Source organism: Pseudomonas sp. SDO52101_S400 (genome assembly GCF_054071635.1).
In genome coordinates, this window is record NZ_JBSVWF010000048.1 from 1 (window position 1) to 51,831 (window position 51,831).

General features: G+C 61.1%; 50 protein-coding genes. 29 read left to right on the forward strand and 21 right to left on the reverse strand.

The genetic code is table 11. The features are described from left to right. The first annotated feature begins 127 nt into the window (after positions 1 to 127). Both amn and ACW9HX_RS21640 read left to right on the forward strand, forming a co-directional pair. On the forward strand, positions 128 to 1,627 hold the full coding sequence (gene amn / locus ACW9HX_RS21635) for an AMP nucleosidase (RefSeq protein WP_207984048.1): 1,500 nt from the start codon (positions 128 to 130) through the stop codon (positions 1,625 to 1,627). A gap of 338 nt (positions 1,628 to 1,965) precedes the next feature. Next, positions 1,966 to 2,601 carry a pseudouridine synthase gene (locus ACW9HX_RS21640; RefSeq protein ID WP_065259609.1) on the forward strand — a complete coding sequence of 212 codons (636 nt, stop codon included), beginning with the start codon at positions 1,966 to 1,968 and terminating at the stop codon, positions 2,599 to 2,601. Here the strand turns inward: ACW9HX_RS21640 and ACW9HX_RS21645 are convergent. Together ACW9HX_RS21645 and ACW9HX_RS21650 are read right to left on the reverse strand one after the other, a co-directional pair. Continuing rightward, entirely contained in the window at positions 2,596 to 2,805 is a 210-nt protein-coding gene (locus tag ACW9HX_RS21645) for a DUF2788 domain-containing protein (protein WP_003228500.1), read from the reverse strand. The genes ACW9HX_RS21640 and ACW9HX_RS21645 overlap by 6 nt on opposite strands. A gap of 331 nt (positions 2,806 to 3,136) precedes the next feature. Next, positions 3,137 to 3,616: an Lrp/AsnC family transcriptional regulator gene (locus tag ACW9HX_RS21650; protein WP_007909658.1), complete on the reverse strand. Its 480-nt coding sequence runs from the start codon at positions 3,614 to 3,616 to the stop codon at positions 3,137 to 3,139. A 456-nt stretch (positions 3,617 to 4,072) separates the two neighbouring features. Here ACW9HX_RS21650 and ACW9HX_RS21655 point away from each other — a divergent pair, with 456 nt between their 5' ends. Further along, on the forward strand, positions 4,073 to 5,125 hold the full coding sequence (locus ACW9HX_RS21655; RefSeq protein WP_457382176.1) for a DUF6515 family protein: 1,053 nt from the start codon (positions 4,073 to 4,075) through the stop codon (positions 5,123 to 5,125). Here ACW9HX_RS21655 and ACW9HX_RS21660 read toward each other — a convergent pair. Together ACW9HX_RS21660 and ACW9HX_RS21665 are read right to left on the reverse strand one after the other, a co-directional pair. Beyond that, entirely contained in the window at positions 5,119 to 6,015 is an 897-nt protein-coding gene (locus ACW9HX_RS21660) for a cation diffusion facilitator family transporter (protein WP_457382177.1), read from the reverse strand. The two genes, ACW9HX_RS21655 and ACW9HX_RS21660, sit on opposite strands and share 7 nt — an antisense overlap. A gap of 15 nt (positions 6,016 to 6,030) precedes the next feature. After that, positions 6,031 to 6,450, reverse strand: coding sequence for a polyribonucleotide nucleotidyltransferase (locus ACW9HX_RS21665; RefSeq protein WP_169432047.1), 420 nt, complete (start codon positions 6,448 to 6,450; stop codon positions 6,031 to 6,033). 108 nt (positions 6,451 to 6,558) lie between these two features. On the opposite strand from ACW9HX_RS21665, the gene hrpB reads away from it, so the two are divergent. The 3 genes from hrpB to ACW9HX_RS21680 all read left to right on the forward strand — a co-directional run bounded on the left by hrpB (position 6,559) and on the right by ACW9HX_RS21680 (position 12,059). Then, positions 6,559 to 9,078, forward strand: coding sequence for an ATP-dependent helicase HrpB (gene hrpB / locus ACW9HX_RS21670; protein WP_457382178.1), 2,520 nt, complete (start codon positions 6,559 to 6,561; stop codon positions 9,076 to 9,078). 92 nt (positions 9,079 to 9,170) lie between these two features. After that, complete coding sequence (locus ACW9HX_RS21675) at positions 9,171 to 10,319, forward strand: hypothetical protein (protein WP_457382179.1); 1,149 nt, start codon at positions 9,171 to 9,173, stop codon at positions 10,317 to 10,319. Positions 10,320 to 10,487: 168 nt separating this feature from the next. Continuing rightward, entirely contained in the window at positions 10,488 to 12,059 is a 1,572-nt protein-coding gene (locus ACW9HX_RS21680) for a DUF4041 domain-containing protein (protein ID WP_457382180.1), read from the forward strand. A gap of 50 nt (positions 12,060 to 12,109) precedes the next feature. Here ACW9HX_RS21680 and ACW9HX_RS21685 read toward each other — a convergent pair whose 3' ends face one another. After that, positions 12,110 to 13,024, reverse strand: a complete 915-nt coding sequence (locus ACW9HX_RS21685) for a LysR family transcriptional regulator (protein ID WP_007958716.1) — start codon at positions 13,022 to 13,024, stop codon at positions 12,110 to 12,112. Positions 13,025 to 13,263: 239 nt separating this feature from the next. Here ACW9HX_RS21685 and ACW9HX_RS21690 point away from each other — a divergent pair, with 239 nt between their 5' ends. The 5 genes from ACW9HX_RS21690 (at position 13,264) to ACW9HX_RS21710 (ending at position 19,189) form a co-directional block, all read left to right on the forward strand. Then, positions 13,264 to 14,757, forward strand: a complete 1,494-nt coding sequence (locus ACW9HX_RS21690; RefSeq protein ID WP_457382181.1) for an aldehyde dehydrogenase — start codon at positions 13,264 to 13,266, stop codon at positions 14,755 to 14,757. Positions 14,758 to 14,789: 32 nt separating this feature from the next. Continuing rightward, complete coding sequence (locus ACW9HX_RS21695; protein WP_085703122.1) at positions 14,790 to 16,160, forward strand: aspartate aminotransferase family protein; 1,371 nt, start codon at positions 14,790 to 14,792, stop codon at positions 16,158 to 16,160. Between the two features lie 413 nt (positions 16,161 to 16,573). Then, a complete protein-coding gene (locus ACW9HX_RS21700) occupies positions 16,574 to 17,551 on the forward strand; it encodes an ABC transporter substrate-binding protein (protein ID WP_085703124.1) in 978 nt (325 codons plus the stop codon). 10 nt (positions 17,552 to 17,561) lie between these two features. Further along, the gene (locus ACW9HX_RS21705; protein WP_065259616.1) at positions 17,562 to 18,365 is read left to right on the forward strand and encodes an ABC transporter permease; all 804 of its coding nucleotides are present in this window, start codon (positions 17,562 to 17,564) and stop codon (positions 18,363 to 18,365) included. After that, positions 18,353 to 19,189, forward strand: a complete 837-nt coding sequence (locus tag ACW9HX_RS21710) for an ABC transporter ATP-binding protein (protein ID WP_457382182.1) — start codon at positions 18,353 to 18,355, stop codon at positions 19,187 to 19,189. Before ACW9HX_RS21705 ends, ACW9HX_RS21710 begins: the two co-directional genes overlap by 13 nt. Before the next feature lie 104 nt (positions 19,190 to 19,293). Here ACW9HX_RS21710 and ACW9HX_RS21715 read toward each other — a convergent pair whose 3' ends face one another. Together ACW9HX_RS21715 and ACW9HX_RS21720 are read right to left on the reverse strand one after the other, a co-directional pair. Further along, complete coding sequence (locus ACW9HX_RS21715) at positions 19,294 to 20,370, reverse strand: endonuclease/exonuclease/phosphatase family protein (RefSeq protein ID WP_457382183.1); 1,077 nt, start codon at positions 20,368 to 20,370, stop codon at positions 19,294 to 19,296. 74 nt (positions 20,371 to 20,444) lie between these two features. Then, complete coding sequence (locus ACW9HX_RS21720; RefSeq protein WP_457382184.1) at positions 20,445 to 21,119, reverse strand: YciC family protein; 675 nt, start codon at positions 21,117 to 21,119, stop codon at positions 20,445 to 20,447. 178 nt (positions 21,120 to 21,297) lie between these two features. Between ACW9HX_RS21720 and ACW9HX_RS21725 the strand changes: the two genes are divergently transcribed. The 3 genes from ACW9HX_RS21725 to ACW9HX_RS21735 all read left to right on the forward strand — a co-directional run bounded on the left by ACW9HX_RS21725 (position 21,298) and on the right by ACW9HX_RS21735 (position 23,320). Next, complete coding sequence (locus ACW9HX_RS21725) at positions 21,298 to 22,056, forward strand: DUF2076 domain-containing protein (RefSeq protein WP_457382185.1); 759 nt, start codon at positions 21,298 to 21,300, stop codon at positions 22,054 to 22,056. 137 nt (positions 22,057 to 22,193) lie between these two features. Beyond that, positions 22,194 to 22,673: an NYN domain-containing protein gene (locus ACW9HX_RS21730; RefSeq protein ID WP_007958730.1), complete on the forward strand. Its 480-nt coding sequence runs from the start codon at positions 22,194 to 22,196 to the stop codon at positions 22,671 to 22,673. A gap of 41 nt (positions 22,674 to 22,714) precedes the next feature. After that, on the forward strand, positions 22,715 to 23,320 hold the full coding sequence (locus ACW9HX_RS21735) for a 3'-5' exonuclease (RefSeq protein WP_085703127.1): 606 nt from the start codon (positions 22,715 to 22,717) through the stop codon (positions 23,318 to 23,320). Between the two features lie 127 nt (positions 23,321 to 23,447). Here the strand turns inward: ACW9HX_RS21735 and ACW9HX_RS21740 are convergent, their stop codons facing one another. After that, positions 23,448 to 23,903 (reverse strand): Lrp/AsnC family transcriptional regulator, encoded by a 456-nt coding sequence (locus ACW9HX_RS21740; RefSeq protein ID WP_457382186.1) that lies wholly within the window; start codon positions 23,901 to 23,903, stop codon positions 23,448 to 23,450. Between the two features lie 163 nt (positions 23,904 to 24,066). On the opposite strand from ACW9HX_RS21740, the gene yedA reads away from it, so the two are divergent. Beyond that, positions 24,067 to 25,017 carry a drug/metabolite exporter YedA gene (yedA, locus tag ACW9HX_RS21745; protein WP_457382187.1) on the forward strand — a complete coding sequence of 317 codons (951 nt, stop codon included), beginning with the start codon at positions 24,067 to 24,069 and terminating at the stop codon, positions 25,015 to 25,017. Between the two features lie 65 nt (positions 25,018 to 25,082). After that, positions 25,083 to 26,420 carry a DEAD/DEAH box helicase gene (locus ACW9HX_RS21750; protein ID WP_457382188.1) on the forward strand — a complete coding sequence of 446 codons (1,338 nt, stop codon included), beginning with the start codon at positions 25,083 to 25,085 and terminating at the stop codon, positions 26,418 to 26,420. A 329-nt stretch (positions 26,421 to 26,749) separates the two neighbouring features. Here ACW9HX_RS21750 and ACW9HX_RS21755 read toward each other — a convergent pair whose 3' ends face one another. Further along, entirely contained in the window at positions 26,750 to 27,997 is a 1,248-nt protein-coding gene (locus ACW9HX_RS21755) for a TIGR03862 family flavoprotein (RefSeq protein WP_457382189.1), read from the reverse strand. A 280-nt stretch (positions 27,998 to 28,277) separates the two neighbouring features. Beyond that, positions 28,278 to 29,198 carry a histone deacetylase family protein gene (locus tag ACW9HX_RS21760; RefSeq protein WP_432217793.1) on the reverse strand — a complete coding sequence of 307 codons (921 nt, stop codon included), beginning with the start codon at positions 29,196 to 29,198 and terminating at the stop codon, positions 28,278 to 28,280. A gap of 83 nt (positions 29,199 to 29,281) precedes the next feature. Between ACW9HX_RS21760 and ACW9HX_RS21765 the strand changes: the two genes are divergently transcribed. The 3 genes from ACW9HX_RS21765 to ACW9HX_RS21775 all read left to right on the forward strand — a co-directional run bounded on the left by ACW9HX_RS21765 (position 29,282) and on the right by ACW9HX_RS21775 (position 31,416). Beyond that, on the forward strand, positions 29,282 to 29,851 hold the full coding sequence (locus ACW9HX_RS21765) for a GNAT family N-acetyltransferase (RefSeq protein WP_457382190.1): 570 nt from the start codon (positions 29,282 to 29,284) through the stop codon (positions 29,849 to 29,851). A 105-nt stretch (positions 29,852 to 29,956) separates the two neighbouring features. Further along, a complete protein-coding gene (tesB, locus tag ACW9HX_RS21770) occupies positions 29,957 to 30,826 on the forward strand; it encodes an acyl-CoA thioesterase II (protein WP_085712241.1) in 870 nt (289 codons plus the stop codon). Then, a complete protein-coding gene (locus tag ACW9HX_RS21775; RefSeq protein ID WP_457382191.1) occupies positions 30,823 to 31,416 on the forward strand; it encodes an HAD family hydrolase in 594 nt (197 codons plus the stop codon). Before tesB ends, ACW9HX_RS21775 begins: the two co-directional genes overlap by 4 nt. A 130-nt stretch (positions 31,417 to 31,546) precedes the next feature. Here ACW9HX_RS21775 and ACW9HX_RS21780 read toward each other — a convergent pair whose 3' ends face one another. Then, the gene (locus ACW9HX_RS21780; protein ID WP_457382192.1) at positions 31,547 to 32,500 is read right to left on the reverse strand and encodes an alpha/beta fold hydrolase; all 954 of its coding nucleotides are present in this window, start codon (positions 32,498 to 32,500) and stop codon (positions 31,547 to 31,549) included. Then, complete coding sequence (ypfJ, locus tag ACW9HX_RS21785; protein WP_457382193.1) at positions 32,501 to 33,391, reverse strand: KPN_02809 family neutral zinc metallopeptidase; 891 nt, start codon at positions 33,389 to 33,391, stop codon at positions 32,501 to 32,503. A gap of 245 nt (positions 33,392 to 33,636) precedes the next feature. On the opposite strand from ypfJ, the gene ACW9HX_RS21790 reads away from it, so the two are divergent. Then, complete coding sequence (locus ACW9HX_RS21790; RefSeq protein ID WP_457382194.1) at positions 33,637 to 34,413, forward strand: IclR family transcriptional regulator; 777 nt, start codon at positions 33,637 to 33,639, stop codon at positions 34,411 to 34,413. A 145-nt stretch (positions 34,414 to 34,558) separates the two neighbouring features. Continuing rightward, positions 34,559 to 35,437 carry a DMT family transporter gene (locus tag ACW9HX_RS21795; RefSeq protein ID WP_457382195.1) on the forward strand — a complete coding sequence of 293 codons (879 nt, stop codon included), beginning with the start codon at positions 34,559 to 34,561 and terminating at the stop codon, positions 35,435 to 35,437. Positions 35,438 to 35,497: 60 nt separating this feature from the next. Here the strand turns inward: ACW9HX_RS21795 and ACW9HX_RS21800 are convergent, their stop codons facing one another. Then, positions 35,498 to 36,835: an MFS transporter gene (locus ACW9HX_RS21800; RefSeq protein WP_457382196.1), complete on the reverse strand. Its 1,338-nt coding sequence runs from the start codon at positions 36,833 to 36,835 to the stop codon at positions 35,498 to 35,500. A 272-nt stretch (positions 36,836 to 37,107) separates the two neighbouring features. Between ACW9HX_RS21800 and quiC the strand changes: the two genes are divergently transcribed. Both quiC and ACW9HX_RS21810 read left to right on the forward strand, forming a co-directional pair. Beyond that, entirely contained in the window at positions 37,108 to 39,009 is a 1,902-nt protein-coding gene (gene quiC / locus ACW9HX_RS21805) for a 3-dehydroshikimate dehydratase QuiC (RefSeq protein ID WP_457382197.1), read from the forward strand. Between the two features lie 102 nt (positions 39,010 to 39,111). Beyond that, entirely contained in the window at positions 39,112 to 39,789 is a 678-nt protein-coding gene (locus ACW9HX_RS21810) for a TetR/AcrR family transcriptional regulator (protein ID WP_457382198.1), read from the forward strand. Positions 39,790 to 39,823: 34 nt separating this feature from the next. Here ACW9HX_RS21810 and ACW9HX_RS21815 read toward each other — a convergent pair whose 3' ends face one another. The 3 genes from ACW9HX_RS21815 to ACW9HX_RS21825 form a co-directional block, all read right to left on the reverse strand. Then, positions 39,824 to 40,678: a shikimate dehydrogenase gene (locus ACW9HX_RS21815; protein WP_457382199.1), complete on the reverse strand. Its 855-nt coding sequence runs from the start codon at positions 40,676 to 40,678 to the stop codon at positions 39,824 to 39,826. A 5-nt stretch (positions 40,679 to 40,683) separates the two neighbouring features. After that, the gene (gene aroQ, locus ACW9HX_RS21820) at positions 40,684 to 41,124 is read right to left on the reverse strand and encodes a type II 3-dehydroquinate dehydratase (RefSeq protein ID WP_011336043.1); all 441 of its coding nucleotides are present in this window, start codon (positions 41,122 to 41,124) and stop codon (positions 40,684 to 40,686) included. 141 nt (positions 41,125 to 41,265) lie between these two features. Continuing rightward, positions 41,266 to 42,177: a LysR substrate-binding domain-containing protein gene (locus ACW9HX_RS21825; RefSeq protein WP_457382200.1), complete on the reverse strand. Its 912-nt coding sequence runs from the start codon at positions 42,175 to 42,177 to the stop codon at positions 41,266 to 41,268. 204 nt (positions 42,178 to 42,381) lie between these two features. On the opposite strand from ACW9HX_RS21825, the gene ACW9HX_RS21830 reads away from it, so the two are divergent. Further along, on the forward strand, positions 42,382 to 42,810 hold the full coding sequence (locus ACW9HX_RS21830; protein ID WP_457382201.1) for a DUF4160 domain-containing protein: 429 nt from the start codon (positions 42,382 to 42,384) through the stop codon (positions 42,808 to 42,810). Then, positions 42,807 to 43,253: a hypothetical protein gene (locus tag ACW9HX_RS21835; RefSeq protein ID WP_457382202.1), complete on the forward strand. Its 447-nt coding sequence runs from the start codon at positions 42,807 to 42,809 to the stop codon at positions 43,251 to 43,253. Before ACW9HX_RS21830 ends, ACW9HX_RS21835 begins: the two co-directional genes overlap by 4 nt. A gap of 55 nt (positions 43,254 to 43,308) precedes the next feature. On the opposite strand, the gene trmA is transcribed toward ACW9HX_RS21835, so the two are convergent. Together trmA and ACW9HX_RS21845 are read right to left on the reverse strand one after the other, a co-directional pair. After that, the gene (gene trmA, locus ACW9HX_RS21840; RefSeq protein WP_457382203.1) at positions 43,309 to 44,388 is read right to left on the reverse strand and encodes a tRNA (uridine(54)-C5)-methyltransferase TrmA; all 1,080 of its coding nucleotides are present in this window, start codon (positions 44,386 to 44,388) and stop codon (positions 43,309 to 43,311) included. Next, complete coding sequence (locus tag ACW9HX_RS21845; RefSeq protein WP_457382204.1) at positions 44,385 to 45,680, reverse strand: NCS2 family permease; 1,296 nt, start codon at positions 45,678 to 45,680, stop codon at positions 44,385 to 44,387. Before ACW9HX_RS21845 ends, trmA begins: the two co-directional genes overlap by 4 nt. A gap of 220 nt (positions 45,681 to 45,900) precedes the next feature. On the opposite strand from ACW9HX_RS21845, the gene ACW9HX_RS21850 reads away from it, so the two are divergent. Together ACW9HX_RS21850 and ACW9HX_RS21855 are read left to right on the forward strand one after the other, a co-directional pair. Then, on the forward strand, positions 45,901 to 46,350 hold the full coding sequence (locus ACW9HX_RS21850; RefSeq protein WP_457382205.1) for a DUF4879 domain-containing protein: 450 nt from the start codon (positions 45,901 to 45,903) through the stop codon (positions 46,348 to 46,350). 66 nt (positions 46,351 to 46,416) lie between these two features. Continuing rightward, a complete protein-coding gene (locus tag ACW9HX_RS21855; protein ID WP_457382206.1) occupies positions 46,417 to 46,968 on the forward strand; it encodes a DJ-1 family glyoxalase III in 552 nt (183 codons plus the stop codon). A 5-nt stretch (positions 46,969 to 46,973) separates the two neighbouring features. Here ACW9HX_RS21855 and ACW9HX_RS21860 read toward each other — a convergent pair whose 3' ends face one another. The 3 genes from ACW9HX_RS21860 to ACW9HX_RS21870 form a co-directional block, all read right to left on the reverse strand. Beyond that, positions 46,974 to 47,261 (reverse strand): HigA family addiction module antitoxin, encoded by a 288-nt coding sequence (locus ACW9HX_RS21860; protein WP_045121630.1) that lies wholly within the window; start codon positions 47,259 to 47,261, stop codon positions 46,974 to 46,976. A gap of 14 nt (positions 47,262 to 47,275) precedes the next feature. Beyond that, positions 47,276 to 47,554, reverse strand: coding sequence for a type II toxin-antitoxin system RelE/ParE family toxin (locus ACW9HX_RS21865; RefSeq protein WP_207983993.1), 279 nt, complete (start codon positions 47,552 to 47,554; stop codon positions 47,276 to 47,278). Between the two features lie 105 nt (positions 47,555 to 47,659). Beyond that, on the reverse strand, positions 47,660 to 48,898 hold the full coding sequence (locus ACW9HX_RS21870; protein ID WP_457382207.1) for an MFS transporter: 1,239 nt from the start codon (positions 48,896 to 48,898) through the stop codon (positions 47,660 to 47,662). Between the two features lie 400 nt (positions 48,899 to 49,298). On the opposite strand from ACW9HX_RS21870, the gene ACW9HX_RS21875 reads away from it, so the two are divergent. Next, positions 49,299 to 50,741, forward strand: coding sequence for a cytochrome ubiquinol oxidase subunit I (locus ACW9HX_RS21875; RefSeq protein WP_457382208.1), 1,443 nt, complete (start codon positions 49,299 to 49,301; stop codon positions 50,739 to 50,741). Positions 50,742 to 50,744: 3 nt separating this feature from the next. Continuing rightward, positions 50,745 to 51,752, forward strand: coding sequence for a cytochrome d ubiquinol oxidase subunit II (gene cydB / locus ACW9HX_RS21880; RefSeq protein ID WP_457382209.1), 1,008 nt, complete (start codon positions 50,745 to 50,747; stop codon positions 51,750 to 51,752). The last annotated feature ends 79 nt before the right edge of the window (positions 51,753 to 51,831 follow it).

The following is a 51,831-nucleotide window of genomic DNA, read 5'->3' on the forward strand; positions in this document are numbered from 1 at the left end:
TTGAGAAATGCGTCGTAGCGACTGACGCCTTCGCGGGCAAGCCCGCTCCCACAGGAATTGCATATTCCTGACAGATTGATGAATAGCCAACATGCCACTGTTTCCGTGAAGCCACGATGCAGGCAAGATGAAGCTCTGCAAGTCAGAACACAGGAAGCTGATCGTGACCGAAGCGTTTATTGTCGTTCAAACCGCCGAACAAGCCGTGGATCGTCTGGCCGAGCTGCATGAGCGGGCCACCACGGCGCTGAACTCGGCGCTCAAGCGTTATCTCAAGGATCGCGTCGAGCCCGACGCCGAGCAGCGCGCCCTGTTCCGTTATCCCGAACTGCGTCTGACCTACCATTGCCAGGGCGAAGTACCGCAGACCACCCGCGCTTACGCCAAGGTGCAGTTACCGGGCACCTACAGCGTGACCGTCACCCACCCGGCAGCGTTTCGCAAATACCTGCTGGAGCAACTCACGCCGCTGATGCACGACTTCACGGTGACCGTGGAGGTCGGGGTCAGCGCACAGAACATTCCATACCCGTACGTGGTCGAGCAGGGCGATGAACTGGCCGGCTCCGGCGTCACCGCTGCGGTGCTGGCGCGGGTGTTCCCGAGTACCGACCTGTCCGCCGCCACCGATGGCATCGCCGACGGTCTGTACGACTGGGAAAACACCGATCCGCTGCCACTGGCGCTGTTCGACGCCGCTCGTGTCGACTTCTCTTTGCGCCGTCTGGTGCATTACACCGGCAGCGACTGGCGCCATGTGCAGCCGTGGATCCTGCTGACCAACTACCACCGTTATGTCGACCAGTTCATCGTCCATGGCCTGGAGCAACTGCGCCGCGACCCGCGTTTCGTGCGCATGGTGCTGCCGGGCAACGTGATCATCGAAAAAGGCATGGATCACGGCGAAGCGTCGGCGATTGCGGCCGGCGTGGTGTGGCACCGCTACCAGATGCCGGCCTATCACCTGATCGCCAGCGATGGCCACGGCGTGACTCTGGTGAACATCGGCGTCGGCCCGTCCAACGCCAAGAACATCACCGATCACCTGGCGGTATTGCGTCCGCATTGCTGGCTGATGATCGGCCACTGCGGCGGCCTGCGTCAGTCGCAGACCATCGGCGACTACGTTTTGGCTCACGCTTACATGCGTCGCGACGGGATTCTCGACCGGGTGGTGCCGCCGAACATTCCGATCCCGGCCCTGGCCGAAGTGCAACTGGCGCTGCAGCAGGCGGCGGCCAACATCACCGGCGAAAAAGGCGAAGAGCTGAAAAAGCGCCTGCGCACCGGCACCGTATTGACCTACGACGACCGCAACTGGGAATTGCGCTGGGCTCAGGAGCGACCGCTGATCAACCTGTCCCGCGCCGTGGCGGTGGACATGGAAAGCGGCACCATCGCCGCCCAGGGTTATCGCTTGCGGGTACCGTACGGCACGTTGCTGTGCGTTTCGGACAAGCCGCTGCACAGCGAAATCAAGCTGCCGGGTTCGGCCAACGCGTTCTACGAGCGTGCCGTCAGCCAGCACTTGAAGATCGGCATCGAAGCAGTAGACCTGCTGCGCACCGAACTCAACTCGCTGCACTCGCGCAAACTGCGCAGCTTCGACGAGCCTCCGTTCCGCTAACGGTTTGTCGTGGTCATTTGGCGGTCGGGGCAAGGGCGCACCATCAATTATTTCCACTGCCGCGTTGTCGCCTGAAAGCGGACCAGGCAAGGCGTAGTCCGATGGGAATGGTTGTTCCCTTGCCGAGGACTGCAACGCAGCCTGGCCCGCTTTCAGGCACAACCCGAAGGGCCGGGCCTGCTGTTGCGCAGGGCTGCGTTGCTCGGAGCTTATTTGGAACAACCAAACTTCGCTCCTCGCGCCTTGCCCTGCGCAACAGCAGACCCGGCGCGGTAGTGGAAATAATTGATGGTGCGCCCTAGCATTAGCAGCCCCGACCGTTAGATGTTCTTTTCGCCATGTCCCGTCCCCAACGTCCACCTTCCCGCCGCCCCGGCGCGAAGCCATCCTCTTCAGCCCCGCGCCGTGTCGCCAAGGCACCACCGGCCGAGCCGAAGCTGATCCTGTTCAACAAACCGTTCGATGTGCTGACGCAATTCAGCGACGGCGAAGGGCGGGCGACGCTCAAGGATTACATCGACGTTCCCGGCATCTATCCGGCCGGACGGCTGGACCGTGACAGCGAAGGTTTGCTGCTGCTGACCAATGACGGCCAGTTGCAGGCGCGAATCGCCGACCCCAAGCACAAGCTTGCGAAAACCTATTGGGTGCAGGTCGAAGGCGTGCCGACGGCCGAGCAGTTGCAGCGCCTGCGTGACGGTGTCGAATTGAATGATGGCATGACCCTGCCCGCCGAAGCGCGGCAACTGGATGAGCCTGAGCTGTGGCCGCGCAATCCGCCGGTACGCTTTCGCGCGACCATACCGACCACCTGGCTGGAACTGGTGATTCGTGAAGGGCGCAATCGCCAGGTACGGCGGATGACCGCGGCGGTGGGGTTGCCGACGTTGCGGCTGGTGCGGGTCAGGATTGGTGACTGGACGATCGAAGGGCTCGATCAGGGCCAGTGGAAAGAAGTGCCGGCGCGCTTATAGAGCGCCGGACTCGATCAGGCCGATCACCACACTCTTGATGATGAACGCCGCCACGCCCAGGCCCAGCACGAAGAACAGAATGAACGAGCCAAAGCGCCCGGCCTTGGACTTCTTCGCCAGATCCCAGACGATGAAACCCATGAAAATGATCAGGATGCTGACCAGACCGGTCATCATCCACTCTTCAAATACTGCTGGATCCATTGGGTTCTCCGGCACACCTGGGGATAAAAGGGCGCGGCGAGTATACGCCAAGGTGTGCGGGGTGGCATTGATCTGGGTCTGATCCGACGACTGGCCCTCACCCTAACCCTCCCGAAACGTCGGACCGCCCGGAGGGAGAGGGAACTGAGCGTGCAATACTCACGAAATACGCCGACGTGAAAGAGCCGCAGTGAATCCGAAACCAATCCGAGGTCGAATCCATAATCGACTCGGTCTCTCAGGTCGATGCATAGCGCAAGACAATAAGGTCGGCCCCCTCTCCCTCCGGGAGAGGGCTGGGCGGGCGGCGTTCCGATGAGGGGGCTTTTGATCAGCTACGCAGATGCGTGAGCGGCAGTTCAGTGCTATTGAGCACCTGATTCAGCACAAAACTCGACCGAACACTGGTCACGCCTTCAATCCGCGTCAGGTGCCCCAGCAGCAGCTTCTGATAGTGATCCATGTCCGGCACCACCACTTTCAGTTGATAGTCGGCATCCACGCCAGTCACCAGGCTGCATTCCAGCACCTGCGGCAGAGTGCGGATCGCCGCTTCGAAGTTCTCGAAACGCTCCGGTGTGTGTCGGTCCATGCCGATCAGTACGTAGGCGGTCAGGCTCAGGCCGAGCATCTTGCGGTCCAGCAGGGCCACCTGACGGGAGATGTAGCCGTCGTCCTCCAGTTGCTTGACCCGGCGCGAGCACGGGGAGGGCGACAGACCGATGCGCTCGGCCAGTTCCTGGTTAGAGATGCGGGCGTCGCGCTGCAATTCCGCCAAAATGCTGAGGTCGTAACGGTCGAGTTTGCTCATCAATCGGTCCTTTGTTCTAACTATTGCGGCAGATTATCTATCCAGGGTTAAAAATTGCGCAAGTGATGTTTATTTGAGCAATCTTCGCAATCATCTGTCGCCGCTCCCGGCCTATTCTTATCACCAGAATCACTGCTCGGTAACACAGTCCACTGCGGCCCGCCCAATCAGGCCCGCCGCGGCCGCCGCCCCCACCGGGGACGTGCCGGCCCCCGAGCTGCACACTGTCCAGAAGACGGTGTGAGGTGAGCCGACGTCAAAAGCGTCGAGCCAGGACGAAGTTCTCTAGAAGGGAGGCCGACGGGTCTCCCTTTTTTCTTGCCCGCAATTTGGCCTCGCGTGCTCAATAAATAAATGGCGTGACTGATAACCTGTAGCAGAACCCGGTGCGCCCATCCCCGGTCTTAGCTACAAGCCCTTCTTAATTACAGGGTTCAGCCCGCAGTGAGGAATTTCATGAAGTCGCGTATCTGGCGTCTGGCCAGTGTTGGTGTGCTGTGTGTGAGTGTCTGTGCGCAGGTGCTGGCCGATGAGCCGCAGAATCGCGGCCCTGAGAACGGCGGACGCGAGCGGGAGCATCAGGAAAACAATCAGGGCCACGGTGGCAACAATCAGCCGCGCCCGCAAAATCAGCCGCAGCAAAATCAACCGCGGCCGCAGAACAACGAAATCATTCGCGGTGACAACAGCCGCCAGTTCGAGCACAACGGCCAGCAGCACAACAATGGCCAGTGGCAGAACCACGACCAGAACCGTCCGGCCTACAATCCCAATCCGGTCCGCCAGCCACCGCCACCACCGCAACTGCCGGCCAACAGCCTGCCGATCCAGCCACGCCCCGACACCGTGCGCCAAACTCAGGAACCCCGTCAGGGCTACTACCGCGATGAGCGCCCGCAGAATGGCTATCACCAGAACTGGCAGACCGGCAACCGTCCCAACGACAACCGCTGGCCGGGTCGTCCGGACGGGCATGGCAACGGTTGGGGCCCCGGCCCGCAATACCGGCCGGGTCATGTGATCGACCGCTTCCCGGATCGCGATTACCGCGTGCCGTATCGCGGCCAGGATTACTTCTACTCGGGCGGCTACTGGTATCGCCCGCAAGGTCCGCGCTACGTGGTCGTTCAGCCGCCACGGGGAATCCGTATCCAGTACCTGCCGGATTACGCCCGTGAAGTGTGGATCGGCGGTTCGCTGTTGTTCCTGGCGGCAGGCTCGTACTACGCCTATCAGGAAGCGACACAGGATTACGTGGTCGTCGAGCCGCCGGTGCAGCAGCCACCGCAACCGTCGAACAACGGTTATGACGTGGAAGCCTATCCGGCCAACGGCCAGTCGCCGGAGCAGGTCCAGCAGGACGGCTACCAGTGCTATCAGTACGCAGTGCAGCAAAGCGGTTTCGATCCGCGCACCGCGACCTACCAGCCCGCACCCGAAGTGGTGCAGGCCTACCGCCAGGCCCAGGGCAATTGCCTGAGCAGTCGCGGTTATCAGGTCAACTACTGAGCCTGGGCGGCTTTCACCACTTCCTGCGGGTCGGCGTGCACCAGCACTTCGGCCCGTGGGTAGGCAGCGTGGATCGCATCGGCTGCCTGATCGCTGATGCCGTGGGCGACTGACAGCGTCAGCTCCCCCGGCAATTCCAGATGCAATTGCACGAACCAGTGATTGCCCGAGATGCGCGTGCGCAGGTCATGGGCACCCAGTACACCCGGCACGCTACAGGCCAGTTCGAGCATGTGCTGACTGACATCCGTCGGCAGTTCTTCATCCATCAACACCGAAAAACTTTCCCGGGCGATCTGGATCGCGCTCCACAGAATGTACGCCGCGATCCCCAGACCAAACCACGCATCCAGCTGTTCGAAGCCCAGCCCGGCCAATACCAGCGCAATCAGAATGCTGCCGTTGAGCAACAGGTCCGAACGGTAATGCAGCGAGTCCGCCCGCACCGCGTTGGAACCGGTCTGCTTGATCACCCGATGCTGCAGCATCAACAGCGCCGCCGTCAGCACCAGGGAAAACACAATCACACCGATGCTCAGCCAAGGCGCGCCGAGCGGCTCCGGATTGTTCAACCGCTCATAAGCCTGAAATGCGATCAGCACCGCACTGCCGCCGATGAACAGCGCCTGCGCCATGCCCGCCAGGGATTCGGCCTTGCCGTGACCATAACGGTGATCGTCATCCGCCGGGCGCAGCGCGTAATGCACCGCCAGCAGATTGAGCAGCGAGGTGATGCCATCGAGGGCCGAGTCGGTGAGGCCGGCGAGCATGCTCACCGAACCGCTCAGCCACCAGGCGATGGCTTTGGCGATGATCAGCGTACAGGCCACCGCCACCGAGGCGCGGGTCGCCAGCCTCAGCAGGCGGGCGTGTTCGGGGCTGGAGGTCATGGGTTCGTCAATTCCTTATGCGGCAGGTTGCAGGCCGAACATCGCCAGTTGCTGGGTACTGCCCTTGTGCTGGATCAACCGTGGGTCGTCCAGTGGCAGGTTGCGGCCCAGTTCTGTTTCGAGAATAGCCTGCAACTTGAGGTTATCGACCTGACCGTCCGGGCCGATGGCTTGCTTGAGCTTGGCCGGATCGACCTGCGCCGTGTGGCCCGGTTCGAAATAGATCGCGCCGGTGGTGAAGTCCACGGCAAACGCGATCAGGCCGGGAATGATGTAGAACAACAGGCCCACGGCATCGAGCACGGCAATCGCCGGGTCGATCTTGCCGTCGATCTGGCCGCGCCGGTCGGGATAGAAAATCGAACCGCACGCAGTGATCTGAGTGAGCAGGGTGGCAACCAGTACACCGCCGATCAGGCGAAAAGGTAAGCGCATGGGAATCTCCTGAGTCATCTGTTAACGAAGCGTCATCGTGTGAAGTTAAGACCCTGACGAACGCTCAGCAGTTCGCCGTTATACTCGGCCCTCTGTTTTGGAGCCAGCATGATTTCTTTGCCAATCGATGAAGTTTTACCCGCCCTGCGTGAAGCCCTCGCGACACGCCACGAAGCAGTGCTCGAAGCACCGCCCGGCGCCGGTAAAACCACCCGCGTGCCCTTGGCCCTGCTCAATGAAGCGTGGCTGAACGGGCAGACCATCCTCATGCTCGAACCCCGTCGGCTGGCCGCGCGTGCAGCCGCAGAACGGTTGGCCAGTGAGCTGGGCGAGAAGGTTGGTGAAACTGTCGGTTATCGCATTCGCCTCGACAGCAAGGTCGGCCCCAATACGCGGATAGAAGTGGTCACCGAAGGCATCCTCACCCGGCGCTTGCAGGACGACCCGGCGCTGGAAGGCGTGGGCCTGCTGATCTTCGACGAATTCCACGAACGCAGCCTCGACGCCGATCTGGCGCTGGCCCTCAGTCTGAACGGTCGCGAACTGTTTCGAGCTGAACAACCGCTGAAGATTCTGCTGATGTCCGCCACCCTCGAAGGCGAACGTCTGTCTGGCTTGCTCGATGACGCGCCGATTCTGCGCAGCGAAGGCCGGATGTTCCCGGTGACGATGCGCTGGGGCCGGCCGTTCCAGCCCGGCGAATACATCGATCAACGCGTCACGCAAACAGTGCTCGAAGCGCTGCACGATGAAGCCGGCAGCCTGTTGGTGTTCCTGCCGGGGCAGGCGGAAATCCGCCGTGTTCATCAGCAATTGGCGGACGCCATCGGTGAGCGCAGCGACGTGTTGCTCTGCCCGTTGCACGGCGAGCTCGACCTGAACGCCCAGCGTGCCGCCATCGACCCGGCGCCGGCAGGCCAGCGCAAAGTGGTGCTGGCCACCAACATCGCCGAGACCAGCCTGACCATCAACGGTGTGCGCGTGGTGATCGACGCCGGGTTGGCGCGAGTGCCGCGTTTCGATCCGGGCAGCGGCATGACCCGCCTCGACACCCAACGTATTTCCAGGGCCAGCGCCACCCAGCGCGCGGGCCGGGCCGGACGTCTGGAACCGGGCGTGTGTTATCGCCTGTGGTCGCAGGATCAGCACGATCAACTGGCGGCTTATGGCAGTGCGGAAATCCTTTTGGCGGATCTCGCAGGGCTGGCGTTGCAACTCGGGCGCTGGGGTGTGAAGCCGAGTGATCTGATCTGGCTGGACGTGCCGCCAGCGGCCGCTTATGCACAGGCTCAGGATCTGTTGCAGCGCCTCGGTGCGCTGGACGGTGAAACCCTGAATCGTCACGGTCAGGCCATGGCCGAACTGCCGGCCCACCCGCGCATCGCTCATTTGCTGCTGCGCGGTCAGGCGTTGGGTCTGGCGAACATGGCGTGCGATGTCGCCGCGCTGCTGGGCGAACGGGATATCTTGCGCGGCGCCGGGGCGGATCTGCACAGTCGTCTGGTGCTGTTGTCCGGCGAAGAGCGTGCGGCCCGTGGTGCCCAGGGCGGTGTGCAGCGCGCCCGGCAACTGGCGCGGCAATATCGTGGTTACCTTCGCGGCAAGGCGAGTGAGCCGGTCGCCGATCCGGAACACCCGCGCTGGCTCGGCGCCTTGCTGGCGCTGGCCTACCCGGATCGCGTCGCCCAACAGCGGCGTGCTGGCGGCGCCGAATATCGATTGGCCAACGGCCGCGCGGCGCTGTTCGCCGAAGCCGACAGCTTGATGAAGGAACCGTGGATCGTCATCGCCGACCTCGGCAGCCGTCAGGGCCAGCGTGAAGAACGGATTTATCTGGCGGCGGATTTCGATCCGGCGCTGTTCGATTCGGTGCTGGCCGAACAAGTGCACACCGTCGATCAACTGGACTGGGACGAACGCGAAGGCGTGCTGCGCGCCGAGCGTCAGCGCAAGGTCGGCGAACTGATCCTCAGCCGCGAACCGCTGACCGGTCTCGACGAAAACGCCCGCAGCCAGGCATTGGTCAATCTGGTGCGGCGCAAAGGTCTGGAACTGCTGCCGTGGACCCCGGAACTGCGCCAGTGGCAGGCGCGAGTCGCGTTGCTGCGCCAGCTCGATCTGGACGCCAAGGGCGACAGCCAATGGCCGGATGTCAGCGACGCCACACTGCTGAAAACCCTCGAAGACTGGCTGATGCCTTATCTGGGCAAGGTCTCGCGTCTCAGCCATTTCGCCAACCTTGACCTGTCGAGCATCGTGCGCAATCTGCTGCCATGGCCGCTGCCACAGCAACTCGACGAACAGGCACCGCATCACCTGAGCGTGCCGTCGGGCTCGTCGATTCGCCTCGACTACAGCGAGCAACCACCGATTCTCGCCGTGCGTTTGCAAGAGCTGTTCGGCCTGGCCGACACACCGCGCATCGCCGGCGGCCGGCAAGTGGTCAAGTTGCACCTGCTGTCGCCCGCTCGGCGGCCGGTGCAGGTGACGCAAGATCTGGCCAACTTCTGGCGCAGCACCTATGCGGAAGTGAAGAAGGATCTGAAGGGGCGGTATCCGAAGCACTATTGGCCGGATGACCCGCTGGTGGCTGAAGCCACTGCTCGGGCCAAACCGCGTGGTACGTGACAGAAGACATTCAGGTAAGGCTTCCATCTTTCTCAATTATGCGTAATTATTTCGATATTCATAAATTATGTATTTTGACATAAAGGCTCATAATGACCCCGGAAACCAAGGACTCGCTGCTCTTCCCTCGCACCAATCTGGCTGAAGGAATCCTAGTCACTTTCGAGTCTCGCCTGCAGAACGCCGCAACGATATTCGCGCCTCGGCGCAAGGGTAAAACCACCTTTCTGATCAACGACCTGATACCAATTGCCAAGGCACACGGCTTTATTGTTGCAACAGCAGACCTGTGGTTTGACAAGGCTCATCCTGAGCGAGTGATCGCTGGTGCGTTGTATGAGGCCATCCACGGCGCAGGGTTTTTGCGACGCAACTGGCTAAAGCTCATGCGACCGGGTTCTCTGGTCCAGTCGGTGGAGGCCGGCGCCAGTACCGACGGCGTAACAGTGAAGGCCGAGCTGGCGAAGGAGGGCGGACTGAACCTGATCGAGCTCTTCGAGCGCTTCCGGCTACTCGGTAACGGCAAGGCGCTGCTGATCATCGACGAGGTCCAGCATCTGGCGAGCCGGAAGGAATTCGAAGACTTGACTGCTACGCTCCGTTCGCTACTGCAGCACGCGCACGGTGAAGTCTTTGCAGTGTTTACAGGTTCCTCCCAGGATGGCCTGCATCGAATGTTTCGTCGTACCAAAGCACCGTTCTATCAGTTCAGCCACGAGATCCAGTTTCCTAATCTTGGCTTGGAATTTGTCCAGCATCTGGGTCAGCGGTTCCAGGAAATCACCGGAAGGGAGTGGGAGGTAAACGCCGCTTTCGAGCGTTTTGCTGCCCGGGGATACATGCCCAAGTACATTCGCGACGTATTCCTGCTGTGTCTCACTGAAGGGCTCAGTGTGCGAGATGCAGACCATCGAGCCTGGAGCACCATGACGGACGAAGGCAACTTCGAGAACCTGATCCTGGAGATGGCACCTCTGGATTTCACCGTACTTATCGGGCTGGTGAAGGGCCTTCCAATTTTTTCTACCGAAGGACGCGAGTGGATTGGCAGCGAGATGCCCGGTGGCCATGTGCCCAGCGCGGCGACGGTTCAGACTGCCTTGAAGCGCCTGCAACGCCGTGACCTGGTCGGGAATCTTGGGCATGGTGAGTGGGCGATTGAAGACATTGCCATGGAAGGTTACTTGCGTCGGAACTTCGTTGAAATAGATCCTCAGCTCGGCACGGAAAACGATCAATAGGATTTTTTGCCGCCGGCGGTCTCAGGTGTCGCCCTTGGCATCGTTCGCGTTAGCCGCGCCCCAAATCGGACGTCTCTACCGGCGTATCAGGGTGTTACAACGCATGGTTGGGTCGGTCATGCATACGATGTAGGATCTGCGTTTCGATACGGACATGGATCGCTGCAAATGGAGCTTTTAGCATTAATCGCGGGCATAGCAGCTTTCGTCTTTCTGGTGAAAAACACCAAGGCGAAGGGCTTGATAAATCGGCTGAAGATGGAGCTGGCCGCCAGACAGAACGAGTTGAAAGCCGCCGAGGGAGACTCGGACTCCTTCAGGCAGCAATTGCAGCAAAGGTTGAAAGAGCTTGAGCGATTCAAGGACATTGTGGATGCAGAAGCTGAAGCTGCCCGTATTCTTGATAAAACCAGATTGGAACGTAGTCGGTTGCTGCAGCAGGCCCAGTCAAAAGTTGAACAGGCAGAGAGCCGACTCAATCAAGCTGTCGCAGATGCAGAAAAAATAATTGCGGGCGCCCAGGAGCGGGCTCAGGAAGTGGCTGGAGATGCCCTTCAGGCGATGGGAAAGGCCAAGCAATTTACCGAAGCCGCCCAGGCGATGAAGAACATCATCGACGGATATGGTGACGCGTACATAGTTCCGACCTACAACCTTCTGGATGATCTTGCCGAGGAGTTCGGTTTCACTGAAGCAGGTCAGAATCTTAAAGCAGCCCGGGAATACACGCGGCTGATGGTAAAAACGGGTTTGGCAGCGGCCTGTGATTATGTAGAGACGAATCGACGCGAAACCGCTTTGCGATTTGTAGTGGATGCCTTCAATGGAAAGGTCGACTCAATTCTTTCGCGCTCTAAATCTGACAACCATGGAAAGCTTGAGCAGGAAATTCGCGATGCTGCGGCACTCGTCAATCTCAATGGCACTCCATTCCGCAATGCCCGGATAACGGATGATTACCTTGCATCGCGGCTGGAAGAATTGCGTTGGGCAGTGACAGCAAAATTGCTCAAGGATCAGGAGCGCGAAGAACAGCGTCAGTTGCGTGAGCAGATTCGGGAAGAGGAAAAAGCTCGCCGAGAATACGAGCGGGCGATCAAGGAGGCGGCTAAAGAAGAGGCGACCCTGCGCAAGGCGTTAGAGAAAGCGCAGGAACAAGTAGCCGCTGCCAGCGCAGCCGAACGTGCCGAGTTTGAAGCTCGCCTGTTGTTGCTTCAGGAGCAGTTGCAGGCTGCTGAAGACAAGAACCAACGTGCGCTCTCCATGGCAAAACAGACTCGCGCTGGGCACGTTTATGTCATTTCCAACATCGGTTCGTTCGGTGAACAAGTCTTCAAGATTGGCATGACGCGTCGGCTGGAGCCGCTTGATCGAGTACGTGAGTTGGGTGACGCAAGCGTACCGTTCGAGTTCGATGTCCACGCAATGATCTTTAGCGATGATGCGCCGGGCCTCGAGAAACAGCTGCATCGACATTTCCTGCGTGAGCAGGTGAACAAGGTTAATCCTCGTAAAGAATTTTTCCGGATCGGCCTGCCAGCTATTCGCGCGGAACTTGAAGTGCTGGGCGTAGAGACTCAGTGGACGATGAGTGCCAATGCGCTCGAGTTCAAAGAGTCTCAACGCATCGAGCAGCAAATCATCGAAAACCCAGGAATCGCTGCGGAGTGGACGCGTCACCAGTTGGAGGTAGAAGAGGCTATCGAGCAGTCGGAGGAGGACGCTCTGGCGACAGCCTGAGGCTTATAAAAACTGGTATCAAAAGATCGCAGCCTGCGATCTTTTGATTTTTATCGGCTGGCCTTCGCGGTCAGCTGCTCCCGGCAATAATCGGCAAACAACTGCGCCGGTTTGGTCAGTTGCCCGCGTTTGAGCCACGCCGCTACCAGGCCTGAGCCGGTGACGTCTTCGACGATGTCCACGCACACGACCTTCTTGCCGTCGTAGGTGCATTCCGAATGCGGGCGGGTCACCAGGATCGAGAAGCCGAAGCCCTGGCCGACCATGCCGCGCACCATTTCGATCGAGGGCGAGCTGAACTCGATGCGTGGCGACAACCCGAGTTCTTCGAACAGGCTGACGAAGTAGGTGCGGCTCGGTTGTACGTCGAGCAGGATCATCGGTTCCAGGCACAAGTCCCGCAGCGAAACCTGCTTGAGCTGGGCGAAGCGGTGATCCGCCGGCAACAGGGCGTAAGGCCGTTGGGCCGGCATCAGCGGTTCGGTTTCGATGGTGGCGTCGAGGTCGTGCTTGTACAGGATCGCCAAGTCGAAGGTGCCCGAGGTCAGGCCTTGCACCAGTTCCTGTTGTTCGCCGTCGCGGATGCGGATCTTCACCCCCGGATACAGCGCCGAGAACCCGGCAATCAATTGCGGTAAGTACAGCGGCGCGACCGTTTCAAAACAGCCGATATCGATCTGCCCGGCCACCACGTCGTTGTCGGCGAGGGCGTTCTGTTCGAACTCCTTGGCCATGCGCAGCAGTTCCTGGGCCTTGCGGAAGAACCGCGCGCCGCTCGGTGTCAGGGACACGCCCTGAGCGTGATGGCGGATCAGCAGTTGCACACCGAAGCTGTCTTCCAGCCCCTTGATCGCCGTGGAAATCGCCGGTTGCGCGATGTACAGCTTGCGCGAGGCTTCGGCGACGCTGCCGCATTCGACGGTGGTGATGAAGTATTTCAACTGACGCAGGTTGTAAGCGGCCACGGTGAACCTCAAAGCGAACGGATTTCACATCCAAGCAATTTGTACGCCGCCGGCCTCCGTTCTGTCGGCGGTTTTTTTGTCCCTGAACAATAGCCCCATACGCGCGCGAAGGGGCCATCGGCTGGTTACCTTTTTTATTGTCTGCGAAGACATTTTTACTGGTTTTAGCTCGCGCAGGCCTGAGCGACTATCGACCCCGCACTGTTCTCAAAAGAATAAAAGTCCAAGGAGCAACCACCGTGTTCGAGCTTGCAGACTGGCAGCGCAAGGCCGCTGAATTGAGTTTTCCCGATCAGGCCGTGATCAACGGCAAACTGCGTGCTGCGCAGTCGGGGCAGACCTTTGCCGCGATCAACCCGGCCACCGGCCAGTTGCTGGCAAACGTCGCCGCGTGCGGTGAAGAAGATGTCGGCGCGGCGGTGCAGAATGCGCGGCAGGTGTTCGAAGCTGGCACCTGGGCCGGGCGTTCACCGACCGAGCGCAAGCAAGTGCTATTGCAGCTGGCGGATCTGATTCTGGCCAATCGCGAAGAACTGGCACTGCTCGATTCGCTGAACATGGGCAAACCAGTGATGGACGCTTACAACATCGACGTGCCGGGCGCCGCCGGGGTGTTCCGCTGGTACGCCGAAAGCCTCGACAAGCTCTACGATCAAGTCGCGCCGAGCGCCTCGAACGTGCTGGCGACCATCACCCGCGAAGCGCTGGGCGTGGTCGCCGCCGTGGTGCCGTGGAATTTCCCGCTGGACATGGCCGCGTGGAAGCTCGCCCCGGCACTGGCGGCGGGCAATTCGGTAATTCTCAAACCCGCCGAGCAATCTCCGTTTTCCGCATTGCGTCTGGCCGAGCTGGCGCTAGAGGCCGGGCTGCCGGCCGGCGTGCTGAACGTGCTGCCGGGGCTCGGCGAACAAACCGGTAAAGCCTTGGGCCTGCACCCGGATGTCGATTGTCTGGTGTTCACCGGCTCGACGCAGGTCGGCAAATATTTCATGCAGTACTCCGCACAGTCGAACCTCAAGCAGGTGTGGCTGGAGTGCGGCGGCAAGAGCGCCAATCTGGTGTTCGCCGACTGCAAGGATCTGGAACTGGCGGCGCAGAAAGCCGCGTTCGGGATCTTCTTCAATCAGGGCGAAGTCTGCTCGGCCAACTCGCGGTTGCTGGTGGAGCGCTCGATTCATGATGAGTTCGTCGAGCGACTGAAGGCTCAGGCCGAGCGCTGGCAGCCGGGTGATCCGCTGGATCCGGCGAGCGCGGCCGGGGCGATTGTCGACACGCGTCAGACCGAAAGCATTCTGCGCTTCATTCACCAGGCCGAGCGCGAAGGCGCGACCCGCGTCTGCGGCGGCCTGCAACTGAGTTTCAACGGTTCGGACAACTTCGTTCAGCCAACGATTTTCACCGACGTGCAGCCGCACATGACCCTGTTTCGCGAAGAAGTGTTCGGCCCGGTGCTGGCGGTGATTCCGTTCGATGACGAGGCCCATGCCTTGCAACTGGCCAACGACAGCGTCTACGGTCTGGCGGCGTCGCTGTGGACCGATGATCTGCATCGCGCCCATCGGGTGGCGCGGCAATTGCGAGCCGGTACGGTGTCGGTCAACAGCGTCGATGCGCTGGACGTGACCGTGCCGTTCGGCGGCGGCAAGCAATCCGGTTTCGGTCGCGACCTGTCGCTGCACTCGTTCGACAAATACACCCAGTTGAAAACCACCTGGTTTCAACTGCGCTCATGACAGCCGCTCACAACAAGAAAGGAGATCCGGCGATGACCACCTCACGTGAAACCCGCGACTACCAGGCCGCCGATGCAGCGCACCACATTCATGCGTTCGTCGACCAGAAGGCCCTCAACGACGAAGGCCCACGGGTGATGGTGCGCGGCGACCGCCTGCACCTGTGGGACAACGACGGTCGACGCTACCTCGACGGCATGTCCGGGCTGTGGTGCACCAACCTCGGTTACGGGCGCAAGGACTTGAACGCGGCGGCGAGCCGGCAACTGGAGCAGCTGCCGTACTACAACATGTTTTTCCACACCACCCACCCGCAGGTGATCGAGCTCTCCGAGCTGCTGTTCAGCCTGCTGCCGGGGCACTACAGCCACGCGATCTACACCAACTCCGGCTCCGAGGCCAACGAGGTGCTGATCCGGACCGTGCGCCGTTACTGGCAGGTGCTGGGCAAGCCCGAGAAGAAAATCATGATCGGCCGCTGGAACGGCTATCACGGCTCGACCCTGGCGGCGACGGCCCTCGGCGGCATGAAATTCATGCACGAAATGGGCGGGATGATTCCCGATATCGCGCACATCGACGAGCCGTACTTCTTCGCTCACGAAGGCAATCTGACCCCGGCGGAATTCGGCCTGCGGGCGGCGCAGCAACTGGAAGCGAAGATCCTCGAACTGGGCGCGGACAAGGTCGCCGGATTCATCGCCGAACCGTTCCAGGGTGCGGGCGGGATGATCTTCCCGCCGGAAAGCTACTGGCCGGAAATCCAGCGCATCTGCCGCAAATACGACGTGCTGTTGTGTGCCGATGAAGTGATCGGCGGCTTTGGTCGCACGGGTGAGTGGTTCGCCCACGAATACTTCGGTTTCGAACCGGACACTCTGTCCATCGCCAAGGGTTTGACCTCTGGTTACATCCCGATGGGTGGCCTGATCCTGTCGAAGAAAATGGCCGACGTGCTGGTGGAGCAGGGCGGTGTGTTCGCCCACGGGCTGACCTATTCCGGGCACCCGGTGGCAGCAGCGGTGGCGATTGCCAACCTCAAGGCCCTGCGCGATGAAGGCGTGGTGACGCGGGTCAAGGACGACATTGGGCCGTACCTGCAACAGTGCCTGCGCGAGGTGTTCGGCAATCACCCGTTGGTGGGCGATATCCAGGGCACGGGCATGGTCGCGGCGTTGCAACTGGCCGAAGACAAGGCCACGCGCAAGCGCTTCGCCAATGAGAACGACATCGCCTGGCGCTGCCGCACGATCGGGTTTGAAGAGGGGGTGATCATTCGCTCGACGCTGGGGCGGATGATCATGGCGCCGGCGTTGATTGCCAGTCGTGAAGAGATTGACGAGCTGGTGGGCAAGACCTTGAAAGCGCTGGATCGTACGGCGCAGGAATACGGTCGCCTCTGAGGTATTCGTAAGGTTCAAGGCCCCCTTCGCGGGCAAGTCGAAACGTCGCACCGCCGCTCCCACAGGTTTCTCGGCTAACGCAAATATTGTGTACGCTCGAGGGCCCTGTGGGAGCGGGCTTGCCCGCGATTGCGTCAGTCCATTCACCACTGCTTTAGCTGCCTTGCACCCCCTCCGTGCACCCCCGCCCGACGCGCCCTTTCGCAGTGCGCACTACCCAGTTTTTTCATCATTCGCGTCTAACTATTTCCTCGTTTTCCTGACGCCGAGCCTGGGTCAACATCGATTTCGCCAGCCAATGCATTGCCCGCCAGAGTCCGGCAGAGACCGGCAGAGACCGCAGCGTGCAATTGCGACACCATGGCTGGCCGTACTGCCCATGACAACTAAATCAACAGCGTTGGGAGTGCTCCATGAACAAGTCCTTGTTTACCCGTCTTGCATGTCCTCTGGCGATTTCCGCCCTTTGCGTCACCGCCGCCCAGGCCGGCACCTTGTCGATCGGCCACACCACGTGGGTCGGCTACGGCACCCTGTATCTGGCCCAGGATCTGGGCTACTTCAAGGAAAACGGCCTGACCGTCGAATTGCCGGTGGTCGAAGAGGCGTCGATGTACATGGCCGCCCAGGCGTCCGGGCAATTGTCCGGTTCGGCCTCGACCATCGACGAAGTGCTCAAGTACCGCCCGCAGTTCTGCTTCAAGGCCGTGGCCGCGCTGGATGACAGCCATGGCGGCGATGGCGTGCTGGTCGGCAAAAACGTGAAGAGCCTGCAAGAACTCAAGGGCCAGGCCGTGGCCGTCAACGAGGGTTCGACCTCGCAGTTCTGGCTCTCGTACCTGCTGAAAAAGAACGGCATGAGCATGAGCGACATCACCGTGCAGAACATGACCGCCGACGATGCCGCCACCGCGTTCATCGCCGGTCGTGTGCCGGCCGCCGTGACCTGGGAGCCGCATCTGTCGATGGTGCGCGACAAGCAGCAGGGCAAGGTGCTGATCGACAGCAGCAGTACGCCCGGCGTGATCGTCGATGTGGTGGCGCTCAACTGCACGGTGATCGAGAAGCAGCCGGAAGACGTCAAGGCGCTGGTCGCCGGTCTCTACAAAGCGGTGCAGTACACCAAGGACCATCCACAGAAAGCTTACGAAATCATGGCCAAGGGCGTCGGCGGTTACCTGTCCGATCCGAAGGAACTGGCCGCCGCCGCGCAGGGCGTGCGCTTCTACGATCAGGCCATGAGCGAGAAGCTGCTGGGCAAACCGGGCGCACCGGGTGACAGCGCACCGCTGATCAAACTGGCCAACGAAACCGCCAGCGAATTGCAGGGCAAGCCCTACAACGTCAGCAACGACGATCTGGTGGATAACCGTTTCGTCAGCCCGCTCTAGGAGACTGGTCATGTTCAAGCGCAATTCATGGCTGAGCCGCTGCATCACGCCGAAGACCGGATTGCCGGTGCCGGTAGTGTGGAGCGCCAGCGGTCTGGCCTGGGTGTTGCTGGTCGGCCTCTGGGCCGGGTTGTCCTACGGCGGCATCGTGCCGGGGATGTTCCTGCCGACGCCCGGTGCGGTGGTCGAAGCCGCCCTGCGCCTGAGCCGGGACGGCACCCTCGGCCAGCATGTCTGGGCCAGTGTCGAAGTGGTGATGGTCGGTTTCATTGTGTCGTCGCTGGTGGCGGTGCCGCTGGGTTTGCTGATGGGCAGCTTTCGCATCGTCCAGGCGTTCCTCGAGCCGATGGTCAACTTCATCCGCTACCTGCCGGTGACGTCGTTCGTGCCGCTGTTCATTCTTTGGATCGGTATCGGTCTGGAGCAGCGGGTCTCGGTGATCATTTTCGGCGTGTTCTTTCAGCAACTGGTGATGGTCGCGGACGTGTCCAAAGGCATTTCCAAGGACCTGATCAACGCGTCCTACACCCTCGGCTCCAACCGGCGTGACGCAGTGCTGCACGTGATCGCCCCGGCGTCGTTGCCCGGCGTACTCGACACCCTGAGGGTAACCATGGGCTGGGCCTGGACTTATCTGGTGGTCGCCGAACTGGTCGCCGCCTCGAGTGGCCTCGGTTACTTGAGCCTCAAGGCCATGCGCGGCTTTCAGGTCGACGTGATTTTTCTCGCCATCGCGATCATCGGCCTGCTCGGCCTGGTCACCGATCAACTGTTCCGCTTCTTGCGTTTGAGGATTGCCGCATGGGCTCAGTAACCGCTGCCAACCGTCGTTTCATCGAGCCGGCCGCCGCACCGGCACTCGCCGCGCCAAGGTTGCAGGTGGACAAGGTCAGCCTGCGTTACACCAAGCCCGGCGGCGGTACGTTCACCGCGCTGGAGGAAGTGTCGTTCGAAGTGCCGGATCAACAATTCGCGGTGCTGGTCGGGCCGTCGGGCTGCGGCAAGTCGAGCCTGCTGTACCTCACCGCCGGCCTGGCCGAGCCGACGTCCGGCGATATCTATGTCGGCGGCCAGCAAGTGCAGGGCCCCGGCGCTGATCGCGGGATGGTGTTCCAGAGCTACACGCTGTTTCCGTGGCTGACGGTGCGGCAGAACGTCGAATTCGGCCTCAAGCGCCGGGGCATGCCGGCGGCCAAACGCAAGGAGATCGTCGATCACTATGTGCACGAAGTCGGGCTGTCCGGGTTCGCCGACAACTACGCCAAGCAGTTGTCCGGCGGCATGATGCAGCGGGTGGCGATTGCCCGGGCATTGGCCAACGATCCGCAGATTCTGCTGATGGATGAACCCTTCGGCGCCCTCGACAGCCAGACGCGCCTGCAAATGCAGCAGCTGCTGTTGCGGGTGTGGGGCAACAGCAAGAAGACCGTGCTGTTCGTCACCCACGACATCGACGAGGCGATCCTGCTTGGCGACCGGGTGTATGTGATGGGCGCCAGGCCGGGGCGGATCAAGCAGATTCTGGACGTGCCGATCGAACGACCGCGCACGCTGGACATGGTCATGGAACGCTCGTTCATCGACATGAAGCGCGAGATTTTCGGCCTGCTCCACGACGATCTCGAAGAGACCCACTGAGATCCTGTAGGAGCGAGCCTGCTCGCGATAGCGGTGTGTCAGGCAACAAATCGTCTACTGACCGATCGCCATCGCGAGGAGGCTCGCTCCCACAGGGACGGCAGTCAGTTGGGTGGCAGGAGGAACTTCGCAATCACCGGCAAATGATCGGAAATGCGTAATGTATCGTCCTGTCGCACCGTGGCTTCGACCCGTTTGATTTTCGGGCTGTAGAACAGGTAATCGACCGTGCGGTCCGGGCCGTTGAGGCCGGGGTCGTTGGGGTAATGGGTCAGCCACTTGGCGCGGTCGATACCGCTGGCCTCGTTGTTGGTCGGGATCATCGGGTACTTGTCCCACAGCAGATGCAGCGCACTGTCCACGGAGTAGGGCGTGCGCTGTTCGGTGGGCAGGCGCCGGTACTGGCCGAGCGGCAACAGGTTGAAGTCACCCCCGATCAGCCACGGCGTGCCGTGGCTTTCGTGTTTGTCGAGAACCTTGGCCACCGCCGTCACTTGTGTCTGCAAGGTTTCGTCCGGCTGCATGGCACGATCCAGATGCGTGTTGAACACCACCAGTTGCCCGCCATCGCTGAACGGCAGGGTGGTGGCGAGCAGAGCGTTTTTCGGCTGGAACTGACGGCTGATGATATTCAGCGGCTGCACCGGCAATTGCAGGCGTTCGGCGTGTTCGATGCGGAAGCGGCTGAGGGTCGCGAGTTGCCGGCCGACGCTGCCGAAGATATGCGGATCCGGGACGAAATCGGCCTTCCAGTCGAAGGCGTGGGCGCTGCACGGGTAGAGGTCGGTGAGGCGTTCCTGCAACAGCTTGAGCTGGTTCTGATAGTCGCTGGCCTTGGCGCCATCATCCAGTTCCTGGATCAACACCACATCGGGCTGCTCGTCGCGGATCACCCGGGCCACTTCGTCGAGGCTGAAGGCCATGTCTTCCGGGGTCGGGGCTTCGTCGTCGCCTTGCGCCAGGTCGTTCCAGAACACGTAGCGCTTGCCGGCCAGGTATTGCACGTTCCAGGTCATGACCTTCAGCGCCTGGCCGGGCACCAGCGTCGGCGGTTGCCCGGTGCAACTGACCGGTAAGGTTTCCCGGGCGTCGGGGCGCCAGGTCAGGCTGAAAATCATCACGCCGATCAGGGCGACGGCCAGCAGCATTGTGAGCAGGATGTAGCGCAGTAGACGGGTCATGGCTCGGCTTATAGCGATACGGAAGTGGTCCCGAGCATACCCGAGACCTGTCGCTCAGCCCAAGCGCGGTACGGTCAGACTATTCCGTCACGTTTGTCGGGCAATTCGCTGATCAGCATGAACAGGCGGAACAGCACCACGCTGGTGAACAGCTGCAGGAAGCTGTGGCCACTGTCGATCAATATGGCGATCAACGGATTCTGCGGGTCGGGATAGACCTGCAAGGTCAGGCCCTTGAGCAACCACAACGGCCCCATCACACACAGGATGCACACCAGAATCCGCAGGAAATGCCCACGGCTCAGGCGCAGGCTTTCCTTCATGGCCTGCAACGGGCCGTAGCCGCGCAGCACCAGCAGGTATTCACCGAAGGCCAGGGTGACCATCAGCCACAGGCCTGGCAGGAAATACAGGGACAGACCGAGCAGAATCAGCAGCGTATTGAGCGCAGTGAGCACGGCGAAACGCGGCCACAGGCGCGCCGCCATCGCCAGCAAGTCGAGGGTTTGCGGGGATTCGCCACGGGTGCGGGCGTCGAGAAACAGGATCAGCGCGGCGGTGTACAGCGGGTAGACCAGCAGGCCGACGATCACACTGATGGCTGAATAACCGTCCGGGTCGCTGGCGCGATCGACCACTTGTTGCAGCGCGGCTTCGAAGATCACCAGCGGCAGGCACAGCTGGACGATCCGCGCCAGATTGCGTTTAAAGAAATACAGCGAGTCACGCAGCACATCGAAGGCATTCATCAGTCGGTATCGCAGGTCAAAAACAGTGGCTCACTTTAACCGATGATGTGCTGCCGGGCGCAAACGTAAACGTTCGGTAAAGACCATTGAAACATTCTGTCACTGCCTCCATTACGTAGGTGCGCCTCCTCCACTGTGGACGAGGGCAACGTTATCCCCGGCAATCTACGAGGTCGCCATGAACAGCGAAGAGCAAACCCTGATCGATGGACTGTTTTCCCGGCTGCAACAGGCCGAAACGGAGGCAGCCCCGCGTGACGCCCTGGCTGAAGCGCGGATCAAGGAACACCTGACGCGCCAGCCGGCCGCAGGCTATTTCATGACCCAGGCGATTCTGGTGCAGGAGGCCGCGATCAAGAGCCTCGACGAACAGAACAAACAACTGACTCAACAGGTTCAGCAACTGCAGGCCGAACTGCAATCGGCCAAGGCGCAAAGCGCGCCGGCTTCCTCCAGCGGAGGTGGCTTCCTGTCGAGCATCTTCGGTGGCAGCAGTCCACGCCCGGCACCGGCCCAGAGCGCCCCGGCCTCCACTGGCGGCTGGCGTGAACCGGCGCCGCAACAGAACTACGCTGCGCCTGCGCCACAACAGAACTTCGGCGCGCCACCACCGGGTTATGGCCAGCAACAAGCGGCACCAGCGGCGGGCAGCAGCTTCCTCGGCGGCGCCCTGAAAACCGCCGCCGGCGTGGCGGGTGGCGTGATGCTGGCACAAGGCATCAGCAGCCTGTTCCATCACAACCAGCAGCCGGAAGAAATCGTCGAAGTGATCAAGGAAGAGCCTGCGCAAGTGGCCGATCAAGGTAACAACGGTTGGGGCGATGACCAGCGCATGGCCAACAACGACTCCTTCGGCAACGACCAGGGTGGCTTCACCGACACCGACTACAACGATGACAACTCATCGTTCTTCGATGACGACGATTCCTTCGTCTGATTCACCATTCGTCCGGGGCGCCTGAGCGCCCCGGGCCGATTATTCGCGGAACCTTCCTTCGGGCTGGCATACTGGGCGCCTTTTTCGGGCCTGGTGCCTGATCCGGCTCATGCGCGTCAGCGCTCACAGGAACTCCGGTGAAAAAAATTGCAGTGTTCGCCGATGTGCAGAACCTCTACTACACCGTCCGCCAGGCCTATGGTTGCCACTTCAACTACGCGGCGCTGTGGGCGGATGTCAGCCAGCACGGGCAGATCGTCGAGGCGTACGCCTATGCGATCGACCGGGGCGACAGCAAACAGCAGCAGTTCCAGCAGATCCTGCGCAACCTCGGTTTCACCGTGAAACTCAAACCCTACATCCAGCGCAGCGACGGCTCGGCCAAGGGCGACTGGGACGTGGGCATCACCCTCGACATCATGGACGCCGCCGACCACGTCGACGAAATCGTCCTGGCCTCCGGTGACGGCGATTTCGACATGCTGCTCGAACGCATCATCAACAAACACGGCGTGCAAGCGGTGGCCTACGGCGTTCCCGGCCTGACCGCCAACTCGCTGATCCGCGCCGCCAGCCGTTACGTGCCGATCGAAGGCGCACTGCTGTTGAAAAATTGAGCGCAAGCTCAAGACTTGATTTGGACGGAGTACAACCCGGTTTGGAACGCATTGCAGTCATCGACTTTGAAACCACCGGCATCTCGCCGAGCAGCAGTTGCCGGGCCACGGAAATCGCCGTGGTCATGCTGGAAAACGGCCGCATCGTCGAGCGTTACCAGAGCCTGATGAACGCCGGCGTACGCGTCCCGGCCTTCATCGAACAACTCACCGGCATCAGCAACGCCATGCTGCGTACCGCGCCTTCGGCCGAACAGGTAATGAACGAAGTCAACGAATTCGTCGGCTGCACGCCCCTGCTGGCGCACAACGCCGCCTTCGACCAGAAGTTCTGGGACTTCGAACTGGGCCGTATCAAACGCACCCGTTTGCAGAACTTTGCCTGCTCGCTGCTGCTGGCCCGCCGTCTGATGCCGGCGGCGCCGAACCACAAGCTCGGTACGCTCACTACCTTCGCCCAACTGCCGCATACCGGCCAGGCGCACAGGGCGATGGCGGATGCGGAGATGGCGGCGAACCTGCTGGCGCATCTGGCGGATGAATTGCGGCACAAGCATGGGGTTCGGGAGCTATCGCACGACTTGCTGTGCAAATTGCAGAAAGTCCCGGCTGCCAAAGTCGGCGAGCACCTCCAGCGCTATCGCTGATTTTCAGGCAAACACATTTCCCTGTGGGAGCGGGCTTGCCCGCGATGGCGTATTGTCAGTCAACCAAATTGTTGGATGTGATGGCCTCATCGCGGGCAAGCCCGCTCCCACAGGGATCACTTTTGCCTCAGGGTTTGCCGTTGCCTTCGATGTGGCCGAGCGGCACCCGCTTCTCTATCGCACTCGACAACACGATCGACGTCTTGCTGAATCCGAATTTCGCCACCCGGTTGATCAACTCTTCCAGCTCGGTCATCGAGCCCACAGCCGCCTGCATGATTACGCAGGGGTCGCCGGTGACTCGGTGGCATTCGGTGAGTTGCGGAATTCTGATCAGTTCGTCGTACACCTTCGGGTTGCCGTGCTGGTTCAGGCGCAGTTCGATGACGCACTGGATGGGCAGGCCGAGCTTGGCCATGTCGACCTTGGCCGCGTAGCCGGTGATGACGCCGCTGGCCTCGAGTTTGGCCACGCGCTCGGCGACGGCGGGGGCGGAGAGGTTTACTTTGCGAGCGAGGTCGGCGTAGGACGCGCGACCGTTTTCGAGCAGGGCGCTAAGCAGCATGCGGTCGTATTTGTCCAAGGTCGGACTCCTGAAAATGCCAGACTTTCGAAATCGCGGTTTAGACCGTCGATCTCCGTGTTTTCAAAAGTGTACCGGCGCGATAAACAGGTTTTGTAACTTATTTTTAGCGGTTGGCCTTTCTAGAATAACCAGTCTCCCTGCCTTGATGTCGAGTCGTCTCATGTCTGCCGTGCGCCGTTTTTCCTTGCCGCTGATCGCCGCGTTTTTTGCGTTGTACGTGATTTGGGGATCGACCTATCTGGTGATCCGCATCGGCGTCGAATACTGGCCACCGCTGATGCTCGGCGGTGTGCGCTTCGTGATCGCCGGCACTCTGATGTACGCGTTCCTGCGCTGGCGCGGGGCACCGGCGCCGACCTGGGCGCAGTGGAAAGCGGCGGGGATCATCGGGATTCTGTTGCTCAGCTTCGGCAACGGTGCGGTGACGTTGGCCGAGCACAGCGGCGTGGCGTCGGGTGTTGCGGCGCTGGCGGTGGCGACGGTGCCGCTGTTCACTTTGCTCTGCGGTTATTTCTGGGGCGCGCGCAACACCCGTCTTGAGTGGGCCGGGGTGGCGATGGGGATTATCGGTATCGCGATGCTCAACATGGGCTCCAACCTGCAATCGAGCCCGCTGGGCGCGGCGTTGCTGATTTTCGCGGCGGCGAGCTGGGCGTTTGGTTCGGTGTGGAGCAAGCATCTGCCGTTGCCTCAGGGCGCGATGGCCAGTGCCGTGGAAATGCTGGTCGGCGGCGTGGTGCTGTTGATCGGCAGCGCGGCGAGCGGTGAACACCTGCAGGCCATGCCGCCGCTGGAAGGCTGGCTGGTGCTGGCGTACTTGATCTTTTTCGGCTCGATCATCGCCTTCAATGCCTACATGTATCTGTTGAAAAACGTTCGCCCGGCGGCGGCTACCAGTTATGCCTATGTGAACCCGGCGGTGGCGGTGTTGCTGGGGATCGTGTTTGTCGGCGAGACCATCGGCATTGAAGAGGCGCTGGCGATGCTGGTGATCATTGGCGCGGTGGTGCTGATCGGTCTGCCGCAGTGGCGGCGCCCGGCACAGCCGCCGGTGGTCAGCGAGCCGGCTGCCGCAGCGAAGGTCATAGCGACGGAGCAGCGTGCGAATTAGGGTAAACTGCGCGCCATCGCACACTCGTTTTGCACAATCGCTCTGTTTTTTCCTACGGTACTCCCATGACTTTCGCCACCCTTGGCCTGATCGAACCCTTGCTGCGCTCCCTCGAGAAGCTCGGCTACCAGACCCCGACGCCGGTGCAGGCGCAAGCCATTCCGGCCGTGCTGGCCGGTCGTGACTTGATGGCCGCGGCCCAGACCGGCACCGGCAAGACCGCCGGTTTCGCCTTGCCGCTGCTGCAACTGTTGGCGATGGAAGGGCCGAAAGTCACCGCCAACTCGGTGCGTGCGCTGATTCTGGTGCCGACTCGCGAGCTGGCTGAACAAGTCCACGAAGCCGTGCGCCAGTACGCCGAAAACCTGCCGCTGCGCACTTACGCGGTGTACGGCGGCGTCAGCATCAACCCGCAGATGATGAAGCTGCGCGGCGGTGTCGATCTGCTGGTCGCCACTCCGGGCCGTCTGCTCGACCTGTTCCGCCAGAACGCGCTGAAGTTCAACCAGCTGCAAACCCTGGTGCTGGACGAAGCCGACCGCATGCTCGACCTGGGCTTTTCCGAGGAGTTGGCGAACATTTACCGCGCGCTACCTTCGAGACGTCAGACGCTGCTGTTCTCCGCGACCTTCTCCGATGACATCCGCCTGCTGGCCGGACAGATGCTCAATGATCCGCAGAGCATCGAAGTCAGCCCGCGCAACGTTGCGGCCAACACCGTCAAGCAATGGGTGGTGACGGTGGACAAGAAGCGCAAGCCGGAACTGTTCGTGCACCTGATGCGCAAGAACAAGTGGAAGCAAGTGCTGGTGTTTGCCAAGACCCGTAATGGTGTGGACGCGCTGGTTGAGAAGCTCCAGGGCTTGGGCGTGAATGCCGACGGCATCCACGGCGACAAACCGCAAGCAACACGGCAGCGGGCGCTGGATCGGTTCAAGGCCAGCGAAGTACAGATTCTGGTGGCCACCGACGTGGCGGCTCGTGGGCTGGATATCGAAGATTTGCCGCTGGTGGTCAACTTCGATTTGCCGATCGTCGCCGAGGATTACATTCACCGTATCGGTCGGACTGGTCGTGCGGGTTCGACCGGTGAGGCGATCTCGCTGGTTTGTGCCGATGAAGTGAACATGTTGTCGGCGATTGAGATGCTGACCCGCAGCACGTTGAAGCGCGAGGTTGAGCCCGACTTTGTGCCGGAGCACCGCGTGCCGGACACCGATGCCAGCGGTCAGGTGATCAAGAAGCCGAAGAAACCGAAAAAGCCGAAAGCGTCCGGTGGCGGTGGCAAGCGCAATCTGGGCAAGTGGGTGGACAGCGGCGAGACTCAGGCGCCGGAGCCTTCGATCAAGCCTGTTCGTAAAGTGCCGGTGTTCAATACCGGGCCGCGTAAGCGTAAGCCTTAAATATTGCCTTGAAGATCAAAAGCCCCTCACCCTAACCCTCTCCCAAAGGGAGAGGGGACTGATTGGGGGATGCTTCAGAAATACACCGACCTGATCCTGCTTTTCCGAATCCATAATCGACTCGGTCTTTCAGGTCGATGATGACGCCAGACACCTCGGTCTGCTCCCTATCCCGGCGGGAGAGGGGACTGATTGGGGGATGCTTCAGAGATGCGCCGACCTGATCCTGCTTTCCCGAATCCATAATCGACTCGGTCTTTCAGGTCGATGTATGACGCCAGACACCTCGGTCGGCTCCCTCTCCCTCCGGGAGAGGGCTGGGGTGAGGGTCAGGCAGGCGACTTGTCCTTGAGCCAATGTAGCATTCCCAAACCAGCCGCCCGGCCACTGGCAAAACACGCCGTCAGCAAATACCCCCCAGTCGGCGCTTCCCAATCCAGCATTTCCCCCGCACAGAAAACCCCCGGCAACGCCTTGAGCATTGACCGCTCATCCATCGCCTCGAACGTCACGCCGCCGGCACTGCTGATCGCTTCATCCAGCGGCCGGGTTTTCACCAGCGTCAGTGGCAAGGCTTTGATCGCCCGGGCCAACAACGCCGAATCGGCAAACGTTGCAGCGTCAGTGAGTTCTCGCAACAGCGCCGCTTTCACCCCATCAATCCCGACCTGACTGTGCAGATGCTTGGCCATCGAGCGAGAGCCCCGTGGTTTGCTCAACGCCGCCTGCAATTTATCCACAGGTCGGCCGGGCAGCAGGTCGATGTGAATGGTCGCTGCACCATGCACATTGATCGCCTCACGAATCGGTGCCGACAGCGCGTAGATCAAACTGCCCTCGATCCCGGTCGCGGTGATCACGCATTCGCCCAGACGCGGAACGTCGTCATTCAAACCGATGGCGATATTTTTCAGCGGGGCGCCGGCGAATTTGCTGACCAGCAATTCGCTCCAGGCCTGTACCTCGAAGCCACAATTGCTCGGCTGCAACGGCGCCAGTCCTACGCCGCGTTGCTCCAGCGCCAGCATCCACGTGCCGTCGGAGCCCAGTCGCGACCAGCTGCCGCCGCCGAGGGCGAGCAGGGTGGCGTCGGGGTTGAGGGTTTTCTCGCCTTCCGGGCTGTCGACGCGCAGCGCACCGTTTTCATCCCAGCCGAGCCAGCGGTGGCGGGTGTGGATAACCACGCCGCTGTCGCGTAGACGCTTGAGCCAGGCGCGCAGCAGCGGCGCGGCTTTCATGTCGGTAGGGAACACCCGGCCGGAGCTGCCGATGAAGGTTTCGATGCCCAACTCGTGAATCCAGCGGCACAGCGCGTCAGCGTCGAACGCGCGCAGCAGCGGGGCGATGTTCGGGGCGCGTTCGGCGTAGCGCGAGAGGAAGGCCGGGTAGGCTTCGGAATGGGTGATGTTCATGCCGCCGACCCCGGCCAGCAGGAACTTGCGGCCCACCGAGGGCATACCGTCGTACAGATCGACGCGGACTCCGGCCTGGCTCAGCACTTCGGCGGCCATCAGGCCGGCGGGGCCACCGCCGATGATGGCGACGTGAGCGGGAAGAGCGGCGGAAGTCTGAGTCATGGCGTGCGCTGCGGTCTGGCGAAATATGGCGCGCATTCTAACAGTGGAGATCCATTGTGGGAGCGAGCCTGCTCGCGATGCGGCAGATCAGTCACCATCAATTCCGGATGAGAGGGCCTCCTCGCGAGCAGGCTCGCTCCCACAAGGATTTGTGATGACCTGAAAGTCTGATCAAAAAACAACCAGCGCGCTGCAGGCCATGTTCAGCGTGGGCTGTAGTCCGTTTCGCTCAGGTTATCCACAGGCCGTTCCACAGCCATTGTGGGTAACGCAGCACAACTCAATGACAACCCGATGACTGCCAGACGCGCTGCGCACTGTGATGCAGGATGCCGTGACGGCGCGCAAGGGCCTGGCGATCCTTGCTGTAACCGCCGCCGATCACCCCGACCACCGGGATGTCGCGACCCAGGCAGTGGCGCATCACGCTTTCGTCGCGGGCGGCGACGCCTTCGTCGGTCAGTTGCAGATAACCGAGGGCGTCGTCCTTGTGCACGTCGACGCCGGCGTCGTACAGCACCAGATCCGGCTGATACAGCGGCAGCAGATAGTTGAGCGCATCGTCGACGACTTTCAGGTAATCGGCATCACCCATGCCGTTGGGCAGCGGAATGTCCCAGTCGCTTTCGGCCTTGCGTGCAGGAAAGTTCTTTTCGCAGTGCAGGGAAACGGTGATGGCTTCCGGGGTGTTGTGCAGAATCCGTGCAGTGCCGTCGCCCTGATGCACGTCGCAATCGAAGATCAGCACCCGGTTCACCCGGCCGCTTTGCAGCAGGTAGTGGCTGATGATCGCCAGGTCATTGAAGATGCAGAACCCGGCGGGGTAGTCGTAGTGGGCGTGATGAGTGCCGCCGGCGAGGTGACAGGCCAGGCCATGTTCCAGTGCTTTCTCTGCCGCGAGAATCGAACCGCCGACCGCCCGAACAGTGCGCCGCGCCAAGGCTTCGTTCCAAGGCAGACCGAGGCGCCGCTGGTCTTCGCGGGACAACTCGCCACTCATGTAGCGTTCGATATAGCTGCGGTCATGGGCGAGGGCGAGGATGTCGGCAGGGCACAGTTCAGGGCGCAGCAGATCTTCGTCGCGCGTCAGGCCGCTGTCCACCAGGTGATCGCGCAGCAGGCGGAACTTGTCCATGGGAAAGCGGTGATCCGCCGGAAACTCCGGGCTGTAGTCTTCGTGGTAGATCAACGGCAATGGCATGGCGGACTATTCATAAAGGCTGTAGGAAAGAGTGCAAAGCCTACCAGCGATGTAGACTTGCGGCATGGAAACGGAGGGGCACGATGGAGCCGATACTCGAGCTGGAAAGCGCTCGACTGCTGATGCGCCAGTGGCAGGACGCGGATTTGCCGGCATTTGCGGCGATGTGCGCCGATCCGCAGGTGATGCGCTACTTTCCCGCCCCTTTGAGTCGGCTGGAAAGCGCCGCGTTGATCGGCCGTGTACGCGGGCATTTTGCCGAGCACGGTTTTGGCTTGTGGGCGCTGGAGCGCAAGGACACCGGCGAGTTCATCGGTTTTACCGGGCTTGGCGTGGTCGGTTTCGAGGCGCCGTTTACCCCGGCGGTGGAAATCGGCTGGCGCCTGGCGAAAGAACACTGGGGCCTGGGATATGCCAGCGAGGCGGCGTGGACTGCGCTGCGTTGCGGTTTTGACCGGTTGGCCCTGAAGGAGATCGTGGCCTTCACCGCGCAGAGCAATCTGCCGTCGGAAAAAGTAATGCAGGCCATCGGCATGCATCACGACCCGGCCCATGATTTCGATCACCCGAAACTGGCTGTCGACCACCCGTTGCGTCGACATCTGTTGTACCGCATCACCAGGGAGCAATGGCTGCAGACCCTGCATGGCTAAGCCGACACGGACGTTTACAATGGCGCGATCATGGCTCGCGCCAGAACCTGAATTGGCCGCCGCAGCCAAGACTGCGCGGCATAGCGTTGTGTGAGGAGAGTCTGAATGAGCCAAGTGTTGGAAGATCTGGTGGATCTGCTGACCCTCGAACCGATCGAGGAAAACCTGTTCCGTGGTCGCAGTCAGGATCTGGGCTTTCGCCAGTTGTTCGGCGGCCAGGTGCTCGGCCAGTCGCTGTCGGCGGCCAGTCAGACCGTTGAAGAAACGCGTCATGTGCATTCGATGCACGGTTATTTCCTGCGTCCGGGCGATGCCAAGTTGCCGGTGGTCTACTCGGTTGATCGCGTGCGCGACGGCGGCAGTTTCAGCACCCGCCGCGTGACCGCGATCCAGAAGGGCCACCCGATTTTTACCTGCAGCGCTTCGTTCCAGTACGACGAAGAAGGCTTCGAACACCAGAGCCAGATGCCGCAAGTGGTCGGTCCGGAAAACCTGCCGTCGGAGCTGGAACTGACCCAGCAACGCGCGCACCTGATCCCGGAGCACATGCGCGAAAAGCTGCTGTGCCCGAAACCGATCGAAGTGCGCCCGGTCACTGAAAAAGACCCGTACAACCCGCAACCGGCGGACCCGATCAAGTACGTGTGGTTCCGCGCTGATGGTGCGTTGGCCGATATTCCTGCGCTGCACAAATACCTGCTGGCCTATGCCTCGGACTTCGGTCTGCTGACCACCTCGATGCTGCCGCACGGCAAATCGGTCTGGCAGAAAGACATGCAGGTCGCCAGCCTCGATCACGCCTTGTGGTTCCACAATGATCTGCGTGCCGATGACTGGTTGCTCTACGCCATGGACAGTCCGTGGGCCGGCAACTCTCGCGGGTTCTCCCGTGGCAGCGTGTTCAACCGCGCCGGGCAACTGGTCGCTTCGGTGACTCAGGAAGGCCTGATCCGTCATCGCAAGGACTGGGCATGAGTCTGGCGGATGTGCGGCACTGGGTGTTCGACATGGACGGCACCCTGACCGTCGCCGTGCATGACTTCGCGGCGATTCGCGTGGCGCTGGCGATTCCGCCGGAGGACGACATCCTCACCCACCTCGCGGCGTTGCCCGCCGAAGAAGCGGCGGCGAAACATGCGTGGCTGCTGGAGCATGAGCGCGATCTGGCGCTTGGCTCGACCCCGGCAGTCGGCGCGGTGGAGCTGGTGCGCGACCTGCACGCGCGAGGCTATCGCCTCGGCATCCTGACCCGCAATGCGCGGGAGCTGGCCCATGTGACGCTGGAAGCCATCGGCCTCGCCGACTGCTTCGCGGTGGAGGATGTGTTGGGTCGCGATGAAGCACCGCCGAAACCGCATCCGGGCGGTTTACTGAAACTGGCTGAGGCCTGGCAAGTACAGGCGAGCGAGATGGTGATGGTCGGTGACTACCGATTCGACCTCGATTGCGGTCGGGCTGCCGGGGCGCACACGGTGCTGGTGAACCTGCCGGACAATCCATGGCCGGAGCTGACCGACTGGCACGCGAAGGATTGTGTGCAATTGCGGCGAATGTTTTTGGCCTGAGGCCTGCATTGTCTGCACGGACGCCTTCGCGAGCAAGCCCGCTCCCACAGGGAAACGCATTCCAAATGTGGGAGCGGCGGTGCGACGACTCGACTTGCTCGCGAAGAGGCCAGACCATCCACCCAACAACTTACTGCTCGAATATTGCTTTCTGACCTTCCGGTGAGGTCAGCATGCCGTCGCCGTTATGCCCGACGCCGGGCACTTCCACCAGCCGCTGATTCACCCCTTCCGGATGCCGGCGCAGCAGATAGCTGAAAAACATTTTTCCGCGCATCAGGCGATAGGCGCCTTGTGCTTCGGCGGCGCAGCTCTTGTCCAGCGCCGGGTGTTGCGGGTCGGTGTCCTGCTGGCCCAGCAGATAAATCACCTCGCGTTTGACGTAACTGCCTTCAAGCTGCGCGGGCGTTTGCCCACCGGAGTAGATCGGCGGATCCACCAGACCGTACTTCCAGCGGTTGAAACCCGGGCACTGCGCGTGATCGAACGCTACCGGTCGTTGTTCATTGAAGTAGGCGTACGAGGACGGGTTGGCCACCACATAACGCAAGCGAATGCCTTCGGCCTTGAGCGCTGGCTGTTCGCGGGCCAGCAGGGCATAGCGCTGCACCACCTGACCGCCGCCGGAGTGGCCGAAGATCACGATCTGCTTAACGTCCGGAAACTGTTTGCGATCGGTCAGCCGCCCGACGATTTCGTCCAATGCGGCGTAGGAACTGAGCGCGTTCGGCCCTGTGGATAACCCGCCACCCATCCATTCATTGCCTTTCCAGCGCAGCACGCTGGCGGGTAACGAATAGAGAGCGACATCGCTTTCATTGAGAAACTGCGGGGCGATCACCAGGGTGTTGGCGGTTTGCCCGGCAAGTTCAGCCGCGCTCTCGCCACTCTTGCGATAGGTTTCGGCGTTGCGCAGCTTGCCATGAATGACGATCAGCACCCGCTCGATTTTCGCCGGCGCCGGGCCGATGCCCACCGCCATTTCCCCGGCCTGCAGTTGCAGGCGTCCGGGACTGATCGCGTCGACGCCGGCCGCTTGCGCGGTGCCGCCGATGAACAGTAAAGCCAACAGCCATTTATGCATTTACAGGTTTTTCGCCGCAAAGGTATCGCACTGGCCGACCTGGCCCTGGGCGAATCCGGTTTTGAACCAGCGCACCCTTTGCGCCGACGTACCGTGGGTAAACGAGTCCGGCACCACACGGCCCTGACCCTGTTGTTGCAGGCGATCATCACCGATGGCGTTCGCCGCATTCAAGGCTTCTTCGATATCGCCGGGTTCCAGCCAGTTCAGACGTTTCTGGGCGTTGTAGGCCCAGACACCGGCCAGGCAGTCGGCTTGCAGTTCCTGGCGCACCAGCAGTCCGCCGTCGCCTTGCATCTGCCGGCCTTGCTGGCGCGCGGCCTGGATTTTCGCCGAGACGCCAAGCAGCGTCTGCACATGGTGCCCGACTTCGTGAGCGATCACGTAGGCCTGGGCGAAGTCGCCGGCCGCCTTGAAGCGTTGGGCCATTTCCTGGAAGAACGCCATGTCCAGATAGACCTTCTGGTCTGCCGGGCAATAGAACGGGCCGGTGGCCGAGGTGGCCATGCCGCAGGCCGAGTTGACCCGATTGCTGAACAGCACCAGGGTCGGGTCTTTGTATTGCCGGCCGGCCTGCTGGAAGATCGCGCCCCAGGTGTCTTCGGTGTCGCCGAGGATCGAGCGCACGAACTCGGCCTGTTCATCGTTGGCCGGTGGTGCCTGACGGGTTTGCGAAGTTGGTGCCGCTTGCTGCGTACCCTGGCCGGTAAGCTGGCCGAGAATTTGTAGTGGATCCTGCCCGGTGATCCAGCCGATACCGACGATCAACAGAATCGCCCCGAGGCTCAGGCCTTTGCCACCGCCGAATCGCATGCCACCACTGTCACCGCCCATGTCATCGCCACGGGCGTCGACGACGTTGTCACTGCGTCGGCCTTTTCTCCATAGCATGTGGGAATCCTCGTCTGTTCAGGTGGAAAGTGTGTGTGGTGATGAGTGTTGCTGGTGTGTGAGTGTGGCGCCAGTCCGGTCGTCCGTCCATTCGTACACGCAGGCTGACTCCTGGCCGATTACCGACGGTTAAGAGCTCAAGATCGGGTGCGAATTCCATCTGCTGTCTTTTTAATCGTGGTTCCAGATTTTGCGTTAATGAATATGTATTTTAGAATCGCCGAAATTTCCTTCGGAATCGCACCATGGCCGGCAGTCAGATCGAACGGGTTTTCAGCGTACTGGAAAGCCTCACCCACGAGCCGCGCGGACTGCCGCTGCAAACCCTTGCGGAACAAATCGACATTCCGAAAAGTGCGACCCATCGCTTGCTCGCCGAATTGTCCCGGCTGGGCTATGTCCGGCAGAACCCGGAAACCCTGCGTTATCACTTGTCGACCAAATTGGTGGCGATGGGCTTTCGCTATCTGTCGAGCAGCGGCGCCGACATTGTGCAGCCGGTGCTTGATCGACTGGCGCAGGAAACCGGCGAGCTGGTGCGGTTGGGCGTCACCGATGGCGAGCGTCAGACCTGGATCGCCAAGTCACAGGGTGCGCGCAGCGGATTGCGCTACGACCCGGACATGGGCCGTGATGCGCCGCTGTTCTACACCGCGTCCGGCCATGCGTGGCTGGCGAGCATGAGTGATGCCGAGGCGTTGTCGCTGGTTGAACGTCAGGCTGCCGAAATACCGGTGGATATCGGGCCGAATGCCCCGCGCACCAACATTGAATTGCTCGAGCATCTGCGCGTGGCGCGTGAGCAGGGTTACGCCTGTGTCGAAGAGAGTTCGGCGGTGGGCACGTCGGCCATTGCGGCCGTGGTGCGGCATCCGGCGGATGGCCGAGTGATCGGGGTGTTGAGCATTGCCGGACCGAGTGCGCGGATGCCGGGGGCGAGGTTGCATGAACTGGCGCCGCTGTTGCTGAAGTTTACCGAGGAGTTGTCGGCGGCGAGCCTGGCTTCGGAGTTGTTCGTCTGACCGCGCAATGGCAGGCGGGATGAGGTTGTCTGTAAAACTGTGCGTTGTTCGCACAATATTCTGCTTGAAGGGTGTGAGAATTTGGAACTAGGTTCTAAATTATCGCTGGAGGCTCTTTCCTCATGTTGATTTCAAGAGATAGCCAATGACCGTCAGCACACCGCTTTCCGGCGTCAACCAACCCTTCAAGGGGATCTTGCTGATTGTCGTGGCGACGTTTCTGTTCTCCAGTCACGATGCGCTGTCGAAATACCTCTCGGGTTTTTATCCGATCATCATGGTGGTGTGGGCGCGGTATCTGGTGCACACGCTGCTGATGGCGGGGATTTTCCTGCCACAGTCCGGGTTGCGTGTGCTGCGCACCAAGCGCCCGTTGTGGCAATTGGCGCGGGCGTTGTGCCTGCTGGGCACCAGCCTGTTTTTCACCACGGCGTTGCTGTACATCCCGCTGGCAGAAGCCACATCGGTCAACTTTCTTGCGCCGGTGCTGGTGACGGCGCTGTCGGTGCCGCTGCTCAAGGAGCGGGTGACGCGGGGCCAGTGGATTGCGGTGATCTGCGGGTTCATAGGTGTGCTGATCATCGTTCATCCCGGTGGCGAATTGTTTACCCCGGCGATTCTGTTGCCGTTCTGTTCGGCGCTGTTTTTCTGCTTCTATCAGTTGCTCACCCGCAAGCTCAGCGAGATCGACAGCCCGACCACCAGCAATTTTTTCGCCGGGTTGTGCAATACGCTGGTGATGAGTGCGCTGGTGCCGTTCTTCTGGCAGGTGCCGAGCCTGGGGCATGCCTTGTTGATGCTGGCGCTGGGTACGTGCGGGATGACCGCGCATCTGTTTCTGACCCAGGCATTCCGGCATGCCGCGCCGGCGTTGCTGGCGCCGTTCGGCTATTGCCAGATCGTGTTTGCGGGGCTGTTGGGGTGGTTGCTGTTCGCGCACACGCCGACCCTGATGACAGTGATCGGGATTGCGGTGATCTGTTGCAGCGGACTGGCGGCAGCGTGGCAGCAGAGCCGGCGCTGAAAAGAAAACCGGCCTGAAATCAGGCCGGTCGGTGCGGGATGGCTACTCAGTATTGAAGGGCTACTCGGTAACGGCAGGAATCTTGCGCGGGGCCATGAAGTACATCCAGGTCAGTGCGATGAAGTACATCGCCGGAATCAGGGTGAACAGCACGGTGTAGTTGTTGTTGGTGACGGTGAGGATGTGGCCGACGATCTGGGTCATGAACATCCCGCCGATCGCTGCACACATGCCGCCGAAACCAAACACGGTGCTCATCATGTGTTTTGGCGTGTAGTCCATCACCAGGCTCCAGATGTTGGCTGTCCAGGCCTGGTGCGCGCCGATGGCCAGGGAGATGGCGGCCACTGCGATCCACAGATTGGCGGAACCGGCCGCCATGACCACACCGATGATGCAGCAGGCGAACAGGAACATCGACAGCAGCCGTGCCTTGATCGAGTTCATGCCGCGACCGATCAGGAACGAAGACAGAATCCCGCCGCCCACGCTGCCGAAGTCGGCGGTGACGTAGATGATGATCAGCGGAATGCCCATCTGGGTGACGTTGATACCCAGGTTGTATTGCTGATTGAGAAACGGCGGCAGCCAGTACAGGTAGAACCAGAACACCGGCGCGGTCAGCGAGTAGGCGAGGGCGAAGGCCCAGGTGCCGCGCATGCGCAGGATCCGCGAGAACGGTACGCGGGCCTGTTCCGGTTCGACTTCTTTCTGGATGTAGTCCAGCTCCGACTGTTTCACGCTCGGGTGATCTTCCGGGTTGAAATACTTCAGGCCCCAGAACAGCAGCCAGATCCCGCCCAGTGCCGACATGCACAGGAACGCGGCCTGCCAGCCCCACACATGAAGAATCAGCGGCAGCAGCATCGGCGTGAACATCGCGCCGACGTTGGTGCCGGCATTGAAGATGCCGGTGGCCACGGCGCGTTCGCCGGCGGGAAACCACAGGCGCGTGGTTTTCACGCAGGCCGGGTAGTTGGCCGCTTCGGTCAGGCCGAGAATGAACCGGCAGACCATGAAGCCCACCGCCGAGGTCGCCAGACCATGGGCGCCTGTGGCCAGGCTCCAGAGCAGCACGGCGCAGAAGAACACACGTTTCACGCCGACCCGGTCGATCAGTCGTCCTTGCAGCACGAAGCCGATCGCGTAGCCGACCTGAAACCAGAAGTTGATGTTGGCGTAGTCCATCGCCGTCCAGCTCATTTCCTTGGCGAGGATGGGCTGCATGACGCCGAGGGCAGCGCGGTCGATGTAGTTGAGGGTGGTGGCAAAAAACACCAGCGCCAGCATGCCCCAACGGGTCTTGCCGACGGCCATGGCGCCGCGGATCTTGTCGCCGATGCCACCCGTGGCAGTGCTCATGGCCGGGGCCATGCGGGAAGTCTGTGAAGGAATCATGTGTTCCACCCGTTTTTGGATTTGTTATTTGGTGTGCTTTTTTTGTGCACGCTGCGACCGGTGGTTCAGATCCGGACTCAAGGTGAAAGGGATGTTGGGCAGTGGACGAAAAATCGTCAATTCGCCAAACCGGCATTGTGTTCGATAATCGCACGCAAAACTAACCGGGTAGTACAGTTTAAATTGCTCAATGAAAAACCGGGACCAATAATTCGCTCACCTTATAAAAGCGGCGCAATCCTCGTAGCCGAAGTCTCCCCGGGAGTTGAAACATGCAGCGATCCATTGCCACCGTTTCCTTGAGCGGAACCCTGCCGGAAAAACTCGAAGCCATTGCCGCCGCCGGGTTCGACGGGGTGGAGATTTTCGAGAACGACCTTCTGTACTACGACGGCAGCCCCCGGGAAATCCGGCAGATGTGTGCTGACCTCGGCATAGCCATCACCCTGTTCCAGCCGTTCCGCGATTTCGAAGGCTGCCGCCGCGATCGTCTGGAGCGCAATCTGGAGCGGGCCGAGCGCAAGTTCGATCTGATGCAGGAGCTGGGCACCGACCTGGTGCTGGTGTGCAGCAACGCCTCCCCCGACAGTATCGGCGATCAGCAGGTTCTCATCGATGATCTGCGCCTGCTGGCCGAGCACGCCGGTGCCCGTGGACTGCGCATCGGTTATGAAGCGCTGGCCTGGGGCCGTCACGTCAATACTTATCAACAGGTCTGGGACATCGTGCGTCAGGCCGATCATCCGGCCCTCGGCGTGTTGCTCGACAGCTTCCACACCCTGTCGCTCAAGGGTGATCCTCGGGCGATTGCCGAGATTCCCGGCGACAAGATCTTCTTCGTGCAGATGGCCGACGCGCCGATCCTGGCGATGGACGTGCTGGAGTGGAGCCGGCATTTCCGCTGCTTCCCGGGGCAGGGTGAATTTGATCTGCCGGGCTTCCTCGCGCCGATCATCCAGAGTGGTTACACCGGACCGCTGTCGCTGGAAATCTTCAATGACGGCTTCCGCGCTGCGCCGCCTCGGGCCAATGCGGCCGACGGCTTGCGTTCGCTGCTGTATCTGGAGGAGAAAACCCGCCAGCGTCTGGAGCAGGAAGCCCGGCCTGTGGATAACCGCGAAATCCTCTTCGAAACGCCGAAGGCCAGCGCCTACAACGGCATCGAGTTTCTTGAGTTTGCCGTCGACGAAGCGCTCGGCGCCAAGCTGTCGAACTGGCTTGAGCGGCTGGGGTTCGTCAAGGCCGGGCAGCATCGTTCCAAGAGCGTCAGCCTGTTGCGCCAGGGCGATATCAACCTGATCCTCAACTCCGAACCTTACTCGTTCGCTCACAGTTTCTTCGAGGCCCATGGCCCGTCGCTCTGCGCCACCGCCGTGCGGGTCAAGGACAGCGCCAGTGCCCTGGCCCGTGCCGTCGCCTATAAAGGTCAGCCGTATCGCGGACTGGTCGGCCCCAATGAACTGGAGCTGGCAGCAGTGCGTGCGCCGGATGGCAGCCTGATTTATCTGGTGGATGAGGAAGCGGATGTCTACGGCACCGACTTCAATCTGCTGCCGGGCGCGGTAGCCCGGGGCGGGCTCAAACGCATCGATCACATGGCCATGGCGCTGCCGGCAGACAGCCTCGACAGTTGGGTGCTGTTCTACAAGAGCCTGTTGGATTTCGAGGCCGACGACGAGGTGGTGCTGCCCGACCCGTACGGTCTGGTGAAGAGCCGAGCCCTGCGCAGCCGCGACAGTTCGATCCGCTTGCCGCTGAACATTTCCGAGAACCGCAACACAGCGATCTCACACGCCTTGTCGAGTTATCGCGGCTCCGGGGTGCATCACATCGCGTTCGATTGCGACGACATCTTTGCTCAGGTCAGCCGTGCCAAGGAGGCGGGCGTTCCGCTGCTGGATATTCCGCTCAATTACTACGATGACCTTGCGGCGCGATTCGATTTCGATGACGAGTTTCTCAGCGAACTGGCGTACTACAACGTGCTGTACGACCGCGATGCGCAGGGCGGCGAGTTGTTCCACGTCTACACCGAGCCGTTCGAGGGTCGCTTCTTCTTCGAGATCATCCAGCGCAAGAACGGTTACGCCGGTTATGGCGCGGCCAACGTTGCGGTAAGGCTGGCGGCGATGGCCAAAGCACGCAGTGGTGCCGTTCGCCAGGCGAAGTTGTAGGAAATTCGTAAACGCGGGATTAAACACGGGTCGCGTGGCTTCCTTCACTGGGGCGCGCGGCCCATAATCGCCAGCCTGTGCAGTGATGGCCGTGAGCCCGCAATGACAATGACTTCAGAACTTTCCGCAGCCCCCGTTCTACCAGCGGTAGAGCCGCGCAAGAGTCGCAAGAACAACCCGGAAAAGACCCGCGAAAACATCCTGCAGGAAGCGATCGTCGAGTTCGTACAGCAGGGCCTGTCCGGTGCCCGCGTCGATGCAATCGCCGAGCGTATCCACACCTCCAAGCGCATGATCTATTACTACTTCGGCAGCAAGGAGCAGTTGTACGTCGAGGTGCTGGAAAAGCTCTACGGCGATATCCGCAGCACCGAAAACCGTCTGCACCTGGCCGAGTTGCCGCCGGTGGAAGCGATCCGGCGCCTGGTGGAGTTCACCTTCGATCACCACGACCGCAACGTCGATTTCGTGCGCATCGTCTGCATCGAGAACATCCACAACGCTGAATACGTGAAGCGTTCCGATGCGATCAAGGCGATGAACAATACGATCCTTGATTCGCTGGGCGAGATCCTTGCGCGCGGGGTTGCTGAAGGTGTATTCCGCGCCGGGCTCGACGCACTGGACGTGCATCTGCTGATCAGTTCGTTCTGCTTCTATCGCGTGTCGAACCGCCACACCTTTGGTGAGATCTTTCAGATCGACCTGCCGGACGAAACCATCAAACAGCGTCATCGCGAGATGATTTGCGAGTCGGTGCTGCGTTACCTGCAGGTCTGATCGATATCGAGGGGGGCGTCGCCCCCTCACGGTTTTATCCTTTCATGCTTTGAAAATGCGCCAGCATTCGCTGCGCATCCGGCGCCACGCCGCTGAACAGTTCAAACGCCTTCACTGCCTGGAACACCGCCATGTTGCCGCCATCCAGGGTTCGGCAACCCAGGGCACGGGCGTTGCGCAGCAGTTCGGTTTCCAGCGGGAAATACACGATCTCCGCCACCCACAGTTCTGGACGCAGCAAGGCTGCCGGCACCGGCATGCCCGGCAATTTGGCCATGCCCATCGGCGTGGTATTTACCAGCCCGTCTGCTTGATCCAACGCGCTCGGCAGGTCATGTCCGGCCGCGGCGCGACCCGCGCCAAAATGCTGATTGAGGTTATTGGCCAGGCTTTCAGCTCGCTCGACATCCACATCAAAAATGCTCAGCTGTTGTACGCCTTCGCTCAACAAGGCGTGGGCCACCGCCGCACCGGCGCCGCCGGCGCCCATCTGGACCACACGCTCGCGGGTGACGTCTGGCAGGCCACGACGAAAACCTTCGGCAAAACCCAGGCAATCGGTGTTGTGGCCGACGCGTTTGCCGTCCTTCAGCACCACCGTGTTCACGGCGCCGATGCCTCGGGCTTCCGGGGATAACTCATCGAGCAACGGGATGATTGCCTGCTTGCAAGGGAAGGTGATGTTCAGCCCGGTGTAATTCATTCGCTCGGCGGCCAGCAGCAGGTCGGGCAGGGCGTTGCTGTCCAGTTGCAGTTGATCGAGATCGATCAGTCGGTACAGGTATCGCAGACCCTGTTCGTCACCTTCGTGTTCGTGCAGCGCCGGTGTGCGGGAGGCCTGGATGCCGGCGCCGATCAGCCCGGCGAGTATCACGTTGTTGCGGCTCATGCGGTTCACCCCTTCAGACGCTGGCTGAAATGTTCCAGGGCCAGGCGATAACCGTGGCTGCCGAAGCCGCACATCACGGCCGTGGCGATGGCCGAGACGAACGAGTGATGACGGAACGGCTCGCGGGCGTGGACGTTGGACAGGTGCACTTCGATCACCGGCAATTCGCTGGCGACCAAGGCGTCGCGGATCGCTACCGACGTGTGAGTCCAGGCGGCCGGATTGATGACGATGCCGGCGCAGCGCTGGCGGGCGCCGTGAATCCAGTCGAGCAGTTCGCCTTCGTGGTTGGTCTGGCGAAACTCCACGGCCAGGCCGAATTCTTCGGCGGCGCGTCCGCACAGGGCAGAGATGTCGGCCAGGGTTTCGTGACCGTAGGTCGCCGGTTCACGGGTGCCGAGCAGGTTCAGGTTCGGGCCGTTGAGCACCAGAACGATAGGGGGCATGGGGGCAAACTCCACTTATTGTTTTTGGCTTGGGTCGAGGGGTTCGACCTGTGGAGTTAAATTGTACTAGCTGGTTACTTTAAGCAATTGCTCTGCATCGACAGCCGTGATTTCTGTGCGGTGATCGCACACTGGCGAGAATCAGTGCGGCAACTGCTCGACCAGAAAATCGATGAAAGCCCTGACGCGCAGTGGCATGTGGCGATTCTGGGGGTACAGCAACGTGAACGGTCGCGAGCGCCCGCTGTAGGGTTTGAGCACTTCTATCAGCGAGCCGTCGGCCAATTCTTTTTCGACGATGAAGCGATAGGTCTGGAACAACCCGGCACCGTGTCTGGCCAGGGTCACGCCACCGAGCACATCATCGGAGCAACAGAAATTGCCCTCGGCGAGGATTTCCCGTGGCACGTCCTCGTCGTAAAACAGCCAGGTGATCCGCCGCCCACTGCTGGGCAATTCGTACTGGATGCATTCGTGCTGTTCGAGGTCTTCGAGGGTCTGTGGCGTGCCGGCGCGTTTGAGGTAATCGGGGCTGGCGACCATCACCAGCGCTGCATCTTCCAGGTGCCGGGCGATCAGGCCGGAGTCGGGAATCGCCCGCACGCGGATCGCCATGTCGTAGCCCTCGCCGACGAAGTCGATGTTGCGGTTGCTGATGTGCATGTCGACCTTCACTTGCGGGAAGCGTGCACGAAAGGCCGGCAGCAGCGGCAGGATTCTGTGGTGGGCGTAAGTCGTAGGAATACTGATGCGCAGGGTGCCGGACGGTTCCTGCTGCTGGCCCATGACCTCCCGTTGCGCCTCGACCAGTTGCGCCAGCGCCTGACGGCATTCTTCGTAGTAGCGCCGGCCACTGTCGGTCAACTTCACACTGCGGGTGGTGCGTGCAAACAGGCGTACGCCCAGGCGTTCCTCCATGCGTGACACCGAGCGGCTCACCGCCGCCGGCGTCACCGATGCAGCCTGCGCGGCCCCGGTGAAGCTGCCGCACTCGGCCGCCAGACAAAACAACTCGATGCTGCCCAGCTGAAGATCGTCGAAGTGTCGCTGCATGATTGATTACACCGGGGAATGAGTCTTCGTATGTAGCAAATGCGCGGTCGCTGCGAAAGAACTGCTTACCATTTTGCGCGGGGCTTTCCTGAATCCCGCACTAGGCTCGAAAACGTAATGACCATTGAAGGCAACAATGCCGATGGTCGGAATTGTCAGGGAATGGCAGTTTTCGAAACTCTTTAACCTAACGGATGGGTTAGCATGAAAGTGTGCAGTTACAAGGGATTGTCGGTGGTGATCATGCTGCGAGACGAACATTGTCCGCCTCATGCGCACGTAGATTCAGGTGCATGGAGTGCCCGCTTCAAATTCAGCTTCTGGCACAACGGCGTGGAGTTATGGGATGTGGTGCCGCTGTCGCGTCGGCCACCGATTGCAGTGCTTGAGGGGCTACGGCAGTCGCTCCGTGAAACCGTTCATCTGCGGCGAGCTCGCCGAATCTGGTGGACTCGTTTGCAGACGGCGTGTCTCGATAATCAATGGTGGGACGGGGACTCGAACGAAGTGGCCGTCATGCGCGAAGTCACCCATTCGACCTTCAGAATCGGATCGGCATATTACGAACCAGAAGAAAACAAAACCCTGCTGGCCCTGGTCGGTGCTCAGGAAGGTGTGGAGATCGAACTATGAAAACAGTAAAGGCCGGCTTGCATGCTGATCGACCGGTAACGGAAAAACGTCTCGATGAAGCTGTTGAGCGGGGGGGGCTGCGCCGACGCAGCAGCCTGCAAGCCGTGTCTGTGGCCTTTCAGAAACCTTGCCTGGTGATTCACTTTGAAGACGACAGCGGCGTGCTGCTACCAGTGAATCTCTACCGGGAATTCGATGATTTCGAAGTGGAAGACTTTAACGGACTGCACGTCGGCTTCGCCGGCACCGCGCTGTGCCACGACGGCAAGGACCTGCAGGTTTCCATCGCCGGCATGATCTCCGCCAGCCAGCCATTGATGGCGATGGCAGCCTCGGTGATCGCCTCCCGCAATGGCCGCCAGAGCAGTACCGCGAAAGCTGAAGCTGCACGGGCCAACGGCCGGAAGGGCGGGCGCCCGCGCAAGGTTGATCCTGAGTTATGAACAGGCAAAAAAAAGCCGTCGGTCAGGACGGCTTTCTTGTATCTGGCACCTGCGATCAACGCCGGGTCAACAGCACACCGGATTCCATGTGGTGAGTCCACGGGAACTGGTCGAACAACGCGCAGCGGGTGATGCGGTGCGTATCGTGCAGTTGGGCGATGTTGGCCGCCAGGGTCTCCGGGTTGCAGGAGATGTACAAGATGTTGTCGAAGCGACGGGTCAGTTCGCAGGTGTCCGGGTCCATGCCGGCCCGTGGCGGGTCGACGAACACGCTGCCGAACTCGTAGCTTTTCAGGTCGATGCCGTGCAGACGACGGAACGGCCGGACTTCGTTCAGGGCTTCGGTCAGCTCTTCGGCAGACAGGCGTACCAGCGTGACGTTATCCACAGCGTTTTCGGCCAGGTTGCTCAACGCAGCGTTGACCGAGGTCTTGCTGATTTCGGTGGCCAGCACTTTGCGTACTCGAGTCGCCAACGGCAAGGTGAAGTTGCCGTTGCCGCAGTAGAGCTCCAGCAGATCGTCGCTGCGATCGCCGAGTGCTTCGTATGCCCAGTTGAGCATCTTCTGGTTCACAGTGCCGTTGGGCTGCGTGAACGCGCCTTCCGGCTGGCGATAGCTGAAGGTGCGGCCGCCGACGTCGAGTTTTTCGACCACGTAATCGAGGCCGAGCACTTCGCGCTTGCCCTTGGAGCGGCCGATGATGCTGACGCCCAGATCCGCCGACAGTTTGGTCGCCGCCGCATGCCAGTGTTCGTCCAGCGGACGGTGATAGCACAGGGTGATCATCGCGTCGCCGGCCAGGGTGGTCAGAAACTCCACCTGAAACAACTTGTGGCTCAGCGCCGCGCTGGCCTGCCAGGCCGCCTTCAATTGCGGCATCAACTGGTTGATGCGCAGGCTGGCGATCGGAAACTCCTCGATCAGGATCGGCGTGCGCTTGTCGTCCTGGGAAAACATCGCGTAGTGCCGCTCACCGCCCTCGCGCCACAGGCGGAATTCGGCGCGCAGGCGGAAGTTCTGCAGCGGCGAGTCGAACACCGTTGGCTCCGGTGCATCGAACGGGGCCAGCAGGTCACGCAGGCGCGCGACCTTGTCTTCGAGTTGTGCGGCGTAGGCCTGGGAATCAAAAGTCATGCGTTGAACCAACCCAGCTTGATCACGAACAGAATCGACAGGATCACCAGCGCCGGGTTCAGCTCACGGGCGCGACCTGACAGCAGTTTGATCGCAGTCCAGGCGATGAAGCCGAAGGCGATGCCGTTGGCGATGGAATAGGTGAATGGCATCGCCAGGGCGGTAACCACGACCGGTGCGGCGACAGTGATGTCGTCCCAGTCTATTTCCGCCAGGCCCGAAGTCATCAGCACGGCGACGAACAGCAGGGCTGGCGCGGTGGCGAATGCCGGAACACTCGATGCCAGTGGCGAGAAGAACAACGCCAGCAGGAACAGAATCGCAACGACGACGGCGGTCAGGCCGGTGCGGCCCCCGGCACTCACGCCCGCAGCGGATTCGATGTAGCTGGTGGTGGTCGAGGTGCCCAGCAACGAACCGGCCATTGCCGCCGTACTGTCGGCGATCAGTGCGCGGCCCATTTTCGGCATGTGGCCGTCCTTGCCCATCAGGCCGGCGCGCTTGGCGACGCCGATCAGGGTGCCGGAGTTGTCGAACAGGTCGACGAACAGGAAGGCGAAAATCACGCTGACCAGACCGATGTCCAGTGCGCCCTTGATGTCCAGTTGCAGGAAGGTCGGGGCCAGCGAAGGTGGCATCGAGGTCACGCCGCCGAACGGGGTGAAGCCCATCACGATCGAGACAATGGTCACCGCGAGAATGCCGATCAGCACTGCGCCGCGCACTTTCAGGGCTTCAAGGGCAACGATCAGGGCGAAACCGAGGGTGGCGAGGATCGGTGCCGGTTGTTTCAGGTCACCGAGGCCGACCATGGTCGCCGGGTTGCTGACCACGATACCGGCGTTGTGCAGGGCGATCAGGGCCAGGAACAGGCCGATACCGGCAGCAATCGCCGAACGCAGCGGCAGCGGAATGCTGTTGATGATCCATTCACGGATACGGAAGATCGACAGCAGGAAGAAGCACACGGCCGAAATGAACACCGCACCCAGCGCCACTTGCCAGGTGTGGCCCATGTGCAGCACGACGGTGTAGGTGAAGAAGGCGTTCAGACCCATGCCCGGCGCGAGGGCGATCGGGTAGTTGGCGATCAGGCCCATGACTGTGGAGCCGATGGCGGCCGCCAGACACGTGGCGACGAACACCGCGCCTTTGTCCATGCCGGTCTCGCCGAGAATGCTCGGGTTGACGAACAGAATGTAGGCCATGGCCAGGAAGGTCGTGACGCCCGCCAGAATCTCGGTACGCACGTTGGTGTTGTGTGCCTTGAGTTGAAACAGCCTTTCCAGCATGTCTGCTCCCCGTGGCGCGCGTGGCGCCGTGAATGTATCGACCTCAACAGCAAAGCACAGACCGTCGCAAGCGCCTGGAAAATTGTGGTGGGCCGGAAAAAGCCGCGCATCATACCAGCAGCGTGAGGAATATGGCGGATGTTGGCATCGATCGTCGGCGAAGTTTTGTGTCGCGGCCAAACCGGCCATACTGCGCGCTGATTTTTCGGGAATGGATCGCATGAACAAGCATTGGATGAAGGCCTGCGGGTTGATCGCACTGTTGCTGACCGGGGCACCCGCCGCATTCGCCGCATCGGCAGCGCCGCTGAGCGAGGTGAAAGTCATCAAGGTTCAGTCGGCGTCCTGCGGGCTCGAAGACATTACCGATGGCCAGGTGCAGACCCGTTGCGATCACAGTGCGCCGGGCATCAAGGTCTATGTGCTGGAAATCGGCTATGGCCAGAGCCAGCCCCAGGCCGCACTGGACGGTTTTGAAGTGAACGGCACGCGAAGCCCGGTGTGTGCCTTTGATAACGGCAATCTGACCGAATGCACGCCCGGCAGTAAAACCGTGGGATCTCTCTATACCTTCGATCTGGCAGGTCGGCAGGAGGGCACTTTCACGTTCAGCAACACATCGATCAACGCCCCGCGCAATACGATGTCGACTCAGCTTTACATCAAGTAACGGCTGTTGCGAACAGGGCAGGTCAAAGCTGACTACGCTTTAAAGATCACCCAGCGGATGTCGCCCATGACCTTTAGAGCCCTGATTACCCTCGCCGAGGGCATCGATGATCTGCAATGCGTGACCCTCATCGATGTGTTGCGCCGTGCCGGCGTGGAAGTGGTGGCAGCCAGCATCGAAGGTCGGCGCATGCTGACCTGCGCCCGAGGCACGCGACTGACCGCCGACGGCATGCTCATTGATGTGCTGGCCCAGACCTTCGACCTGATCGTCCTGCCCGGCGGCGCCGTCGGCGCGCAACACCTTGCAGCGCACCAGCCTCTGCAACAATTAATAAAGGACCAAGCTAGCGCCGGACGCCTGTTTGCCGCCATCGGCGAAGCACCGGCGGTCGCGCTGCAAAGCTTCGGTGTTTTGCGCCAAAGACGCATAACCTGCCTGCCCACTACCAGCCATAACCTCTCCGGTTGCACGTTTGTTGATCAACCGGTGGTGGTCGACGGCAATTGCATCACGGCCCAGGGTTCCGGCGCAGCGCTCGCGTTTGCGCTGACACTGGTCGAGCAACTGGCGGGCAAGGCCGCCAGAGCGAAGGTAGCGGGGGAGTTATTGGCCTGAGAGCGTCAGGCGTGAGCAGCAATTGGTTGAATGGCTGGCTGCTCACGATGCTCGGCTTGCCAAAGGTCGTAATCGGTTTGAACGCCTAGCCACATACGAGCCTTGCCAATCCCCGCGCGCTCCAGTCGTACGGCGAGATCCGGACTGATCGGCGCATGTCCGTGCAGGACACGAGAAAGGTGAGGACGAGCGAATCCCAGATGCCGAGCCAATTCGGTAACGCTGATACCTAATTCCGGCAATACATCCATCAGCAGTGTTTCACCGGGGTGTGGCGGGTTGTGCATGGGCATGATCCTGCCTCCTGTCAGTGGTAATCCAGATAGTCGATCAGTTCGATATCCGAACCGGCAAATCGAAAGATAACCCGCCAGTTCCCGGACACACTGAGTGACCAGTACTCGCAAAGCTCCCCTTTCAGTGGATGCAGACGCCAACCGGGAAGGTCCAGATCCCCGGGGACCGCTGCCCGATCCATGAACTGCAGCATGCGCGACAGCCGTTTAGCGTGATCGGCGCGAATCCCGCGAGTCGAACCAGTTTCATAGAAGCCACGAAGGCCTTTGTGCTGAAAGGATTTGATCATGCGGCGAGTGTAAGGCGATACATTACACTCAGTGCGGTATCTATGTACCGCATCTTTTCGAGCTATTTGTGCTTGGAGGGGGGGGCGCTGATGGAGCCCGTGCAGCTAGACCTTCACCTCTTCCACCGGCACATGCATCCGGTCGCGATTGGCCAGGGTCGGGAACAGTTTGATCCATGTCCCGGTCACCACCAGCGTTCCGATCCCGCCCATCACCACCGCTGGCACGGTGCCGAACCAGTGGGCGGTGAGGCCGGATTCGAATTCGCCCAACTGGTTTGAGGCGCCGATGAACAGGCCGTTCACCGCGCTGACCCGGCCGCGCATTTCGTCGGGTGTTTCCAGTTGCACGAACGAGGCGCGGATCACCATGCTGATCATGTCCGCCGCGCCCAACACCACCAGCACCGCCAGCGAGAACCAGAACGACGTCGACAGACCGAAGGCGATAGTGGCAACGCCGAACACGCCGACGGCAGTGAACATCACCCGACCGACGTTTCGCTCAACGGCAAACCGCGCCAGGAACAGCGACATCATCAACGCCCCTACAGCCGGCGCCGAACGCAGCAACCCCAGCCCCCACGGCCCGGTCAGCAGGATGTCCTTGGCGAACACCGGCAACAATGCCGTGGCGCCGCCGAGCAGCACGGCGAACAGATCCAGCGAGATCGCCCCGAGGATGTCCGGGCGGCTGCGAATGAAACGGATCCCCGCCAACAGTGAATCCAGGGTCGCCTTGCCCTTGTTCAGCGGAGTCTGCCGTGCAGGCAGGTTGAGCATCAACGTGCAGGCAATGACGTACAGAACGACGGTCGGGCCATACACCCAGACGCTGCCGAAGGCGTAGAGCAGACCGCCCATCGCCGGTGCAACGATGGTTGCCGACTGCTGCGCCGATTGCGCGGCGGCAACGGCCCGCGGAAACAGCGCGGCGGGCACGATGCTCGGCAGCAGCGCCTGAGTGGTCGGCAATTCGAAGGAGCGCGCGGCGCCCAGAAGGAACGCCAGGATAAAGATCATTTCCCGGGTGACATGGTCGGTAGCGCTGCCGATGGCCAATGCCAGGGCGATCAGGGCCTGCAACGACTGGCAGATCGCCGCGACCTTGCGTCGGTCGTAGCGATCGGCAACGTGGCCGGTGTGCAGCATGAACAGCACCCGCGGAGCGAATTCCACCAGCCCGACCAGCCCAAGATCGAGCACGTTTCCGGTCAGTTGATAGAGGTTCCAGCCGATCGCCACGGTGAGCATCTGGAAACCGCTGGCGGTGAAGATCCGGGCAAACCAGAACGCCAGAAAGGGGCGGTGGTGACGTAACAGCAAGGGCTCTTGGCTGGGCATCTGCGGGCCGGTCTTGATCGAGGGGAACCGCGAGATTATCACCAGTCTGTAACAGGAAGTTGCTATGACAAAAAATTTAGTTAGCCAGACATCGATTTTTCGGCACCTGGACACCGAACCCGGCCAAGGATGTATTTCAGGGCGTTGCCAGGACTGTGAGGCAACTTGTCACGCGGCAAAAGACCACGCGGTTCCCCGTCGGAAATGGGACTACTCTTTCAACGTTGATTGATCCAGATCAAGACCCTTCGCGGAACTGATCCGGGACCCATCGGCAGACTCCCTGCGTCGCGATGCCTGTAAAAAGAAGAACGAATCCGAGTTCGCCGCACTCCATACCCGTGGGGGCAGTGGTTCAAGGCCGCCAGCCTTGGAACCGTTATCTGATAGAGGAAAGCTTATGTTCGGTTTAGAGGCACTAGATCTCGCCCGAATCCAGTTCGCGTTCACCATCTCGTTCCATATCCTGTTCCCGGCGATCACCATCGGTCTTGCGAGTTATCTCGCGGTGCTGGAGGGCCTGTGGCTGAAAACCGGCAACGACACCTACCGTGACCTCTACCATTTCTGGTCGAAGATCTTTGCCGTCAACTTCGGCATGGGGGTGGTTTCGGGCCTGGTCATGGCCTATCAGTTCGGCACCAACTGGAGCCGCTTCTCGGACTTTGCCGGTTCCGTCACCGGGCCTTTGCTCACGTATGAAGTGCTTACGGCCTTCTTCCTCGAAGCGGGCTTCCTTGGCGTCATGCTGTTCGGCTGGAACAAGGTCGGACGCAAGCTGCACTTCTTCGCTACAGTCATGGTAGCCATCGGTACGTTGATCTCGACGTTCTGGATTCTCGCTTCCAACAGCTGGATGCAGACCCCGCAGGGCTTCGAGATCGTCAACGGTCAGGTGATTCCGACCGACTGGTTTGCGATCGTCTTCAACCCGTCGTTCCCGTATCGCCTGATGCACATGGCGACGGCGGCGTTCGTCGCGACGGCGTTCTTCGTCGGCTCTTCAGCGGCCTGGCATTTGCTGCGCGGAAAGGACAACCCGGCGATCCGCACCATGCTGTCGATGGCGATGTGGATGGCGTTGATCGTTGCGCCGATCCAGGCGGTCATCGGTGACTTCCACGGCCTCAACACCCTCAAGCACCAGCCGGCGAAAATCGCCGCGATCGAAGGCCACTGGGAAAACCATGGCAATGAGGCGACGCCGCTGATCCTGTTCGGCTGGCCGGATATGAAGGAAGAGAAAACCAAGTACGCGGTGGAGATCCCGTATCTCGGCAGCCTGATCCTGACGCACTCGCTGGACAAGCAAGTTCCGGCGCTCAAGGAATTTCCGCCTGAGGACCGGCCGAATTCGACCATTGTGTTCTGGTCGTTCCGGATCATGGTCGGCCTCGGTTTCCTGATGATCTTCACCGGCCTCTGGAGCCTGTGGCTGCGCAAGCGCGACACGCTCTACACGTCGCGGCCGTTCCTGTATCTGGCGTTGTGGATGGGGCCGTCCGGCCTGATCGCGATCCTGGCGGGCTGGTTCACCACTGAAATCGGTCGACAGCCGTGGGTGGTCTACGGACTCATGCGCACGGCGGATGCGTCCTCCAACCACAGCTTCATGCAGATGAGCATCACGCTGATCATGTTCGTGGTGGTGTATTTCGCGCTGTTCGGTGCGGGTCTGGGCTACATGATGCGCCTGGTGCGCAAAGGGCCGAAGACCGACGAAGGCAAGGAAACCAACGACGGTGGTCCTGGCCAGAAACGCACACCGGCCCGTCCGTTGTCCGCTGCCGACGACGATGGCGCCGACACCGAACACGACCGCAGCCTGACCAAGGAGATTTGAGTCATGGGTATTGATCTTCCGCTGATCTGGGCCGTGATCATCATCTTCGGCATCATGATGTACGTGGTCATGGACGGCTTCGACCTGGGGATCGGGATTCTCTTCCCGTTCATCCCGGGCAAGACCGACCGCGACGTGATGATGAACACCGTCGCCCCGGTATGGGACGGCAATGAAACCTGGCTGGTACTGGGGGGCGCAGCGTTGTTCGGCGCCTTCCCGCTGGCCTATTCGGTGGTGCTGTCGGCGCTTTACCTGCCGCTGATCTTCATGCTGATCGGGCTGATCTTCCGTGGCGTGGCGTTCGAGTTCCGCTTCAAGGCCAAGGACGACAAGCGTCACCTGTGGGACAAGGCATTCATCGGTGGTTCGGTGGCGGCGACGTTCTTCCAGGGCGTGGCGCTTGGCGCATTCATCGATGGGCTGCCCGTGGTCAACCGGCAATATGCCGGCGGTTCACTGGACTGGCTGACGCCATTCACACTGTTCTGCGGCGCTGCACTGGTGGTGGCTTACGCCTTGCTCGGTTGCACCTGGCTGATCATGAAGACTGAAGGCAAGCTTCAAGAGCAGATGCACAACCTGGCGCGTCCACTGGCGTTCGTGCTGTTGGCGGTGATCGGCATCGTCAGCCTCTGGACGCCGCTGGCCCACCCGGAAATCGCCGAGCGCTGGTTCACCTTGCCGAACCTGTTCTGGTTCCTGCCGGTGCCGATTCTGGTGCTGGTGACCCTGTACGGTTTGATCCGTGCAGTGGCGCGCAATGCCAACTACATGCCGTTCCTGCTGACCCTGGTGCTGATCTTCCTCGGCTACAGCGGTCTGGGCATCAGCCTGTGGCCGAACATCGTGCCGCCATCGATCTCGATCTGGGACGCAGCGGCACCACCGCAAAGCCAGGGTTTCATGCTGGTCGGCACGCTGTTCATCATCCCGTTCATCCTGGGTTACACCTTCTGGAGCTACTACGTGTTCCGCGGCAAGGTCACCCATGAAGATGGTTATCACTAGGGCTGATCACGATGGTGCCGACGGCGGCGCCATCTCCCTCAACCGGAGGATGCAAGCATGACCGGCAAACATTCCCTGC

Excerpts from the sequence above, each read along its gene's own strand:
- ACW9HX_RS21860 (WP_045121630.1), bottom strand. The coding sequence starts at position 47,261 with ATGCCCATGCACAACCCGCCACACCCCGGTGAAACACTGCTGATGGAT.
- ACW9HX_RS21650 (WP_007909658.1), bottom strand. The coding sequence starts at position 3,616 with ATGAGCAAACTCGACCGTTACGACCTCAGCATTTTGGCGGAATTGCAG.
- ACW9HX_RS21645 (WP_003228500.1), bottom strand. The coding sequence starts at position 2,805 with ATGGATCCAGCAGTATTTGAAGAGTGGATGATGACCGGTCTGGTCAGC.
- ACW9HX_RS21720 (WP_457382184.1), bottom strand. The coding sequence starts at position 21,119 with ATGAATGCCTTCGATGTGCTGCGTGACTCGCTGTATTTCTTTAAACGC.
- ACW9HX_RS21710 (WP_457382182.1), top strand. The coding sequence starts at position 18,353 with ATGGGCTCAGTAACCGCTGCCAACCGTCGTTTCATCGAGCCGGCCGCC.
- ACW9HX_RS21855 (WP_457382206.1), top strand. The coding sequence starts at position 46,417 with ATGACCTTTAGAGCCCTGATTACCCTCGCCGAGGGCATCGATGATCTG.
- ypfJ (WP_457382193.1), bottom strand. The coding sequence starts at position 33,391 with ATGCTATGGAGAAAAGGCCGACGCAGTGACAACGTCGTCGACGCCCGT.
- ACW9HX_RS21750 (WP_457382188.1), top strand. The coding sequence starts at position 25,083 with ATGACTTTCGCCACCCTTGGCCTGATCGAACCCTTGCTGCGCTCCCTC.
- ACW9HX_RS21800 (WP_457382196.1), bottom strand. The coding sequence starts at position 36,835 with ATGATTCCTTCACAGACTTCCCGCATGGCCCCGGCCATGAGCACTGCC.
- ACW9HX_RS21830 (WP_457382201.1), top strand. The coding sequence starts at position 42,382 with ATGAAAGTGTGCAGTTACAAGGGATTGTCGGTGGTGATCATGCTGCGA.
- ACW9HX_RS21790 (WP_457382194.1), top strand. The coding sequence starts at position 33,637 with ATGGCCGGCAGTCAGATCGAACGGGTTTTCAGCGTACTGGAAAGCCTC.
- ACW9HX_RS21795 (WP_457382195.1), top strand. The coding sequence starts at position 34,559 with ATGACCGTCAGCACACCGCTTTCCGGCGTCAACCAACCCTTCAAGGGG.
- hrpB (WP_457382178.1), top strand. The coding sequence starts at position 6,559 with ATGATTTCTTTGCCAATCGATGAAGTTTTACCCGCCCTGCGTGAAGCC.
- ACW9HX_RS21815 (WP_457382199.1), bottom strand. The coding sequence starts at position 40,678 with ATGAGCCGCAACAACGTGATACTCGCCGGGCTGATCGGCGCCGGCATC.
- quiC (WP_457382197.1), top strand. The coding sequence starts at position 37,108 with ATGCAGCGATCCATTGCCACCGTTTCCTTGAGCGGAACCCTGCCGGAA.
- ACW9HX_RS21655 (WP_457382176.1), top strand. The coding sequence starts at position 4,073 with ATGAAGTCGCGTATCTGGCGTCTGGCCAGTGTTGGTGTGCTGTGTGTG.
- ACW9HX_RS21640 (WP_065259609.1), top strand. The coding sequence starts at position 1,966 with ATGTCCCGTCCCCAACGTCCACCTTCCCGCCGCCCCGGCGCGAAGCCA.
- ACW9HX_RS21695 (WP_085703122.1), top strand. The coding sequence starts at position 14,790 with ATGACCACCTCACGTGAAACCCGCGACTACCAGGCCGCCGATGCAGCG.
- yedA (WP_457382187.1), top strand. The coding sequence starts at position 24,067 with ATGTCTGCCGTGCGCCGTTTTTCCTTGCCGCTGATCGCCGCGTTTTTT.
- trmA (WP_457382203.1), bottom strand. The coding sequence starts at position 44,388 with ATGACTTTTGATTCCCAGGCCTACGCCGCACAACTCGAAGACAAGGTC.
- ACW9HX_RS21705 (WP_065259616.1), top strand. The coding sequence starts at position 17,562 with ATGTTCAAGCGCAATTCATGGCTGAGCCGCTGCATCACGCCGAAGACC.
- ACW9HX_RS21765 (WP_457382190.1), top strand. The coding sequence starts at position 29,282 with ATGGAGCCGATACTCGAGCTGGAAAGCGCTCGACTGCTGATGCGCCAG.
- ACW9HX_RS21875 (WP_457382208.1), top strand. The coding sequence starts at position 49,299 with ATGTTCGGTTTAGAGGCACTAGATCTCGCCCGAATCCAGTTCGCGTTC.
- ACW9HX_RS21780 (WP_457382192.1), bottom strand. The coding sequence starts at position 32,500 with ATGCATAAATGGCTGTTGGCTTTACTGTTCATCGGCGGCACCGCGCAA.
- aroQ (WP_011336043.1), bottom strand. The coding sequence starts at position 41,124 with ATGCCCCCTATCGTTCTGGTGCTCAACGGCCCGAACCTGAACCTGCTC.
- tesB (WP_085712241.1), top strand. The coding sequence starts at position 29,957 with ATGAGCCAAGTGTTGGAAGATCTGGTGGATCTGCTGACCCTCGAACCG.
- ACW9HX_RS21775 (WP_457382191.1), top strand. The coding sequence starts at position 30,823 with ATGAGTCTGGCGGATGTGCGGCACTGGGTGTTCGACATGGACGGCACC.
- ACW9HX_RS21700 (WP_085703124.1), top strand. The coding sequence starts at position 16,574 with ATGAACAAGTCCTTGTTTACCCGTCTTGCATGTCCTCTGGCGATTTCC.
- ACW9HX_RS21715 (WP_457382183.1), bottom strand. The coding sequence starts at position 20,370 with ATGACCCGTCTACTGCGCTACATCCTGCTCACAATGCTGCTGGCCGTC.
- amn (WP_207984048.1), top strand. The coding sequence starts at position 128 with ATGAAGCTCTGCAAGTCAGAACACAGGAAGCTGATCGTGACCGAAGCG.
- ACW9HX_RS21845 (WP_457382204.1), bottom strand. The coding sequence starts at position 45,680 with ATGCTGGAAAGGCTGTTTCAACTCAAGGCACACAACACCAACGTGCGT.
- ACW9HX_RS21725 (WP_457382185.1), top strand. The coding sequence starts at position 21,298 with ATGAACAGCGAAGAGCAAACCCTGATCGATGGACTGTTTTCCCGGCTG.
- ACW9HX_RS21870 (WP_457382207.1), bottom strand. The coding sequence starts at position 48,898 with ATGCCCAGCCAAGAGCCCTTGCTGTTACGTCACCACCGCCCCTTTCTG.
- ACW9HX_RS21755 (WP_457382189.1), bottom strand. The coding sequence starts at position 27,997 with ATGACTCAGACTTCCGCCGCTCTTCCCGCTCACGTCGCCATCATCGGC.
- ACW9HX_RS21665 (WP_169432047.1), bottom strand. The coding sequence starts at position 6,450 with ATGCGCTTACCTTTTCGCCTGATCGGCGGTGTACTGGTTGCCACCCTG.
- cydB (WP_457382209.1), top strand. The coding sequence starts at position 50,745 with ATGGGTATTGATCTTCCGCTGATCTGGGCCGTGATCATCATCTTCGGC.
- ACW9HX_RS21680 (WP_457382180.1), top strand. The coding sequence starts at position 10,488 with ATGGAGCTTTTAGCATTAATCGCGGGCATAGCAGCTTTCGTCTTTCTG.
- ACW9HX_RS21760 (WP_432217793.1), bottom strand. The coding sequence starts at position 29,198 with ATGCCATTGCCGTTGATCTACCACGAAGACTACAGCCCGGAGTTTCCG.
- ACW9HX_RS21675 (WP_457382179.1), top strand. The coding sequence starts at position 9,171 with ATGACCCCGGAAACCAAGGACTCGCTGCTCTTCCCTCGCACCAATCTG.
- ACW9HX_RS21825 (WP_457382200.1), bottom strand. The coding sequence starts at position 42,177 with ATGCAGCGACACTTCGACGATCTTCAGCTGGGCAGCATCGAGTTGTTT.
- ACW9HX_RS21810 (WP_457382198.1), top strand. The coding sequence starts at position 39,112 with ATGACAATGACTTCAGAACTTTCCGCAGCCCCCGTTCTACCAGCGGTA.
- ACW9HX_RS21660 (WP_457382177.1), bottom strand. The coding sequence starts at position 6,015 with ATGACCTCCAGCCCCGAACACGCCCGCCTGCTGAGGCTGGCGACCCGC.
- ACW9HX_RS21850 (WP_457382205.1), top strand. The coding sequence starts at position 45,901 with ATGAACAAGCATTGGATGAAGGCCTGCGGGTTGATCGCACTGTTGCTG.
- ACW9HX_RS21865 (WP_207983993.1), bottom strand. The coding sequence starts at position 47,554 with ATGATCAAATCCTTTCAGCACAAAGGCCTTCGTGGCTTCTATGAAACT.
- ACW9HX_RS21835 (WP_457382202.1), top strand. The coding sequence starts at position 42,807 with ATGAAAACAGTAAAGGCCGGCTTGCATGCTGATCGACCGGTAACGGAA.